Source organism: Amycolatopsis dendrobii, from assembly GCF_014145675.1.
In the GTDB taxonomy this organism is placed as follows: Bacteria; Actinomycetota; Actinomycetes; order Mycobacteriales; family Pseudonocardiaceae; genus Amycolatopsis; species Amycolatopsis dendrobii.
The window spans coordinates 55,817-112,452 of sequence record NZ_JACGZW010000007.1 but is presented as its reverse complement, the minus strand read 5'-3'; the positions used below and the strand labels follow the sequence as shown (position 1 = coordinate 112,452).

Below are 56,636 nucleotides of genomic sequence, written 5' to 3'. Positions count from 1 at the left end.
GCTCGCCACGTACGCGCGCACAGTCGGTGAGTTCCGGGCCTTCGGGCTGGTGACGCTGCGGCTGGACGGCGGCCGTGTCGCGGAGGTGACCACGTTCGGTCCGGAAGTGTTCCCGGCCTTCGACCTCCCGCCCGAGCTCGCCTGACGCGTTACGAAAGCCCCCACGAGGACAGGATTCCGAAGAGCTGGTCCCGCTCTGCGGTGGTCAGCAGCCTGCTCGGCGGCCGCACGTCGGGGCGGCACAGGCCGAGTTGCGAGAGGGCGTCCTTGACCACGCTGACGTTGTTGGCGTTCCCGTGCGCGGCGCGCATCTCTTCGAACGGGCGGATGCGGTCCCAGATCTCCATCACTCCGTCGAAGTCGCGGTTGCGGAGACGGCGGAACAGGTCGAGCGAGATCTGCGGCGCGACGTTCACCAGGCCGGAGGTGAAGCCCGTCGCGCCGACTGCGAAGTACCCAGGGGCGGACAGCTCGGCGAGGCCGGCGATCCACACGAAGCGCTCGTACCCCGCGTCGCGTGCGACGGTGCGGAAGCGCACCGGGTCCGGCACCGCGTACTTCACGCCAAGCACGTTCGGCGCGACGTCGGCGAGCTGCGCCAAATCTTCACCCTCGATGGCGGGGTTGCGCACGTACAGGACAACCCCGAGTTCGGGCACTTCGTTCGCGATAGCGCGGTGGTAGTCGATCCAGCCCGCGCGCGATACGTACGGGTGCACGGGCTGATGGATCATCACCATGTCCGCTCCGGAAGCGCGCGCGTGCTTCGCGGCCTTCACGGCTGTGCGCACGTCGTGGCCGACGCCTGCGAGGACGCTCGCCTCCCGCGCAGCCTTCGCGGTGACTTCGAGACACTGTCGCGTTTCTTGCTCTTCGAGCGCGTAGAACTCGCCGGTGTTGCCGTTCGGCGTGACGACCTCGACGCCGCTCAGCACGAGCCGTTCGACTAGCCGCTCGTACGTCTCGGCGTCCACGTCCCCGGCCGCGGTGAAGGGGGTCACCGGGATCGCCACCACGCCGGCGAGCCGCTGTCGCTGTTTCTCGAACGCCACGAGCAGATCCGATCTGATATATGATGTCTCGACCGTCGGAGGGTAACACGAGCGGGCAGGACAATCGTCCTGATCTTTGGGATATGCGTCCCAGGTCAATGCCGAAGGGCGGCCCGACCGGCTGTGGGGCCGGCTGCCTGGCCGTCTTGCGGCCCGGCGGATACCTGGTGTCCGAGACCCGCCGGCCGGATTACCGCGCGTGGGAGACCTGGGACGTGCCGCCGCACACCCGCGAAGTGCCGGGGATCGGGGCGGTGGAGCAGCGGGTCGAGGTCACCGAAGTCCGGCTGCCGCTCGCCTCGTTCCGCACCAAGTGCGCATTCCTGGCCGACGGCAGCGTCCTCACCTCGGACTCGACCCTCCGATTCCGCAGTCAGGGCGAGGTCGAGGCGCGTCGAGGGCTATCGGGTCCTGGACGTCCGGCAAGGCTCCGACCGCCCGGACCGCGAGTTCGTCTTCCTCGCCAAGGCCGAGTGAGTCGGCACGCCCCCGGCGAAGGGGACGTGCCGAATCCTCAGCGCAGGGCGTCCAACGCGAACGCCGTGTACATGGCCACCCCGGCGGCCATCGCCGGTTCGTGGAACTTCACCCGGTTCGAGTGGTTGTCCTCGGTGGTCGCCGGATCGGCTCCCGGCTCGCGGGCTCCGATGAACGCGAACGCGCCCGGAACTCGTTGCAGGACATACGAGAAATCTTCGGCGCCCATGATCGGCGTGCTCAGCTCCTCGACGTTGTCCGCCCCCAGCACCTCGGTGCCCAGCGACAACACCTCGGCCGCCACCGCCGGATCGTTGACCGTCGTCGGGTAGCCCGGGTCGACGCCCGCCGACACGCGGCAGCCGTGTGCCGCTCCGACTGCCTCGCACACTTTCGGCAGTTCCTCGCGGACGAAGGACCGCGTCGACTCCGACAGGGTGCGAATGGTCCCCTCGAGCACCGCGGTCTCGGGGATGATGTTCGTCGTCGTTCCGGCCTGGATGCGGGTCACCGAGACCACCGCCGGGTCGAAGACGCTGATCCGGCGCGTGACCATCGTCTGGATCGCGCTGACCATCGCCGCCGCGGCGGGAACGGGGTCGATGGCGTCCTGCGGGGCGGAACCGTGGCCGCCGCGGCCGGTGACCTCGACGCTGAACGTGTCGGCCGACGCCATCATCGGCCCGCCGCGCACTTGCAGGACGCCGCTCGGGCTGTTGGCGATCGTGTGCAGGCCGAAGGCTCGCGTGACGCGCGTGCCCGCCGCGTCCAGCACTCCCTCGTGGATCATGTGCCGCGCGCCGTGCATGCCCTCCTCGCCCGGCTGGAACATGAACACGACCGCGCCCGCCAGGTCGTCGACCCGCTCGGACAGCAGCCGCGCCGCGGAGGCGAGCATCGCGACGTGCGTGTCGTGCCCGCAGGCGTGCATCGAACCGTCGATCTCGGACGAGAACTCCAGGCCGGTGTCCTCGGTCAGCGGCAGCGCGTCCATGTCCGCCCGCAGCAGCACGGCCGGGCCGGGACGGGCACCGCGCAGGACGCCGGTGAGCGACGTCGTGGAACGGCCGTCGGTGAGTTCGATCGGCAGGTCGGCCAGCGCGGCGCGGATCGCCGCCTGGGTGCGCGGCAGCTGCAAGCCCTGTTCAGGATGCCGGTGCACAGCGCGGCGAAGCTCGACAGTGCGGTCCTGCAGCTGCCGCGCGGCGTCGAGCAGCCCGGCGTGCCGGTTGCCGGGCAGGGTGGGGAGGTCGGTGGGTCCGGTCATGGCTCGATAGTGGCACCTCGCACGCTTCCGGCGCACCGTGCGTGCGTTCGCCAGCGAGGCGGAATACGGTGTGCGCATGGCGGTGCAAGAGCCGGTCACGGGCTTCGCGATAGCTGTGGTCCGTGAAGACGGTCGGTGGCGGTGCAGTGCGCTCGATTCCTCGGCGCTCACAGAGCTGGATGCGGCGATCACCGAGCTGGGCAAGCTCCGGTCGACCGGAGCGGCGTTCGGCCTGCTGGCCGTCGACGACGAGTTCTTCGTGATCGTCCGGCCGAGCCCGAGGGGACCGTCGCTGCTGCTGTCGGACGCCGCCGCGGCGCTCGACTACGACATCGCGGCCGACGTCCTCGACGTCCTGCGCGTAGACCCTCCGGACGAGGACGACGACGCCGTTTGGCCCGAGGGCGACCTCGAAATCCTGGCCGACCTCGGCCTGCCCGGCGGCGAACTGGAGGTGATCGTCGGGGAGGTCGACCTCTACCCGGACGAACAGCTGCAGATGATCGCCCAGCGGTGCGGGTTCGAGGCCGAGTTCTCGAAACTGCTGGACCAGCTCTGAGACGGCCGGACGACACCGAGGCCGTGCGGGCCGCGCTGGACGCGGCCCGCGCCCCTGGTGCCGACGTGCCCATCGGCGCGGTCGTCTTCGACCCCGACGGGCGCCACTTGGCAGCGGCTCGCAACGCGCGCGTCGAACTGGCCGACCCCACCGCGCACGCGGAGATCCTCGCGCTGCGCGCGGCGGCCCGCGAGTTCGGCGACGGCTGGCGGCTGGAGGGCTGCACGCTCGCGGTCACCCTGGAGCCCTGCACGATGTGCGCCGGCGCGCTCGTGCTCGCCCGCGTCGCGCGGCTGGTGTTCGGGGCATGGGAGCCCAAGACCGGCGCAGTGGCGTCACTGTGGGACGTCGTGCGCGACCGCCGCCTCAACCACCGGCCGGAAGTCCACGGCGGAGTGCTCGAAAGCGACTGCGCCGCCCTGCTCGAGGCGTACTTCGCGGACCGGCGGCTAGGGGCCGAGTAGCCCCCGCCGCAAGCCGCGGAGGGGGTCCGGTATTGTTCTCGGCGGTGGCGTGTCCGAGCGGCCGAAGGAGCACGACTCGAAATCGTGTGACGGTTAATCCCGTCCGTGGGTTCAAATCCCACCGCCACCGCTCGCGGGTGGGCGGGCTATGCCGACAGGAAGCGTCGGCATGGCCCGCTCGCCTCGTTTCTGGGGGTGCAACCCCCAGGCCCCGCCCGGAGGGGCTTCGCCCCCCGGACCCCCGGAGGTGGTGGGTCGCCTTGGTCTTGGGACGCACGCTGGGCTTAGCGGGCGTAGCTGGCGGGCACTTTGGGTGGGGGGCGTTCGTTTAGTGCTTCGGTAGCTGGTCCCTGGTACCGGAGGTGGCGCTTTGTACATCTATGCCCGGCGTCGTTCGCTCACGTTCAGCGGCAAGCAGGTCACGATCAAGGCCGCGGTCAAGGACGGCCTGTTCGGAGCGGACAAGAGACACACCTTCACGGTCAGCCGGATCAGCGACGTCAGCAACACCGAACCCCGCGCGTTCAGCCCGGGGTGTCTCAAGTTCAAGGTGACCGGGGCGTCGACGGCGGTCATCGAGAACCCGGCCTCGGGCGGAGACAAAGCCGATATGTGCACGTTTTACTACAGCTCGTCCGACCGGAAGAAGGTGCGGCAGCTGGTCGAGGCCATCAAGGCGGCGATGCCGAAGTAGCTTCTTCCGTAGGCTGGCCGCATGAGCGAAGAGCTTCCGCCGGTCGGCAAGACCGCGGTTGGGGTGGCTGGGCTTCGGGCGTTGGAGAGCGGGCGGCCGGATCGGCTGTTCGAGGATCCCTACGCGGGCGCGTTCTTCCAGGCCGGGCGCGCGCTCTTCGCGGGCCAGGAACGCCATCACCAGCTCGGGATGGTGTTCGCGCACCAGGTCGCGATCCGCACCCGGTTCTTCGACGACTTCGTCTCCGGCGGGACCCAGACGGTGCTTCTCGCGGCCGGTCTCGACGCTCGTGCGTTCCGGCTCGACTGGCCCGACGGTGCGCGCGTGTTCGAGGTCGACCTGCCGGATGTGCTCGCCTTCAAGGAATCCGTGCTGTCCGAAAAAGGCGCGCGGCCTCGCTGCGAGCGCACGACGGTTCCGGTGGATCTGCGCGACGACTGGGTCGCTGCGTTGAAAAACGAGGGATTCGACCCGGACCAGCCGACCGTCTGGCTCGCCGAGGGGCTGCTCGTCTACCTCAGCCGCGACGAGGCGGAACGGATGCTCACGGCCGTCACCGAGTTGTCCGCGCCGGGCAGCCGGGTTTCGTTCGAACACCGGCCGGACGGCGATCAGGACGGATTGCTGGAGCGGGCGCGCAAATACGGCGGCGAGGTCACGGCGCTCTGGCGCGGTGGTCTCGCGGGAGACGCTCCGGAGTGGCTTACCGAGCGCGGCTGGCGGCCGGAAACTGTTACGGTGGCTGAACTTTCCGTCCGTTACGGACGCGAGCCACTGGACCACACGCGCGGCGGATTCGTGATCGCGACCCGCTAATTCTCTTCCTGCAACACCGGTGTGCCGAAAGCGTCGAGGAAAGTCGTTGCCTCTCCTATGGTTGCGACGCCGCGAGTGACTGCTTCCGCGATGGTCTCGCACGCCTCCCGCACCGCTGGCTCGGCGGATCGGTCGCCCGCCAGCAGCGCGACGGCCGCCGGGGACACTCCTTCGGCGATCAGCATGACGCGCGCCGCGGTCTGATCTGCCAGCCGGTCAAGCAAATCCGCCAGATCGAGGCCGACCGACGCGGTCCGCGCGGCGGCTTCGGCGGCCTGGCGGTAGTGCGCGTCGAGTTCGTCCGCGCTGCCCCGGAATTGCGCGGCCGGTTCGCCGCCCCATTTGCGTTCCGCGCTGTGCGCCCCGCGTTCGAACTCCAGCCGTGCCATCACCAACACGTCGCGGCCGCCCGACAACGTGCGCGCGGATTCGCGGATCGTCTGCGGGGAACAGTCGATCTGGCGCAACGCGGCGATCGGGTCCGGGGCACCGATCGCGGCGGCCGCGGCACCCAATGCAGCAAGCCCGGCGGCCGCGTTGTCCAGCGCCGGGTGGAGGAACGGCATCAACTCAGCAGCGCCGTCGCGATCGTCGGACGGTGGTGGTGGCCTTGGGCGGCCATCCGCAGCTGGCCGGCGAGGTCGGACGTCGCGTCGCCGAGGATGCGCGCGTCGACGTCCCGTGCGGCGAGCGCGGCCTCCCATCGGGCGGCGATTTCCCGCGCGGGCGCGGAAATGCCCCACGGCGTCGATTCGAGACGGGCTTCGGCGAACCGGCCCGCCGCACGGTCCGCGTCGGCAGCTGCTCGATCGAGCGCGTCCGCGGCGGCGTTGAGCCGCTCGCTCGTCGAACCTGCCATGGGGACCTCCGCTGCCGGGAGAGCGCGAACCGCGGCCCGCCACCCTCTGGAGAGATCTAACCCCATCGAGGCCGCCCGGGTCACTCGGCCGGGCGTGCGACGATTCCACATCGTGGGGATCCTTGACCGGCGGATCCGTACCCGGCCAGAATTGGAGTCATGCCAGAGAACCGGGTAGTGCCGCAAGCCGGCCGTGCCCCGGCGCGGTCGGACGGCGAGGGCGTAGCCGCTCTCCTGAGGCGTCGCGGTCGTCTCGGCTCTCCTCCCGCGTAGGCGTTTTTCCGCTGCTGCAGCCGAATTCACCTATTCTTCCGGGAGTACCGCCATGTCTGTAGACCTGCCTGCCCGCCTGCGCTCGTCCGTCACCCCGGACGACGGGATCCTCGAAGGACCGCGCGTGCTGCGCCGCCTTCCGGACGGCGTTGAAGAACGTCCCTACGAGCTTTTCACCCTGCGTCCGCTCGGCCGGGTGATCGGCGCGGAAATCTCCGGAGTGGACCTCGGCGCGCCGGTGTCGCCGCGGCTGCGCGCCGAGTTGAACCGCGCGTTGCTGGAGTGGAAGGTGCTGTTCTTCCGCGACCAGCACATCACCTCTGAGCAGCAGCGCGCGTTCGCCGCGAACTGGGGCGAGCTGGAAACCAACCCGTTCATCCCGCGCGGAGATTCCGATCAGGTCGTGCGGTTCACCCGCACCGCCGGGATGCCCGGGTACGAGAACATCTGGCACACCGACGTCACCTGGCGGCCGAATCCGGCGCTCGGTTCGGTGCTGCGGCTGGTCGAGGTCCCGCCGATCGGCGGCGACACGATGTGGGCCGACATGGCCGCCGCCTACGACAACCTGCCCGCCGACGTCCGCGAGCGGATCGACGGACTCACCGCGGTGCACGATTTCGTCCCCGGTTTCGACCGGTTCACCGACCCGGACCTGCTGGCCCAGTGGCAGGACGCGTACCCGCCGGTCGAGCACCCGGTGGTGCGGACCCATCCGGAGACCGGGCGGCGGACGTTGTTCGTGAACCAGGCGTTCACCACGCACATCGTCGGCCTCGACCGCGCCGAAAGCGACCGGCTGCTGCGGTATTTGTTCCTCCAGGCGCACACGCCGGAGTTCCAGGTGCGGTTCCGCTGGGAGCCGGATTCGGTGGCGTTCTGGGACAACCGCGCGACCCAGCACTACGCGGTCAACGACTACCACCCGCACGTCCGGATCGCCGAGCGCGTCGCGATCGTCGGGGACCGGCCGTACTGACCTCACGAGACTCCGGTGAGGACGGTGTCGACAAGTCGTTCGAGATAGGCGTCGTCGGCGGATTTCGCCCGGATCAGGGTGTGGAACCAGAGGTTTCCGCCCAGCAGATCCATGATCATCTCTGAATCCGCGGCGTCGGCGAGTTCGCCTCGGTCGTGGGCACGGTCGAAGACGGCCTGCTCGCGGCCGAGGCGGTCGGCGAAGAACCGTCCGGCGGCCTCGGCGGTGGCGGGCCGGTCCGGCAGTGCGGAGACGACGGCGGTGATGACGCGCCGGGTCGCCGGATCGGACAGCAGACGGTGGATCTGCTTCGCCAGTTCGAGCAGATCGCCGCGCAGGGAACCGGTGTCGGGGATCGCGAAGGCGAGTTCCGGGGCCTGCACGAGGGCATCGGCGAGGACCTCGTCCTTGGTCGCCCAGGTGCGGTAGATCGTCGTTTTGTGCACTCCGGCCTGCGCTGCGACCGCTTCGACCGTCAGTGCGTCGTAACCGCGTTCGGCCAGCAGCGCGAGGGTCGCGGAGAAGATGGCGTCCGCCTTGCGCGGGCGGGAGGCGGTCCGGTCCATGGCCTGATCCTAGCCCGGTTTGCAACGGTGCGTTGCATTCGGTAGACCGGTGGCATGCAACGCTCCGTTGCAAACTGGGCGAAGGTGGAGACATGAGCGAAGTACTGCCGGTGGTTTTCGTGCACGGCATCCGGCTGTCGGGAGCGTGCTGGCAGCAGCAGAAACGCCTGGCACGCGGTCGGGTCGCGACGCCGGACCTGCCGGGACACGGGGCCCGGCGCGGGGAACGGTTCACGCTCGACGGTGCGGTTGACGCGGTCGCCGAGGCCATCGACGAGGTGGGCGGACGGGCGGTTCTGGTGGGGCATTCGCTCGGCGGCTATGTCTCGATCGCGACTGCGGCCCGTCATCCGGAGCGGGTCATTTCCCTGGTGGGAGCTGGATGTTCGCTGGTGCCCAGTTCGGTGCTGCGCGGCGGATTCCGGTTCGCGCGCCGGGGCCTGGCGACGACCGCTGACGACGGCGCTTCGTTCAGCGCGTGGCTGCTCCGCCGGGTTCTCCCCGCGGAAGTCGCCGAGCCGGTCATCGCGGCGGGAATCGCTTCCGAAGTCATCCCCGACGTGATGGCGGCCGGGATGGATCCGCTCGCCGACCTCGCGCGGTACCCAGGGCGGGTACTGCTGCTCAACGGCCGCCGCGATCACTTCCGCCTCGGCGAACGCCGATTTTTGGCTGCCTGCCAGGACGGCGCGCTGCAGATCGTGCCGGGCGCCGGTCACTACCTGCCGCTCACCCACGGCGAGATCTGCGCGCGAGCGGTTGCCGGGGCGACGGCTTTGCTCAGCGATTAATGCTCACGAGTGGCGAGGCGGGCCGCCTTCCTCCCCCTCCCGCGCTCCCCCGCGCGGTCAAGGCGGCGCCTCGCCACTCGCGAGGCTTCCCCGGGGCAAATCCGTGGAGCCGCGGTCGCGGGCGAAGCGGAAAGTCCCGCGCCCGCGGCTGTTTTCCTCCGGTGGTGGCACCTGCGCACTCGACGACGGTCAACCCCCACGTGACCGTGTCGCCTCCCCCGCGAGGTGCTACCCGTGAGCGCCGGTGCGGCCCAAAAGTGGTCTGGGCCACAGTTTCCGTGCTCATCGGTAAGGTACTCCCGCCCGGTACCAGTCGACCCCGGGCTTGAGCTGCATTTAAGGCAGATGCGCCGTCCGGGTGAAGGCGGGACCGGCGGTCTAGCCGCGAAGTCCTTCAACGGTCGCGAAGCCGTCACTGACCGTCACGCTCGTGCCGCGGCGCGCGGACAGCTCCACGAACCGCTGCAGTGCTTCATCGGCGTCGTCCCCCGTCAACGGTACGCATTCGTTGTCTTCGTCGCGGCGGATCGGCACTAATTCGACCCGCATCTGCTCGCCGACGACGCAGCCGGCGAGCAGGCCGTCGCGGTGCCGGTCGCGCATGGCGGGCCAGTCGAAGACGAGATTGCCCAGGCTGTAGAGGATCGGGCGGCCGCGATACACCTCGACCGGCTGCACGGTGTGCGGTCCGTGCCCGACGACCAGGTCTGCGCCGGCGTCGATGATCGCGTGCGCGTAGGTCACCTGGTACTCGGTCAGTTCTTCGCCGGGGATGCCCCAATGCATCGACACCACGACGTGGTCGGCCTCGGTGCGGGCGCGACGGATGTCGGCCAGCAGCAGCTCCAGGTCGCGGCGGACCGGCGTGGTGTGCACGATCGGCGGGCGGCCGGGGACGTCCAGGACGCGCGGATCCGGTTGGTACGACGTGTAAGCGCCCGCCGCGGCGACACCCGGCGAGTCTTCCGTCGCTTCCTGTCCGACGGGCCAGCACAGCGAGGTGTAGGCGAGGAACGCGATCCGGCCGCCGGGCCGTTCGAGGATCGCCGGCGCGTGCGCCTCGGCGAGGTTCGCGCCCGCGCCGCAATGCGCGATTCCGGCGCGATCCAGCACGGCGAGGCTCGCCATCGCCGCGGCCGGCGGGTAGGTGACGTTGTTGGCGACGGATACGACGTCGATCTCGGCGGCAGTCAGCGCGGTGACCATCTCCGGCGGCGAGTGCCGCCAGTTCGGCTTGTGCGGGATGTCCGACCCGGTCGAGCCGGACAGCGGTCCTTCGAGATTCACGAACCGCACGTCGGCGCCGGTGAGCAGCGAGGTCAACGGGTGGAACGCCGTTTCCGGGTTCGCGCGGCCCTGCAGGTTGACGTCTCCGCCGAGTACGAGCGTGATCATTGCGTCAACCCGTCCAAAGGAGGAAATCCCTCCAGCTCGTTACGAATCGTTGCCCTTTCGTCTTCCTCTGCTTCGCTTGTTCGGGGGACGATGCCTCGACCGTTGACATGCAGAGGGGACTCAGGGTGACCATATCCCGTCGTCCCGCCGGGGGCCGCAGCGCCGGTGGGGCAAGACTGACCAGAGGCGCGGTTGCCGCCTCCGCCGCTGCTCTCGCGCTCGGCGGACTGACCGTGCCCGCTTCGGCGGCGCCGAGCGCGGACGCCCTGATCGCCGAGGTCTACGGCGGGGGCGGCAATTCCGGCGCCACGCTGACCAACGACTTCATCGAGCTGGCCAACCACGGCGGCGCGCCGGTCGCGCTCGACGGTTACAGCGTCCAGTACCTGCCCGCTTCGGCGAGCGCGTCGAGCAAGTGGCAGGTCACGCCGCTCGCCGGGTCCGTCGCGCCGAAGGGCCGCTACCTCGTCGCGGAGGGGAAGGGGAACGGCGGCACGGTCGCGCTGCCGACGCCGGACGCGACCGGGGGCATCGCGATGTCCGCTACCGCGGGCACCGTCGCGCTCGTGTCCGACAGCGCGCCGCTGACCTGCAAGAGCGCCGCCGACTGCGCGGCCGACAGCCGCGTAAAGGACCTCGTCGGTTTCGGTGATGCCGTTGTCCGCGAGGGGAATCCGGCCGCCGCGCCGTCGAACACGACTTCGGTCGCGCGGGCGGCGACGCTCGCCGACACCGACGACAACAGTGCGGATTTCGCGGTCGGCGACCCGACGCCCACCAACACCAAGGGCGAAACCACCGGCACCCAGCCCGGCGAACCCGGCGTTCCGGCGAAGATCCACGACATCCAGGGCACGACGCGGATTTCGCCGTTCAAGGACAAGCAGGTCGAGGACGTCACCGGCATCGTCACCGCGGTGCGGAGCTTCGGTTCGGCACGCGGGTTCTGGATCACCGACCCGCATCCCGACAGCGACCCGCGCACCAGCGAGGGCCTGTTCGTGTTCACCGGATCGACGACCCCGGCGGTGGCGGTCGGCGACGCGGTCACCGCGCAGGGCAAGGTCAAGGAGTACTACCCGGACGCACCCGCGACCTCGAACTATCAGTCGCTCACCGAGCTGACGAGTGCACAGTGGACGGTCGATTCTTCGGGCAACCCGCTGCCCGCCCCGACCGTGCTGACACCGGACCAGGTGCCGGATGTGCTGGCTCCCAAGGCGGACGGCAACATCGAGCCGTTGCCGCTCGAGCCGTCGAAGTACGCACTGGACTTCTGGGAAGCGCACGAAAGCGAGATCGTCCAGGTTTCCGACGCGCGCGTGGTCGGTCCGAGCAACAAGTACGGCGAGCTTTACGTGACCACAAAGCCGCAGCAGAACCCGACTCCGCGCGGTGGCACGGTTTACCTCGGCTACGACAAGATCAACACCGGCGTGCTGAAGGTTCAGTCGATCATTCCTTCCGCGCAGCAGGCGGCTCCGAAGGTCAACACCGGCGACGTGCTCACCGGCGTCACCTCCGGTCCGGTGGAGTACAGCAACTTCGGCGGGTACACGCTGTTCGCGTCTAAGCTGGGTGCGGCCAAGGACAACAAGCTGCAGAAGGAAACCACGCGCAAGCAGCGTCCTGGCGAGCTTTCGGTGGCGACGTACAACGTCGAGAACCTCGCACCGTCCGATTCGGACACCAAGTACGCGCAGCTCGCGCACGGCATCGTCGACAACCTCGCGACGCCGGACATCGTTACCCTGGAAGAAATCCAGGACAACAGCGGCGCGACCGACGACGGAACGGTCGACGCCGACGCGACGCTGAAGAAGTTCACCGACGCGATCGTCGCCGCCGGCGGCCCGCGGTACCAGTGGCGGCAGATCAACCCGGTGAACGACGAGGACGGCGGACAGCCGGGCGGCAACATCCGCGTCGGCTTCCTGTTCAATCCCGCCCGAGTGTCCTTTGTGGATCGACCGGGCGGCAGCCCGACGGCCTCGGTGGGCGTGGTCTCCGACCACGGCAAGGCGCACCTGACGCAGTCGCCGGGCCGGGTCGACCCGGGCAACGAAGCGTGGGAGGACAGCCGCAAACCGCTGGCCGGGGAGTTCGTGTTCCGCGGCCGCACCGTTTTCGTGCTGGCCAACCACTTCAACTCGAAGGGCGGCGACCAGCCGACACACGGCCGCTACCAGCCGCCGACGCGCAGCTCCGAGGTGCAGCGGCAGAAGCAGGCGACTGTGCTGCAGGGTTTCGTGGCACAGCTGCTGGGCGCGGACCCGCGGGCGAACGTCGTGGTGGCCGGTGACTTGAACGACTACCAGTTCTCGCCCGCGCTGGCGAAGCTGACGTCGGGTGGGTTGTTGAAGGACCTGATCTCGACGTTGCCTCCGGCTGAGCGGTACAGCTATGTGTTCGAGGGGCAGTCGCAGGTGCTGGACCACATTTTGGCCTCGGCTGCTCCGCGTGGCGTGGATTACGACGTGGTGCATGTCAATGCCGAGTTCGCTGACCAGGCCAGCGATCATGACCCGCAGGTGGTGCGGTTCCGTCCTTCGGCGGGGAATGCGTTCGCGGACTTCGCCAACGACCTGCTTGATCAGCTGGACCGGTTCTTTCACCGGACGGCGTAGCTAGTTGTCCGTGAGGGGAACCCTGCGGGAATCAGATTCCCTCAGGATTCCCCTCGCGGCTTTAGCGCTTTGCCCGCCAGCCAAGCCCCAGCACCGCCTGTACCAGCTCCTGATAACTCGGCTTGACCTCTTCCAAATACCGGTCCAAATACTGTGGCCGAGCAGTAGTCACCGGCTGCGGATCGTCCAGCGCCTCCACGAAACTCAGCCGCGAAACGTTATGCAGCGCCATCTTCCACCACCGATTGGCGCGCTCCCGGGTCTTTTCCTCCCGATCCTGCGCGGCAGCAACCGCGGCGTGCGCGTCCGCCAGTTGGCGTTCGATTTCGTCCGCTCGGGCCAGTTCCCACGCGCGCAGGCTGTCCGCCGAACCGCGGGCCAAGCCCACGATTTCCTTGTACCGCATGGCGGGGCTGGTGGTTCCTTCGGTCACGGCGTGCCTCCCGCGGTCGGCTCGGTTTCTGGGCGCTGGAACGGGATGATGACTTCCGGCGCCCCGTGCGTGGTGCGGTCGAAGAACAAAGCCCGGCCCGGTCGCGGCGACCAGTGCACGACCTGACCCGCGGCGAACGGCGACAGATCATTGCCCTGAACGTCCAGCGCGGCCCAAGTGCCGATGTCGTCTGTGCCGCCGAAGCCGAGGGTGTCCTTGAGCCGTGCGGTGCTGCGCCACCAGCCGATGGTGTGGACGCCGTGCGAGGGCCCGTTCTTCAGCAGCGTGCGAAGGTGGTCCAGACCGCTCTTCAGCTGGCCGACAGCCTTGGCTTCCAAAGCGGGCAGCGCGGCGTCCACTCCGTACAGCAGCAGGATGCGCGGCGTCGTCGTGGAGAGCGATTCGACGATCGTCTCCAGTTCGGCCGACAGGTTGTCGGTCAGCGTCGCGAGATGTCCTTCGGCGACTAGCCGGTCCTTGAGGTCCAAGACCGCCGAAGAGCTCGCTTCGATCGGACAGTGAAGCAGGAACTCGACCTCGCCTTCCTTGAGCTGTTTGGAAAGCGAGCGAGCCGCGGAGTCCATAATGGACAATGCCTCCGCCGTCGCGCCGCCAAGCACGGCGACGTTCCGGCCGGGGACCCGAGGAAGTTCGACGCCGCAAGCAGCCTCGGTGACGTCGATCGACTGGCCGAGAATCGCCCGCGGCTGGGGGCTCGGCTTGAGCTCCAGATAGGCCGGGAACTGTTCCAGCACGGGCGAATGCGCACCGTCGAACAGTCGCGGCCGGGTGAAGCGGCCAGCGTAGAGTTCCCACAGTTTTTGCTGCAGGTTCACGAAAACGTTGCGAGTGCTCGCATCCGGGACGTGCGCGAGCTGATTACCGTGCGCGACGCCGGAATCGTGGTTGATCACCGCGTGCCACTTGGGTGCGGACACGGCCGCGTTGTTCGTTTCCGCGAGCACCCGGCGCGCCTTCGGCATCGCGATGCGCAGCGTGCACTGTTCGAAGACCGCGGGTTTGCCCCAGAACGCCTCGATCCCGGCGACGTCCTGGCTGGCCAGCACCAGGTGGATGCCTTGCGAACGCCCGCGCCGCGCGATGTCTTCGAGCAATTGCGTGGCCTGCGCGGTGACCTGGTCGCGTCCGGCGAAGAGGTACTGGAATTCGTCGATCACCGCGACGATCCGCGGCCAGTGTCCGCCCGGATCCTGTTCCCGCAGGTCAGCGAGATTCGTGACCTCGTGTTCCTTGGCCGCGGCAGACCGGCGGCGCAATTCGTCGGCGAGGAAACGCAGCAGCGCCAACCCGAATTCGCGGTCGGTGTTGACGTTGACCCCGACCAGCTTCGCGTGCGGCAGCCAGCTGGAGTCCTTGCGGCCGGGTGCGAGACCGGCGAACGACACGCCTTCCTTGAAGTCCAGCAGGTACAACGCCAGCTCGTCCGGCGTGTAGCGCGCGGCGAGGCTGCCCAGCAAGGCGTACAGGAAGTTCGTTTTCCCGGAACCGCTCGGGCCGCCGATGAGCGCGTGCGGGCTCGCGTCGCCGATCACCACTTCGACGGCTTCGCCCTCGTGGAACCCGATCGGCGCGCGCAGCTCCCGCGCGGAGCTTTCCTGGCCGATCTCGGCGGGCATCAGGTCGGCGAACGACCGCGGGCCGCCCTGGCGAGCGATCAGCGCTTCGGCGATGCGATTGGCCGCGCGGATGACCTGCCCGGACGGCATCGGCGGATCAAGGTCCACGACCAGGTCGCTGCCGGTCATGCTGCTGACCGCGCGCCGTTCGTCCAGCAGGCTGAGCGTTTCGATCGACGCGCTCACCGCGGTGGGCACATCGACGAGGATCAGGCAGATCCCGGCCGCGAGCGCGCCGCTGGCCACGCGTTTGAGGTCGCGTGCGCGTTCCGCGTCGAGGGTTTCGCCGTTGCCGTACAGTACCGCGATCCGGTACGGCTCCAGGCGCTGGTTGGTGGCTTTTCGCAGCTCCCGCAACGAGGTGTGGCCCGCCTGCATGCCGGTGGCGTGGATCCGGCGGATGTGCCCGGCGAGTTCGTCGAGCAGATCCTCCAGCCGTGTCGGGTCGTACAGCGACAGCGCGCTCGTGCGGCTGAGCGGGTACAGGTCCGGCAGGATCGCGGTGAGCTGCCCGACGTCCCACAGGTGGATTTTCACCGCACCGGGCTCGAACGCCGACAGCACGCGCATCAGCAGGCCCTGCACGATCCCGTCCACCACCGGCCGCGTTTTCGGCGCGGACGTGATGGCCAGGTGCGATTCGTCCAGCAACGGCACGGCGACGTCGAACGTGCGCGAGATGTCGCGTCCGGCCGCGGTGGCCGAACCGACCCGCCACAGCGCGGGCGCGGCGACGCCGGGATTCGTGCCGACGCGGCCGAGCCATTCGCTCGGCGGCCGTCCGGCCGGGCCCGGCGCGTGCGCGGCGACGAGGTCGCGCAGTTCGCCGGGACCGGCGCTCCAGTCGGTGTAGAAGGCAGTGCGGGCGCCGCCGAGCGCGGCGAACACCTCGTGCGCCGCCGGATGCCGGGCCCACTCCGTCTGCTGCGCCGGATCGGCGTGGTCCATGCCGACCCGGACGATCTCCTGTTCCAGCGTCAGCCGCGCCACCTCGGCCTCGGCCATTTCGCGCGCGCCCGCCGCGGCCCCGAGCACGAGCCCGATCTGGTGCCGGACCCGGTCGAGGGCGGTTTGCACACGATTGCGTTGCTCGGCTGCCTTGCTGGCCATCTCATCCCTACAGGCGTGACTGGTAGCCGCCCACTAAATCGTCGGCGGCGGCTAAACGGGTGAGGAGGTGCTCGAGCGCCTCGTCGGCCTGCGCCAATTGCCCCGGCAGCCACGGATCTGCCTTGGCTTGCGCGTCGACGAGTGCGCGCCGGGCGTCGCCGAGCAGGGTCCTCGCCCGCTCGGCGTGCGCCCGTCCGTCGCCGACCCCCGCTCGCGCGGCGGTGAGCAACTGGTGGATTTCGGCGAGCCCCGACATCGGCGTTAAAGCCGCGCCGAGTAGGAATCGGCCGACGAGATGCCGGCCTGGATGGTGCTCTGCATGCCGGTGATCCCTTGCAGCGCTTCGGCGAGCAGGCCGTGCGCCTGGTTCACCTCGTGCTGGCTGCTGCCCTGGGTGGCTTGGGACAGCGACAGCTGTGCTTCTTCGAGTGCCTGCGCTGCCTGCTGCAGCGCGGCGATGCTCGCGGACGCCTTCTCGTTCGCGAGCGCGATACCAGCGCGGATCTCTTCCACTCCGGCCATGGGGGCGGGCTCCTCGGTACGTCAGGGGCTGGAACGACCACGTACAAACTTAGCGTGATCAAGTGTTTTCGGTAAGTAAGTGAGGGCGGGAGAATCGACAAAGCCCCGGACGCGGTCGGCAGTCCGGGGCCAGTCGGGCGTTGGATCCATGGGTGCGCACGCGGGGCCCGAAACCCGCGTGTCAGCCTTCTGACCTGCGGGTTCGTGGTGCGTGCGCGACGGCCAACGCCCAGGTCAAAACGGTATTCGTGACACCGGCGAACCTCTCCGGACAGCTGCGATCAAGTCTGCGGCGAAGCCTAGCGGGTAGGACCGTTCGGCCGATCCCAGCCCCTGCCGCGGTTGCGGACAGCGACGGGCTTCAGCGAGCGCCCGCCGGATTCGGGTCGTCGCCGAGGTAAGTCCCGTAGCCCTCGACGACGAGTGGGCCGTCGAAGACCAGGACCTCGTTGACCAATCCGCCCTTCTGGTTGCGGTAGTTGATGACCAGCGCGCCGAGCCCGACGTAGACGCCGACGACCTCGAAGCGGAGATCGGGGATCCGGCGCAGCCCCTCGGCCCAGTACGCGCGCAGCGCGGCTTTGCCCCGGATGACGCCGTCGCCGCCGACTACCTGGACCGCGACCGGTGACCGGAAGGTCACGTCGTCGGCGAAGTGGGTCATCAGGGCGTCGAGATCGTGGGCGTTCCAAGCCTGTGCCCAATGCGCGGCGAACTCTTGAGCTGCACTGTGGTCCATGAATGGATTCTGCCAGCGGAATATCGTTGCCAGGCAAGGGATTTACGCAAAAACACCTTCGGCGTTGCGGCGGAGGATGCCGGATTCGAACCTGCGAGGGCGTGAACCCACCACGCTTTCCAAGTCTGCTCACGGGTGTTCACCGGGGGACTCGGGTTGCGGATGCCCAGGTCAGCGCCCTATGGAGTGGTCGGGGAACCGGGGCGACCCGGGGGGAATGCGACCAGGCCAGACCCGGGTTCGGCTCCGACGTCTGGGGAGCGAAAGAGTTCTTCTTAGTCGCGCGCTGGTAGTCGAGTGTGGGAACCTGGACGTCAACGCCGAAGGCGCAGCACACTCAGACGTCGTGATTCCTCCGCTCTAGCGCCCGCGAAACTCAGCATCTTCGAAGGTCGGCGATCGAGCGAAACTGGCACCGTCGATCTCGCGGTCCTCGGCGAAGATCGCTCCGTCAAAAGCGGCGTTTTTGGCGAACATGCTTCGGGTGAACATCGTGCCTCCGAGGAACTCCGTCCCGTTGAACCCAGCGTTAGCGGCGAAGGTGGTGTCGAGGAACCACGCGGCGCTGCCGAACACCGCGTGGTTAAACCTGGCGTCAGAGGTGAACGTTGCGCCTTCGAACGTGGCGACGTCGGTGAAGGTCGTGAAGTCGAACCAGGCGTCGTCGAGGAAAGTGGCACCGGCGAAGATTGCTTCGCGGACGCGACAGCCGAGAAGGCTGAACTCGACGAGGGTGGCACCGGTTAAGTCTAGGTCGATGCCAGGCCAGAACGTGATGTCCGGATGCCTTGGGTCCGTGCCTGGGTTGAGGTGTTGGGTAAGGATCCGCTGGACGGTGAGCCGGACCCCCCGTTCCTGTCGCACTTCGCCGGCCAGCCTGTCCACCCCTGGAGGAGGCAATCGCAGGCCAAGCCGGCGGTTGGCCACGAGCGGCCGCCGTACCCCTGTCTTCGTGGGTGCCGGTTCTGTGTAGGGCGTACGCAGGTACGCACAAAGCACGTTGACGACGGTCTGCCGCTGACCGGGGTTGTCTTGTGCGACGCGTTCGAGCGCGAAACAGCCGCCGTGCCGTATGGCGGCCTTGTCGGACCCCAGTTGCTCGACCGCCTTGAGGTAGAGGTCGGTGAGCCTGCGTTCGCTGGCATCGTGCTCGGTAGTCGTCTGCCGCCGCCCGTTGAGGACCAGCGCGACCATCCCGCCGGTGCCCGCGCCGACTGTGAGACCGGTCTTGATCAGCTCGATCCGGTCCGAAGGGGTGGAGCCGCCGACGAACAACAGCAGCACTGTCACTGCGGTCGCGGCGATGACCGCGACCGGCACGACGATCACGAGGATGTTCCACCACCACGTCCCGCCACGCCGACGCCACCCGCGGCTGACACTCCTGATCAAGTTCACGCTGTCCAGTCTCGCCTACTGAAGCCGGGCTCCGCGGAAGCGCGCGCGATGACCCGACTGGCGTGGCATCGACTTCCGCGAAGAGCTGAAGGTGGCCTAGCCAGGGTCAACTGAGACTGGAAATGAGGCTAAGACGGGAAACGCCGGTCGGCCCGAAGCTGGGTCGACCGGCGTTTCCGCTGGTTACTGCGGCGGAGGATACAGGATTCGAACCTGCGAGGGCGTGAACCCAACACGCTTTCCAAGCGTGCGCCTTAGGCCGCTCGGCCAATCCTCCGTGGGGAAGAATACCGGATGGTCCTCCGGCCTTTCGCAGGTGGTCCGACCTGCGGGGTTGGGCTCAGGCCGGTACGACGTCGGCGACCACGATGGTGATGTTGTCCGGGCCGCCGCCCTCGTTGGCCAGTGCGATGAGCCGCGGGACGATTTCCTCGGGGGCGCCATCGGAGAGGACGTCCAGGATGGCCGGTTCGCTGGCGCCCGCGGTGAGGCCGTCGGAGCAGAGCAGATAGCGGTCGCCTGCTTGCGGCGTGAACTCCCAGACGTCCGGTTCGGCCGAGCCGGTGCTCAGGAGCGCCTTCATCAGCATGGAGCCGCGCGGGTGGTGGTCGGCGTCGGCGGCGCTGATGGTGCCGTCTTCGACCAGGGCCTGGGCCAGGGTGTGGTCGCGTGTGATGCGCTGCAGTTCGCCGTCGCGCAGGAGGTAGCCGCGGGAGTCGCCGACGTGCGCCGCGGCGAAGTGGGTGCCGTCGAACAGCAGCGTGGTGAGGGTGGTGCCCATGCCTTGCGTGGCTGGGGTTTCCTCGGCCACCTGGGCGAGCTCTTCGGCGATCCGGCGGACGCCGTCGGAGAGCAGGTTCGACAGGTTGTGCGCGGTGAGGTCGAGCGTGCGCAGTTCCGCGTCCAGCGAGGCCAGCACGCTGACCGCGGTCGAGCTGGCGACTTCGCCGTGCGGCTGGCCGCCGATCCCGTCGGCCACCACGAGCATCCGCCCGCTGGCGTAGACGGAGTCCTCGTTGTTGGTGCGTCGTCGCCCTTGGTCTGAGCCCGCGGAGTAGCGCAGGGTGAACCGGGTCTGCTCGGTGGCCATGCCCCCATAAAACCATTGGTTGACTGAGTTAACAAGCAAAACGATGGAAACCGCTGTCGTCGGCTATCGTGCTCGACATGGCAGACGACGCGGCGGTGAGTGCGGCCGACATCGCGCGCCTGGCGGGCGTGCGCCGGGCGGCGGTGAGCAACTGGCGGCGCCGCCATGACGATTTTCCCAAACCGGTGGGCGGCACGGCGTCCAGCCCGTTGTTTTCGCTTCCGGAGGTGCAGGCGTGGCTGCGTGGGCGCGGTCGGCCGTTCGAGCTGTCGCCGATCGACGAAGCGTGGCAACGGCTGCGCGCGCTCGGCGACGATCTTGACCTCGGTGCGCGGCTGGCGGCGGTCGGCGAGTACCTCGCGGACGACGCTGAGGGGCCCGGCGATCCGGAGCTGCTGGCGCTGATCTCCCAGCTGGCCTCGAACGAAGGCGCGGCGGAGACGTTCGAGCAGCTCTGCGACCGGTTCTTCGAGGCGCACGCTCGTCGGCTCTCCACGACGCCGACCGCGTACGCCGACCTGATGGTGCGGCTGACCGGCGCGAAGGGGGCTACGGTGCTCGACCCGGCGTGCGGGTTCGGGTCGCTGTTGCTGGCCGCCGCGGCGACCCGGGCGCGAGGGCAGGACGTCGACCCGGACACCGCGCGGATCGCGGGCATCCGGCTGCGGTTGCACGGCGCGGACACCGAGGTGCACGCCGCGGACGCGTTGCGCGCGGACGCTTTCGCCGACCGGCTGGCCGACGTCGTGCTGTGCGATCCGCCGTTCAACGAGCGCGGCTGGGGGCACGAGGAACTCGTCGGCGACGCACGGTGGGAGTACGGGCTGCCGCCGCGCGGCGAGTCGGAGCTGGCGTGGGTGCAGCATTGCCTCGCGCACGTGAAACCCGGTGGCGCGGTGGCGGTGTTGATGCCGGGAGCCGCGGCCGGACGGCGGAGCGGGAAACGCATCCGGGCGAACTTGCTTCGGGCGGGCGCGCTGCGCGCGGTGTGCACGCTCGCGCCGGGCACCGATCTCTGGCTGCTCACGCGACCGGAACCGGAACAGCGCGCGCCGGCGACGGTGCTGATCGCCGACACCACCGCGGACGAGGTCGAACAGGTGTGGCAGGACTTCCTGGCCGATCCGGACACCGGAGAACGCATCATCGACGTGCTCGACGACGACGTCGACCTGACCCCGTCCGGCCGTCCTGGCGAGACGGATTCCGGCGAGGCTTTCCTTGCCGCTCAACGGCTCTTCGGGCAAATCGGGATCGAGCTGCCCGCGCTGGAACCGGCGTCCGGCGAGACGGCGTACACGACTGTCGGCGAGCTGGTGAAGGCGGGCGCGCTGCGGATCACGCACGCGCCGCCGCGCACCGCCGACGGTGACGAACCCGTGCTGACCACCGACGACGTCCTGATCGGCGGCCCGCCGACCGGGCACGCCGCGCCGGATCCGGCGGCGGTGTTCGCCCAGGAAGGCGACGTGGTCGCGTCGGTCACCGGCGCGGTGATCGTCCACAGTGGAGCTCCGGTGCGGCTCGGGCCCGCGCTTTCCCGTTATCGCGTGGATCCGCAGCTGCTCGATGCGCAATTCCTCGCCGGATGTCTGCGCGCCGCGGACTTCCCGGTGCACAGTGCGTCGACCCGGATCGACGCGCGCCGGCTCAAGGTGCCGCGGCATCCGCTCGAAACGCAGCGTGCGTACGGCGTCGCTTTCCGCGCGCTCGCGGACTTCGACCGGGCATTGCGGCAAACCGCGGAAATCGGCCGCGACCTGGTGCGGCTAGGCTTTGCCGCACTCGCCGAAGGACGGCTGAAGCCCGGTGGCGGGTGAGCGCTGTGAGGGGGCCCATGCTGATCGCGGACCGCTACGAGGTCGACGATCTGCCGCTCGGCCGGGGCGGCATGGGTTCAGTGCACCGCGGGCTCGACCGGCGGCTCGGCAGGCAAGTCGCGATCAAGCTGCTTCGGCTTCCCGGCGGCGACGAAGAGCTGGAGGAACGCTTCGCCCGCGAAGCGCGGATCCTTGCCACGCTCGACCATCCCGGCGCGCCCACGCTGTACGACTTCGGTGCCCATGACGACCGGTTGTTCCAGGTCATGCAGTTCGTCGAAGGCGTGACGCTGGACGATCTGCTTGCCGAACACGGTCCGCTGCCGGTGTCCTGGGCGGCAGCGATCGCGGCGCAAGCGGCTGCGGTGCTGTCAGCGGCGCACGCTCGCGCGGTCTGCCACCGTGACCTCAAACCGGCCAACCTCATGCTCTGTCCGGACGGCAGTGTGAAGGTGATGGACTTCGGGCTCGCCGTGTTGCGCGAAGCCGACACTGCTCGCTTCACGCGTGCGGGACAGTTGCTGGGCACGCCGTCGTACATGGCTCCGGAGCAGATCCAGCGTGGGCACGCGGAGCCGCGAAGCGACCTGTACGCGCTCGGTTGCGTACTGCACGAGATGCTCACTGGCCGTCCGGTCTTCACCGGGCCGACGGCGTACGCGGTCTTCGACAAGCAGGTGAAGGAGCCAGCTCCAGTCGTTCCCGGCGTACCTCGCGAGCTGAACACGCTTCTCGCCGCGACGCTCGCGAAGGATCCTTCAGCGCGACCGTCTGGGGCGGAAGTGCTGTACGCGCATCTCGTGCCCTTCGCGCGGGACTTGCCGCCGTTGCCGGGATTCCTGCACCCGGCAACGGTGCTGAGTCCTTCGCGGATGTACGCGCGCATGGTGGGGCTTAGCGGCTGATGCTCACGGGCGTCTGCTCCGACAGCGGCAGACCGCGCTTCTGAATGCGGTAGTAGGTGAAGGCGTTCTGTACGCCGATGCTGACGCCGATCGTGAGCATGATCGTCGAGGACGTCACGGTGTTGCTGACACCGAGCGCTGCTCCGAGGAAGGAGAATCCGACCCGCACGCCGATGGTGGCGAACCACAGCACCAGCGTGAGCGGAGTGCCCTTCACGAACGTCGTGCCTTCGCGAGCACTGAGGACCGAAGTGGAGCTGCGCAGGACGCCCAGCAGTCCGAGGATCACGACGTCGCCAGCCAGCAGCGCGTACTCCGTCGCGGTCGCGCTTTGCAACGCGGTGGCGGCGGAGAACACGCCGATCGCGGTCAGGATGAACGGGAGCGTCAGCAACCGCTTGCGGCTGAGCAGCGTGCCGCGCCACTGCCGGTAGACGACCCGGTAGAGGACGAGTGCGGCGATCGCGGCGTAGAGAACGATGGTGAGCGGGCCGAGGTTCACGGTGCTCCTTCGCGGAGTTGGTCGGCTTCGCCCGGCCGGCGGCGGGTGCCGGGAGGCTGCCCGGCGTGCTTCCAGCCTCGCCGGGACCGGTGCGGTTTTCGTCGGCGTACGGGCTGGCATCGGGTGGATCCGCGGCTCAACCCGGAGGTGGAGACGCCGGATCGTGACCATTGCCGAGCAACCACGAAGGGGTGATGGTCGTCTATTCGGGTGATACGGGTCCTGCCGAATGCGACCCGACCGAACGCGGGGGTACCGGATCGTGAAAAGGGTTTTGGTGGGGATGGCGGCGCTGGCCGCGGCTTTCGGGCTCGTGGCGTGCTCCGGTGGCACGGCCGGGTCGGCTTCCGGCGGCGGCGCGGTGCCCGCGGCGGCGAGCGTGCCCACCTCGTCGTCGTCCAGCGCGCCGACCAGCAGTTCTGCCCCGGCGACCAGCAGCAGCCCGGAGAGCACCAGCGCGAAGCCGACCCCGAAACCGACGCCGAAGCCCGCGCCCAAGCCGAAGGCCGACCCGGAGCCGAGCACCGCCGACGTCCCGTGCGCGGCGGCCGCCGCCGCTTCGGGCACCAGCGCCTGCGTGGACATCTCCGCGCACCGCGCCTGGCTGCTGCAGGACGGCAAGGTGATCTACGGGCCTGTCTCGATGCTGCCCGGACGCAAGGGGCACGCGACCCCGACCGGCACGTTCCACGTGCTGTCGAAGGAAAAGCTGCACCTGAGCAAGCAGTTCGACAACGCGCCGATGCCGAACTCGGTCTTCTTCTACCCGGGCGACGCGTTCCACACCGGCAGCCTGAAGGTGTACTCGCACGGCTGCATCCACCTGTCGGCGACGTCGTCGCTGCGGTTCTTCAACACCCTGCACATCGGCGACGTGGTCCAGGTCGTGCCCTGACCGAGAGCGTCACGGTCGAATAAATATCACCCGATAGAGGCAACTTCCTCCCCCTTCTGAGCGATTACCGGTCGCTGAGAAAGGGGGCCTGAATGGCCTGGCGCAAGCTCCGTTCCCTGCTGGTGGCCGCACTCACGGCCCTCGCCGTCCCCACCCTGGTCACCGCCGTCGCCCCGGCGGCAGCAGCCGACACTCCGGCGCTGCCGCCGGGGTTCGTCTTGCGGGACCTGCCCACCGGACTCGGGCAGTACGAGTTCACCGACTTCGCCTGGCTGCCCGACGACAGCGTGCTGGCGCTGGGCAAGTCCGGCGTCGTCAACTGGGTCCCGGCCGCGGGCGGCGGCGCGCCGGAGCGGATCGCGACCTTCCCGGTCGAGACGCAGGGCGACATGGGGCTCACGAGCATCGCGCTCGCGCCGGACTACGCCACCTCGCACCAGATCTACCTGAACCGTTCGGTGTCGCTCGGCAACGGCCAGTACACGCTGCGCGCCGCCAAGTTCACCGTTCAGCTCGACGGCGCGGGGCATCCGTCCGGGCTGACCGGCGAGAAGGTGATTTTCGACCTGCCCGGCAGTCCGTACTACATCCACGGCCTCGACACGGTTTACCCCGCGCCGGACGGCACCCTCTGGTACTCCGTCGGCGACAACGGCGACGCGGGCAAGACCAATCCGGTCGCCTTCGTCGCACAGGACCTCGATTCGCCGTTCGGCAAGATCCTGCACCTCACCGCGGACGGCAAGGGGGTGCCGAGCAATCCGTACTACAACGCCGCCGCGCCGGATTCCGCTCGCAGCAAGGTGTTCGCGAGCGGATTCCGCAACCCGTTCCGGTTCAGCCTCGACCCGAAGAGCGGGCTGCCGGTGGTCGGCGACGTCGGCTGGTACACGTGGGAAGAGCTGGATGTCGTGCAGCCGGGCGCGAATCTCGCTTGGCCCTGCTACGAGGGGAATCATCTCACGCCGGGCTATTCGGCTGACGCGCGTTGTGCGTTGGCGGTGAACACTCCGCCGTTGTGGGACTACCAGCACGGCACCGGTCCTGCGCAGGGCAACAGCGTCACTGGCGGGATTGTGTATGGCGGCACGACCTATCCGGCCGCTTACCAGGGTGCGTACTTCTTCGGGGACTACGCGGGGCAGAAGATCTGGACGCTGCGGTATGACGCGCAGGGCAAGCTCACGCAAGCGCCCACGAGCCCCGCGCCATTCCAGAACGTCGGCGGAGTTACCCGGATTTCCGCCGCGCCCAACGGGGACATCGTCTTCACTGATCTCAACTCTGGGGTGCTGCGCCGGTTGAGCTACTCGACCAACAACGCTCCACCGGTGGCAAAGGCCACTTCCTCGACGGATCCGGATACTCGCACGGTTTCCTTTGACGCCAGTGGTTCTACTGACGCTGACGGCGATCGTCTTGCCTATTCCTGGGACTTCGGCGACGGCAGCACCGGCACCGGGGTTCAGGCCAGCCATCAGTACGGGGACGGTGCTTCGTTCACCGCGACGTTGACCGTTTCGGATCCGCTTGGCGGTGTCGGGACGGCGAAGATCGCTGTCGCGCCGGGCAATCACTCGCCGGTGCTGACTCTGACCGCGCCGGACAAGACTTTCGCGGTGGGTGAGCAGGTTTCGTTGTCCGCCAAGGCGACTGATGCCGAGGATGGCGGGCTTCCCGTTACGTGGACGTCGTTGATTCGGCACTGTCCGGATCTCGGTGCCTGCCACGTGCATCCCGGCGATGGTGCGACGGGGCCGACGTTGACGGTTCCGTTTACCGATCACACGGATTCCCGGATGGAATTCACCGCGACGGTCACCGATAGCGCCGGGGTGCAGGCGAGCAAGACATATGTCGCTTATCCGCGCCAGCATCGGTTGACGTTGGTGGGCACGCAGCCCGCCGCGTTGAGCATCCCTAGCGAGGGCGGCGTCAGCAGTGCCATGGTCACTGAGGGTGCGACGTTTGACGTGACTGCCGCGTTGGTTGGCACCGATGGGGTTTCCAAGTTCACCGGTTGGCAGGGCGGTCCGGCTACGCCTTCGTGGTCGATCACCGTCGGCGCTGGTGACCTGACGCTGACTGCCGACTATCTGACGGCGATCGACCAGCGGTATGCGGCTGAGCCGGAGTTGCGGAGTTCGCTTGGCGCGCCGACGGGTCCTGAGGTTGTCGACGGGCCGGTGCGGTATCGGCCGTATGCGAACGGGCGGTTGTACTGGTCCGCGGCTACCGGGGTGCGCGAGATCGGCGGGGCGATCCTGGCCCGGTATCTCGCGATCGGCGGGCATCAGGTGTACGGGCCGCCGACGACCGATGAGACCCGCACGGCGGACGGGGTGGGCCGGTACAACCATTTGATCGGCACGCCGGGCAGCCAGGCCACGTCTATTTTCTGGTCGCCTTCTACGGGAGCGCATTCGGTCCAGGGGCAGATCCGGGTTAAGTGGGCCGCGCTCGGCTGGGAACGCGGGGTGGGGTATCCGACCACCGACGAGTCCGGGACTCCCGACGGGATCGGGCGGTACAACCACTTCACCGGCGGGTCGATTTATTGGACGCCTACCGGCGGAGCGCATCAGATTGGCGGCGCTATCCGGGATAAGTGGGCTTCGCTGGGTTGGGAGCGGGGTCTTGGTTACCCGACCACGGATGAGTCCGTGACGCCGGACAGGGTCGGGCGGTACAACCACTTCACGATCGGCGGGTCGATCTATTGGACGCCGTCTACCGGTGCGCACCAAATCGGCGGGGCTATCCGGGATAAGTGGGCTGCGCTCGGCTGGGAGCGCGGTCTCGGCTATCCCACTACCGACGAAACCGGTACTCCGAACGGGATCGCGCGCTACAACCACTTCAACGGAGGCGGGTCGATCTACTGGAGCCCGCGTACCGGGGCGCACATGGTGCAGGGAGAGATTCGGAAGCGGTGGGCCGCGCTGGGATGGGAACGGGGGTATTTGGGATTGCCGACCTCGGATGAGTATCCGATCAGCGGAGGTGCCCGAAGCGATTTCCAGGGCGGATACGTGATTTTCCGGTATGGGGTAACCACGAATTACCGGTGGTAAGCCATTCTCGGGGCGGCCGTCGGCGCACCATCGCCGACGGCTGCCGCTGGCTCCGCAGCGGGATTTCTTGTTACTGTGTCGTTAGGCCGTGACTGGCGTGTGAAGATGGATCACCATCGGGGAGCGGCCTCGTCCTCGTGACGTCGTGCCGTACGCCTGGGCTCTTGTGGGATCGAGATCCGGGAGACACGGCGATGGTTGAACCTCTGGCCTTTTCGGAAGAGTCTTGGCACCGGCCGCGGCTGGTGGGAATCGTGAACGTCAGCGCGGACTCGTTCTCCGACGGCGGCAGATTCCTTGCCCCGGCGAACGCGCTCGCCCATGCGCGCCGATTGCTGGCGGCCGGCGCGGACGTCGTCGAACTCGGCCCCGCGGCCAGTCATCCGGGCTCGGAGCCGGTGACCGCCGACGAGGAAGTGCGGCGGCTGGATCTGGTCCTGGACCGCCTGGTCGCCGAAGGCATCCCCGTGTCGGTCGACTCGTTCCAGCCGCGGACCCACCGGTTCGCCGCCGCTCGTGGTGCCGCGTTTCTCAACGACATCCAGGGATTTCCGGACCCTGCCCGGTATGCGGAGCTGGCCGATACCGGATGCCGCCTCGTCGTCATGCACTCGGTGCAGCGGCGGGGCCCCGCGACCAAAGTGCGCACCGATCCGCAGACGGTGCTGACGGCTCTGGAGCGTTTCTTCGATCAGCGGCTGGCCGCGCTCCAAGCGGCGGGCATCGACCGCGAACGGCTGATCATCGATCCCGGGCTCGGATACTTTCTCGGTGCCACGCCGGAACCGTCGCTGGCAGTGCTGGCGGCGCTTCGCGCGATCAGGACCCGGTTCGGCGTCCCGATCATGGTCTCGCCGTCCCGGAAGTCGTTTCTCCGCGCGATCACCGGGCGCGAGCTCGCGGAGATCGGACCGGCCAGCCTGGCCGCTGAGCTGTACGCCGCCAGTCACAGCGTCGATTTCATCCGGACTCACGACGTCGCGGCGCTTCGGGACGCGCTCACCGTCCTCACTGCTTTGAACCAGTACGCAGGAGCCAGCCGATGACGCGCCTCGACACCGCTCGGATCCGAGTTGCTCGCCAGCGGATCGACCCTGCTTTCCTCGACACTCCGCTGTACCGCTGTGAGGCGCTGGAGCGCGACCTCGGTTGCGCGGTGAGCATCAAACTCGAAACGGCGAACCCCGTCCGCAGCTTCAAGGCGCGCGGTACCGAAGTCGTCGCGAGCGCGCTCGCCGACAGCCGTGCCTCCGCTGTCGTGTGCGCGAGCGCGGGAAACCTTGGCCAGGCCCTCGCCTGGTCCGGGCGCGGCCGGGGACTCGACGTCACCGTGGTGGCCTCCCGCTTCGCACCCGCCGCCAAGCTCGATCGCATCCGCGCACTGGACGCCCGGCTGGAACTGGTGGACGGCGACATCGAGACGGCGCGCGACCGAGCCGCCGCCATCGCGCGGCACGACGGCATCCGGCTGGTCGAAGACAGCCTGGACCTCGAGACCTGCGAGGGCGCGGCAACCATCGGCCTCGAACTGGTGGATGCGGTCCCCGCGTTCGATGCCGTACTGATCGCTCTGGGCGGAGGCGCGCTGGCCACCGGGGTGGGGCACGTGCTCAAGGAGTGCGCGCCAGGGGTCGAGGTGATCTGCGTCCAGCCACTGGGCGCACCGGCGATGACGCGCTCCTGGCACCAACGACGCGTCATCTCAACCGACTCGACCGACACCATCGCCGACGGCGTCGCCGGCCGGTTCCCCATCCCGGCTGTCTTGAACGACCTCCTTCTCGTTGCCGACGACGCTGTCCTGGTCCAAGAGGCGTCGATCATCGCTGGTATGCGGATGCTGTTCGAGCGCGCCGGACTCATCGTCGAGCCGTCGGCCGCGCTCGGCGTCGCGGCGATTCTCGAAGACCCTGACCGGTTTGCTGGACGGCATGTGGTCACTGTCGTTTGCGGGAGCAATGTCGACGCAGCTTCCTACCGCCGCTGGATCGGGGCGGAATCCTGACCCGGTTTCGCTGGGGCGGCGGAAGGGCTGGGACGGTTTTCGCGGCGGCTGAAGGAATTCTGCTAAGGAATCTTGGGTTGTGAAGGGTCCCTTCGCTGTGACTTCGTTGCGCCGCAACCTAGTCCAGCGACCTACACTGAGGCAGCGGCGACACAGAGTTCGTTCCGCTCGGGAAGCGCCATCACGGCACGGTGTCCGCAGCGACCCAACGACCCGCACCGAGGCAGCCGGGCCCCAGGACTCGCCCCAAACCAGACCTGCCGCCACCTGGTTTATGCAGCAGTCCGGCACCTGTGCCGAGGCAGCCGGGCCCAGGGCTCGCCCCAAACCAGACCTGCCGCCGCCTGGTCTATGCAGCAGTCCGGCGACCTGTGCCGAGGCGGCGGCGATGCGGAACTGGTCTTGCTCCGGAGCCCGTCGCCGCATGGCGTCCGCATCAGGCCGGACCTAAGCCGATGCGGCCGCGACGCAGAACTCGTTCCCCTCCGGATCCCCCAGCACCACATGATGTCCCTCTGCCTCCACCAGGATCGCCCCTCCCGCCCCCGCCAAACGTTCAGCCCGTGCCCACTGCGCAGCCGGATCCCCATCCCGAGGCACCCGGATGTCGATATGCAGCCGGTTCTTCACCGTCTTCGGTTCCGGCACCTTCAGGATCGCCAGCCGAGGCCCAGCCCGCTGGGGATGGCACAGCCAGGCGCCATCCCCAGCGGACTCGGGCAGGTCGAATTGCGCGAGCCATTCCCCGCGGGTTCTGAACGGCGGCGGCGGAGGTTCGTCGACATAACCCAGTGCCGTCTTCCAAAAGGCCGCGAGAAGTTGTGCGTCGGTGCAGTCCAGGGTCAGGTCGAAGGTGACAGTCATGCCAGAAAAGCTACTGCCCACCACCGACAAAAACTCAGGCCAGATCAGCCGGACGGGTGCCCGTGGAGGCGAGCGGCAGGCCCAGCGCCACCCGTTCGGTCAGCCAGTTGCTCGGGCGGTAGCGCGGGTCCCCAGTAGCGCGGAGGAGACCGTTCAGGATCCGCAGGACCTTTTCCGGGCCGACCAGGTCGCCCCATTCCAGGGGGCCGCGGGGATAGCCGAGTCCCAGGCGCACCGCGGTGTCGATGTCGGCGGGGGCCGCGAGACCTTGGTCGGCGATGTAACAAGCCGTGTTGATGATCGAGGCAAGCAGGCGTTGGGCGATGGGGGCGGCACCGTCGCGGACGACGGTTACGGGGGTTCCGGTTGCGGCCAAAGCGCCCCAGGCGGCGCGGCCGTAGTGCGGGTCCAGTCCAGGGTGGACAGACATGGTGAAGCGAGATTCGTAGCCAAGGGCGTCGATTCCGACGACGCGCGCGGCGGGCAGTTCCAACTGCCGCGCAGCCTCCACAGTGGACTCCCCGCGCAGGGTCACCAGGAGAACGGTGTCGGGGTAGGCGTCCGGGACGACGTCGACGCCTGCTGCCGACAGAAGGCGGCCTAGGCGTTCGTCGGCGGCGTAGACCGGCATGGCGGGAGCGGGCGGGGCCGTGGGCTCCGGAGGGATTTCTTGTTTCCCGTCGACATAGCGGTAGAAACCTTCGCCGGTTTTGCGGCCGAAGAGCCCGGCGGCGACGCGCGGGCGGGTGAGCCACGACGGGCGCAGGCGCGGTTCGGCGTGGAATCCGCTCCAGATGCTTTCCAGCACCGCGTGCGAGACGTCCAAACCGGTGAGGTCCAGCAGTTCGAACGGGCCGAGCTTGAGGCCGAGGACGTTGCGCGCGATCCGGTCGATCTCGGCGGGAGCGGCGAGGGATTCGGAAAGAATCTGCAGCGCCTCGGTGTTCAGGCCGCGGCCCGCGTGGTTGACGAGGAAGCCGGGAGCGTCCTTCGCCAGCACCGGTTCGTGGCCCCAGCCGCGGACGAGTTCGAGGGCTTCGCCGGGCAGCCAGTCGGCGGTGCGCGCGCCGGGGATGACCTCGACCAGGCGCATCAGCGGGACGGGGTTGAAGAAGTGCAGACCGATCATTCGCGTCGGGTCAGAGATTCCGGCGGCGATTTCGGTGACCGACAGCGAGCTGGTGTTGGTCGCGAAGATCGTGTCAGGGCCGCAGATTTTCTCGAGACCCGCGAAGAGTGTCTGCTTCGTTTCGAGGTCTTCGCGGACGGCTTCCAGCACCAGGTCGACGCCGTCGGCGGGAGCGAGCGGGCCGTCGACCGGAACAAGGCGTTCCTTCGCCGCGCGGCCGTTCTCCTCGGTCAGCTTCTCCTTGGCGACCAGCCGGTCGACCATCGCGCCGACGTGGTCGATCGCCGCCGCGACCGCTTCCGGCTGTACATCCGCGAGTTCCACGGTGACCCCGCCGGTCGCGGCGAGCTGGACGATGCCGCGTCCCATCACCCCGGTGCCGATCACCCGGATCCTGCCGACCCGTCCGGCCCATCCCGTCACGTCGAACCTGCCTTTCGCTTTGGCGCCACGGCGAACTTACCCCGGACTACAGGCCGACGAAGTCCGCCATCTGCCCGACGAGGTGCTCGAAGTACGCGTCCGCCGGGGCGACGCTGCCGACGTACTGGCCGAACAGCTCGAAGTTGAGCGCGCCGAACAGCTGGGTCCAGGCGGCGATGGCGCGCATGACGACCTCCGCGGGCGCGTCGAGGTCCAGGATCCGGGTGAGCTGGTCGGCCTGCGCGCGCAGCTCTTCCGACATCGGCGCGGTGACCGCCGGCTCGTGCGGATGTGCGTCGCGCAGCACCGCGACCAGCGCGAACGCCACTCGCCCGGCGGGGCCGACGGTGTCCTGCGGAGCTTGGTAGCCAGGGATCGGCGAGCCGTAGATGAGCGCGTATTCGTGCGGGTTCGCGCGGGCCCAGTCGCGGGTCGCGCGCCAGATGGCTCGCCAGCGTTCGCGCGGGTCGCCGGTGTGCGGATCGGCCTGTTCGGCGGCCTCGCCGACCGCGTTGTACGCGTCGACGATCAGTGCGGTGAGCAGGTGATCCCGGCTCGGGAAGTACCGGTACAGCGCCGACGAGACCATCCCCAGCGCACGGGAGACCGCGCGCAGGGAAAGTCCGTGCGCGCCGACCTCGGCCAGCTGACGGCGGGCCTCGTCCTTGATCTCGCGGGTCAGCTCGGCGCGGACCCGTTCGCGGGCGGTCCGGGGTGCGGCAGTCATGCGATCAGTGTGCCTCGAATGAGAGCGCTGCGCAAAACCGAGAGCACTGCTCTTGACAGCGGCAAGCGCGCAGGTGTTCACTGTTCACAACAGAGAGCACCGCTCTCAAAACCGAGGAGGACCCCATGACCAGCAGCACTCGTTACCTCGAACCGGGCAAGGCGTCGGCGGCGTTCAACGGCTGCGTCCGCTGGCTCACCAAACGGGGCTTCAGCGTGTGGGGCAGCCGGGTGCTGGGCGTCCGCGGCCGCAAGTCCGGCGAACTGCGCGAGGTGCCGGTCAACTTGCTGCCATTCGAGGGGAAGCAGTACCTGGTGGCCGCGCGCGGCGAAACCCAGTGGGTGCGGAACCTGCGCGCCGCGGGCGAGGGCCAGCTGACCGTCGGACGCCGCACTGAGACGTTCGGTTACCGCGAGTTGTCCGACGAGGAGAAGCCCGCCATCCTGCGCTCGTACCTCAAGCGCTGGGCGTTCGAGGTCGGCACGTTCTTCGAAGGCGTGGACGCGAAGGCACCGGAGGAGAAGCTGCTCGAGATCGCGCCGGGCTACCCGGTGTTCGAGGTCTTCACCCGATGAGTCAGCGAGCGCGTTTGCGGAACGCGGTGGCCGCGACGAGGACCACGCCGACCAGGAACGCGACCAGTCCGATGAGGAACCAGAGCTTCTGGCCGGTCATGAAACTGCCGGTCAGCACGCCAACGCCCTGCAGCACCCACACCGCGCCGACGAGCACCAGCACCACACCGCACGCCAGCGTGATCCACCGCTTCACGACCATCTCCTCGCTCGGGAAGGGAACCTCGGGGAAGTGTCTCAAGGTTCCCTTCCGAACGGGTTACCCGCGGCGGCGCGGCTGTCCGTTGCCGAACTGCTGTGCCTCGCCGAGCGAGGTCGCGGTGGCGGTGGTGCCCTGGACCTTCGCGACCACGGTGACGCTGTCGCCGGACTTCGGCGAACCGGTCTTCTGCGTGGCCGAATCCAGCGTGTAGGTCTGCTTGTAGCCGTCCTTGCTGGTCAGGGTCACCGAGGTGGCGCTGAGTTCGGTGATCGTCCCGGTCTGCAGTCGTTCGGTCACGTACCCGCCTGCCGGATCCGTCACCACGAAATCGCCGTGCAGCGCGTCTCGCAGCGCGGCCATCCCGCCCATGCCGCCGCGGCCGGCGAAGCCGCCTTGCCCACCGGGCCCGCCTGGACCGCCGAATCCGCCGGGACCTTGCTGCGCGGTCGCGTTGTTGCCGCTGGTGCCCGCCCAGATCGCCAGCCCGCCGCCGACCGCGATCACGACCGCGACGCCCGCCGCGATCGCGGTTTTCCGGCCCGACCACGCCCTCCCCTGGCCGCTGCCGCCGGAAGCGGGAGCGGGCTGCTCTCCCCAGGTCGCGCCCTCTGCTGGATCGGTCGTCATGGTCTCCTCCGGAACGTTCGAGCTGGTTCTTCCCGAGCGTCGGGGCAGCCGCTGTGCGGAAGCTGTGCCGGACGTGGGGGACACCTGTGCACCTCAGCGGGGGAACGTCGCACAGGAAACACACAGCCGGGGCACAGCTCGACCTGAAGACAGGGCCCGAAGATGGCACCATGAGCAGTGTGAACGCCGCGTCTGCCGGCCGGGGCAAGGCCGAACTGCGCCGCGCGGACGGCAGCCCGGTCCGCGTGCTGGTCGTCGACGACGAGTCGACGCTGGCCGAACTCGTGTCCATGGCCCTGCGGATGGAGGGCTGGGAGGTGCGCAGCGCGGGCACCGGTGCCGAGGCGGTGCGCATCGGCCGCGATTTCCGGCCGGACGCCGTGGTGCTCGACGTGATGCTGCCCGATTTCGACGGGCTCGAGGTGTTGCGCCGGATGCGCGCCGAAACGCCGTATCTGCCGGTTCTTTTCCTGACCGCGAAAGACGCGGTGGAAGACCGGATCGCCGGGCTCACCGCGGGCGGCGACGATTACGTGACCAAACCGTTCAGCCTGGAAGAAGTGGCGCTGCGGCTGCGCGCGCTGCTGCGCAGGGCGGGCGGTGTTTCCGGCGCGACCGGGTCGCAGCTGGTGGTCGGCGATCTGACCTTGGACGAGGACAGCCGCGAGGTGCACCGCGGCGGCGATCTGGTGCCGCTGACCGCGACCGAGTTCGAATTGCTCCGCTACCTGATGCGCAATCCGCGCCGGGTGCTGTCGAAGGCGCAGATCCTCGACCGCGTGTGGAGCTACGATTTCGGCGGCCAGGCGAATATCGTCGAGCTGTACATTTCCTACCTCCGCAAGAAAATCGACGCCGATCGGGAACCGATGATCCACACCATGCGCGGCGCCGGGTATGTCCTCAAACCCGCCGCGGGCTGAGCGCCGCCGTCCGTGGTCGTTGCGCCGCAGGCTGATCGTTCAGCTGGCGGCGCTGCTCGCGCTGGTCTGCGTGGTGGTCGGCGTGGTCACCGAATTCGCGTTGAACGGCTTTCTCGTCGGGCAGCTCGACCAGCAGCTGTCGGCGGCGAGCGACCGCGGGTTCCGGCATGGCGTGCCGCGTCCGCCCATCAACGGCTCCGGCAAACTGCCGCCCGATCCGCTGCGCGTGCTCGGCCAGCCCGAGGGGACGCTCAGCCTGGTCGTGCGCGACGGACAGGTCAACGGGCAGGTGATCGGTCCGTTCGGCCTCGTCCCGCTGACGCCGGAGCAGGACCGGGTTCTGCTCGTGCTCGCGCCGAACGGTCAGAGCCGCACGGTCGAGCTTCCCGGGAGTCTCAAGAAATATCGCGTGATCGCGACGTATTCGCCGCGCGGCGAGTTCACCGTGATCGGGCTGCCGATGAGCCGGGTTTCGGAAACGTTGTGGCGGCTGGGTTTCATCTTCGGCGGTGTCGCGCTCGGCGGGATTCTCGTCGCCGGGTTCGCCGGCGCGGTGACGATCCGGCGCACGATGGCCCCGCTGGATCGGCTCGCCGCCACCGCTTCCCGGGTGTCCGAGCTGCCGCTGGATCGCGGCGAGGTCGCGTTGTCCGAGCGAGTGCCCGAGGTGGACACCGACCCGCGCACCGAGGTCGGCAAGGTCGGTTCGGCGATCAACCGGATGCTGGGGCACATCGCCGAAGCGTTCGCCGCCCGGCACGCCAGCGAAAGCCGCGTCCGGCAGTTCGTCGCGGACGCGAGCCATGAATTGCGTACGCCGCTCGCCGCGATTCGCGGATATGCCGAGCTGACCCGGCGCGGCAGCGAACAGGTGCCGCCGGACATCGCGTTCGCGATGAGCCGGGTGGAATCCGAATCGGCCCGGATGACGACGCTCGTGGAAGACCTGCTGCTGCTCGCCCGGCTCGACTCCGGACGTGCGGTCGTGCACGAGCCGGTCGATTTGTCCCGGCTGGTCGCGGACGCGGTCGCCGATTCGCACGTCGCCGGTCCGGAACACAAGTGGCTGCTGGAACTTCCCGGCGAGCCGATCGCGGTGCTCGGCGATTCCGGGCAACTGCACCAGGTGGTGCTGAACCTGCTCGGCAACGCCCGCACGCACACGCCCGCGGGCACCACGGTGACCACCGCACTGTCCACACGAGACGGCTGGGTTACTTTGTCCGTTGTGGACGATGGGCCGGGAATTCCGCCGGAAATCCTGCCCGAGGTATTCGAGCGGTTCGCCCGCGGCGACAATTCGCGTTCGCGCGCTGCCGGGAGCACGGGGCTGGGGCTGGCGATTGTCGCCGCGGTCGTGGCCGCGCATTCCGGACGTGTGATGGTCAACAGCGGTCCAGGGCGCACCGAATTCGTGGCTTCGTTCCCGCAATTGCGTGACGGTGGCAACACTTCTTCGTGAGCGATTCACAGCCCGCGCACAGCACGGACCGTGAGAATGACGGGCATGACGACTGTCGTCGCGCCACGCTGGGTGCGCCCCGCCGTCGCGGTGCTGCTGCTGGGCACCGCCGCGTTGTATCTCACGAATGTCGCGATTTCCGGCTGGGGAAACGATTTCTACGCGATGGCCGTGCAAGCGGGCGCCTGGGACTGGAAAGCATGGTTCTTCGGTTCGCTCGACCCGGGCAATGTGGTCACCGTCGACAAACCGCCGCTTTCCCTGTGGATGATGGGATTGTCCGGGCGGGTCTTCGGATTCTCCAGCTGGAGCATGCTGGCGCCGGACGCGTTGGCGGGCGTGGGTTCGGTCGGCCTGCTGTACCTGGCGGTGCGGCGGCTTTCCGGCCCGGTCGCCGGATTGCTCGCCGGAGCGTTGCTCGCGTTCACCCCGGTGGCCGCGTTGATGTTCCGGTTCAACAACCCCGATGCGTTCCTGGTCCTGCTGCTCGTCGCGGGTGCGTATTTCCTGGTGCGGGCGCTGGAAAACGCGAGTACGAAATGGCTGCTGCTGGCGGGCGTCGCGATCGGCTTCGGGTTCCTCGACAAGATGTTGCAGGCATTCCTGGTGTTGCCTGCCTTCGTGCTCGCCTACGCGGTTGCCGCGCCGACTTCGTGGGGACGGCGGGTGCGGCAATTGCTCGCCGCCGCCGGTGCGGTGGTGGTTTCCGCGGGCTGGTGGGTGCTCGCGGTGGCGTTGTGGCCCGTTGCGGATCGGCCGTACATCAGCGGATCGACGAACAACAGCGTGCTGGAATTGGCATTCGGGTACAACGGGCTCGGCCGGATTTTCGGACAGTCGCACGGCGGCGACGCACGACCGAAAATGCCGGATTTTTCCGGTGCCGGACATGGCTTCGGCGGCCAGGCGGGCTTGACGCGCCTGTTCACTCAGCAGTTCGGCGGCGAGGCGTCGTGGCTGCTGCCCGCCGCGTTGATCGGGCTGGCGGCCGGGTTGTGGTTTACCCGGCGTGCGCCGCGCACTGACCGGACTCGCGCGGCGTTGCTGCTGTGGGGTGCGTGGACGGTGATCAGCGCCCTCGTGTTCAGCTACATGAGCGGGATCATCCACCCGTACTACACAGTCGCACTCGCCCCGGGAATCGCCGCCACTGTAGCGATTTCCACGACGGAACTATGGCGCGGACGTGCCTATTTCGCCCCACGCGCGGTGCTCGCGACGATGTTGGCGGCGACCGTCGCGTGGAGTTTCGTGCTGCTGGATCGGACGCCGAACTGGCAGCCGTGGGTGCGGTACACCGTGCTGGTGCTCGGTGTCTTGGGCGTGGTCGCGCTGGCGCTCGGGGCCGCCCGCCGTGCTGTCGCGCTGCTGGCGCTGGTGGCCGCTCTGCTGGGGATGGCGTCCTTCACCGTGGCGACCGCGGCGACGGCGCATACCGGAGGAAGTCCGGCGTCCGGGCCGCCGCACAAGGGACGCACCAGCTTCGGCGGGCCACAGCAGTCCAATGTGGAGTTGAACCGGCTGCTCGAGACCACGACGACGAAGTGGGCTGCCGCGGAAACCGGTGCGATGCAGGCTGCTGGGCTCGCGCTGGGCAGCGGCAAACCGGTGCTCGCGGTCGGCGGGTTCAGCGGCGGCGATCCAGCTCCGACACTCGCGCAATTCCAGCAGTACGTGGCGAGCGGGGACATCCACTACTTCGTCGTCGGCGCGCGAAACGGCCGCGGCGGCCCGAACGGCAGCCGCGGCACCTCCGGGAAGATCGCTGCCTGGGTCGAGCAGCATTTCCATCCCGCCGCAGTCGGCGGCGCGAAGGTCTACGACCTCATGCAAAAGTGACCGAGGTATTGGCTCCGCACAAGACGAAACACGGCAATTCGGCCGGTACGCGTCCGGCCAGCCAGGCGGCCAGCGGAGCTGCGGCGGCCGGTTCGACGACGAGCCGGAAGTCGCGCCACAGCAGGTCGCGCGCGGCGAGGATCTCGGCGTCGGACACCAGCACGGACGTGACGCCTGGCGAGCTGAGGACGCCGAACGCCAGCTCGCCGACGCGGGTCGCGCCAAGTGCGGAGGCGGCGACCGAGTCGATGGTGACGTCCACTGGCTCGCCCGCGGCGAGGGCGGCGTGCAAGGCCTGGCAGTGCTCCGGCTCCACCGCGAACACCTGACGGCCGTCTGCGGCCAGTGTCGCGCCGGACGCCAGCCCGCCGCCGCCCACTGCGACGGCAATGGCGTCGACGTCCGGTGCGTCGGCCACGATCTCCGCGGTCGCGGTTCCTTGTCCGGCGATCACGTCGGCGTCGTCGTACGCGTGCAGGTAGCGGGTGCCGGGTTCTTCTGCGACGGTCAGCGCGGCTGCCGCGGCCTCGCCGTACGTCGCGCCGTGCCGGATGAGCTTCGCGCCGGCCGCTTCGATGCCGGCGGCCTTCGCCTCGGGCACGGACTCCGGCACGTAGACGACTGCGGGGACGCCCAGCGCCTGCGCGGCGGTGGCGACGCCGAGGCCGTGATTGCCACCGGACGCCGTGACCACGCGCTTCGGTTTCGGCCCGGTGAGCAGGGCGTTTGCCGCGCCGCGGAGCTTGAACGAACCAGACCGCTGGAGCTGCTCCAGCTTGAGCACGAGGGGACGACCGTCGATTTCGGTGCGTAACAGCGGCGTCCACCGGACGTGTGGTCGGAGGCGGAGATGGGCAGCGGCGACGTCGGCGGCGACAGGTGCGGTGCGCATATCGGCCATTCTCCTCCCGGCATCCTCGCTCGGGTGCCGCTCGCCGGGAAAACCCCAGCGTGTCAGGGCGCGACACGGGACAAGAGGGCATTGTCTAGATCTTGCGGATCTCGCTAAGCTCTGCGCAGACGTGGGGTGTCCGACCATGTGCGTACCGCGACGAGTACTACCGAGAGTAGTAGCGTCCTGCGGGTGTCCCCGTTCGGTGCACTTCACGCCTCGGTCTCGTCGGGACTCCTCGGGAACGGAAGGTGACGTGGATGCGCGACGGCTCGGCCCGGTCGCGGGAATCCGCTGCGCGGCTGCTTGACCGCCTCGGGATCCGCACCGTGCAGGCGCGAGTGACCGTGCTGGTCGTGGCTCCGCTGGTCCTGGTCGTGGCGGCGGCGGTTCCGCTCGTCGTCACCCAGGTCGCCGCCGCGTCGGCGGCCGCGACCACTTCGGACACCGCGGCCCGGGGGCAGCGGGTGGGCGGCCTGGTTGGCCAGTTGCAGCGGGAAAGCCTGCTCGCGGCCGCTTTTGTCGCTGACCCGTCGGCCACCAATTCGGCGCTCGTCCGGCAGCAGCAGGCAGTGGACAGGGCTGCGCACGGCGTCGCGGACAGCCTGGTCAGCCCCGGTGGCGCACTGTCGAAACTGCGGCAGAACACGCTCAATCGTCAGATTTCCGCAGTTGATATCGCCTCTGGCTACGATTCCATGTCCGCAAGCCTGATCGACACGCTGGGGCTGGCCACTTCGGACAGCTCCGATGCCAGGACGCTCGACGCCCTGCTGCGCGCCGACGAACAGCGAGCGGCCCGGGCGACCGCGCTGATCGCGTCCACTGGAGCTGATCGAGCAGGTCAGCGCGCTGCCGTCTACGGAGAACAGTTCGCCCGGCTGGCCGGGAAGCAGGACGCCGCGCAGCTCGTCGCGGTCGAGACCGGAGCGACGGCCCAGCAACTCGACCGGCTCGCCGCGGCGCCGCGGCAAGACCGGCAGTTTGTGTCCGATGTGGTCACTGCGGGTACTCAGCTCGCCGATCAGCGCGACGCGGCGGAGACCCGGATCGCCGGGGCGATCGCCGATGCTGCTTCCGCGAAAGCGTCCAGCGCCACCCGGACGGCCTTCATCGTCGGCGGTGCCGCGATTGTCCTTTTCGGACTGGTTGCCGCATTGTCGGTGCTGGCCGCGCGATCCGTCGCCCGGCCGTTGCGGCGGTTGGCGAGCCAAGCCCGCTCGACCGCCGATCTGGCCGCCCCTGAATTGGTTCAGGTCGCCGAGCCGGAATCGGGTCCGCCGCAACCGTTGCTGCCCGCGATCGAGGCGGACACCGGCGGCGAACTGGCCGAGCTGGCGGATGCGTTCAACCGGCTCCGCGGCGCCGGGGCGGAAGCGGTGACCGAACAGGCGAACTCGCGGCGAGCGGGGGTGCAGCTGCTGGTCGGAGCGGCCAAGCGCACGCAGAACCTGGTCGCGGGCCAGCGCACGGTGCTCGAGGAATTGACGCGCAGCGCCGACGATCCGGTGTTGCTCGCCGGACTGCACCGCGTGGGGCACGCCGCGCTCCGGCTGCGGCGCACCGCGGACGATCTGCTTGTGGTGACCGGAAACCGCGACGAGACCCGGGTCGGCGGTCCGATCGAACTGGCCACCGCGCTGCGTTCGGCGGCCGCGGAAATCGACGACGAATCCCGGATCCGGCTCGGCGAACCGGCGGAGGCACTGCTCGCGCCGTCGCTGGGGATCGACCTGGTGCTGCTGTTCGCCGAACTGCTGGAAAACGCCGCCGCGTTCTCGCCGCCGGAGTCGGCGGTGGAGATTTCGACGGAGTTCCAGCCGTCCGGCGATCTGCTGGTGAGCATTGCCGACCACGGCGTCGGGCTGTCCGCGGACCGGCTGGCGCAGGAGAACCGCAGGCTCGCCGAACCGGTCGACGCGGCGTCCGGGCAGCAACTCGGCCTGGCTGTGGTCGGACGGCTCGCGCAGCGGCATTCGCTGCGCGTCGAACTGGAGTCCACTCCGGACGGTGGGGTGACGGCAACGGTCTCGGTGCCGCAGGCGCTGTTCACCCGCGACGTCGATTTCCGCCGCGGGCCTGGGCTTTTCGAGCCGGGTCAGGTGCCCGACCCGCGACCGGTGCTGCTCCCCGCGCCTGCGATCGCCGCGCTGTCCACGCCGACCCCGGCCGGGTTCCGCTGGTTCACCGACCCGCCGGAGCCAGAAGCCGGCGAAGCGAACCCGGAAGAAGCTCCGAAGTGGCCGGAAGCCGAGCCGGAATTCGCCTCCCTCGCCGGAACACTGGAACTCCCCGAGGAAACCGAAGAGTCCACAGAGGACGTTCCGGACGCACAGGACACCGCGGACCCGTCGCCGACGCACCAGTTCACCGTGGTGCAACCGGAATCCCGCGACGGCGTGTTCCGCCGCGTCCCCGGCGCGCAGCTGGCCCCGGGGCTCAAACTGCCGCAGATCGTCCGCACCCCGTTGCCGCGTCGCGAATTGCGCGATCCGGCCGCCGAACGGGCCACCTTCGACTCGTTTTCCGACGGCGTCGCCAAAGCACAGCAAGTCACCGCTCAGCAGGCCGATCAAGGAGGATCATGACCGTTCCCGCCGCCGCGCAGAACTTCAACTGGCTGGTCAACCGCTTCGCGCTGCACACCGCCGGCGCGATCGCCGCGCTCGCCGTGTCCGCGGACGGGCTGCTGATCGCCGCGTCGCAGGACCTCGACCGCGCGGACGCCGACCGGCTCGCGGCGACCTGCTCGGCGATGCTCGCGCTGGCGCAGAGCGTGTCCGAAAGCCATCCGCTCGGCGATCCGGACAAGGTCGTGGTCGAGCTGGAACGCGGCTACCTCGTGGTCTGCACCATCAGCATCGGCTGCTCGCTCGGCGTGCTGGCCAACAAGCAGGCCAGCCTCGGCACGATCGCCTACGAGATGGCGATGTTCGCCAACCGCGCCTCCGAAGTCCTTACCCCCGCGCTGGTCGAGGAGTTGAAGAACACCGCGTTCGCCTGACCCGTGAAGATTCTCGTGCTTGGCCCGGCCGGAGCCGGGAAAACGACGGCGGTGCACGCCGTTTCGGAGATCGCGCCGGTGCGCACCGACGCCGGCGACACCACCGCGGCGCTCGACTTCGGCAGACTCGGCGAGGGCGAGCGGCGGCGGTACCTGTTCGGCGCGCCGGGACAGGCCCGGTTCTGGTTCCGCTGGCCCGACCTCGTGCGAGGCGCGGACGCCGCACTCGTCGTGGTCGACCCGCGGCGGATCGCGGACGCCTATCCGGTGCTCGACGCGGTTGAAGGGCTGCGGCTGCCGTTCGTGGTCGGGGTGAACTGCTTCGACGGGCTGCTCACTCGACCGCTGCACGACGTGCGCTGGGCGTTGACCGTGCGCGACGGCATTCCGGTGCACCCGTTCGACGCCCGCGACCCGGCGTCCGTGCGGGAGGTGCTCGACCTGGTCGCGGCGGGGGTGACCGAGGGGGCGCGGGCGCGGCAACCGAGTCCGCTATAGTCGTCTGCGGGGACCCCCCGTGGCGTCCACCCTGTGAACTTCCCCAGGGCCGGAAGGCAGCAAGGATAAGCGGGCTCTGGCGGGTACGGGGGGAACCCGCTTTTTTATGCGGTTAGAACAGCCCCAGCACGTCGTCCGGCGGCGTCGGCGAGGGCAGCGATTCCGCGTCGAAGACCGGTGCGGCCTTCCCTCGCAGCTGCCGCAGCTCAGCCCCGTGCACCACTCGCGCCGGATACGGCGAGGACGCCGCGCGCCGGGTCAGCTCCGCGGTCGGCAGGTCGAGCCGGGAGGCGGCCAGCACGAGATTCCCGAATCGGCGGCCGCGCAGCACGCTGGGCTCGGCCAGCAGGACGACGTGCGGAAACACCTCCGCCAGCGTCGCGACGAACCGGCGGGCGAACGGCAGCCCAGGGCCGTCGGAGATGTTCGCCAGCATCGTCGCGCCCGGCCGCAGCACGCGGGCCACATCCGTCACGAACTCCACGGTCGCCAAACCGCCGGCCAGCGTCGCGCGTTCGAAGGCGTCGATCACGATCAAGTCCGCTGTCGCGTCGTGCCTGCTGCGCACGCCCGCGCGGCCGTCCTCGATCCGTACCCGCAGCTTCGGGACGCTGCGCAGGTCGAGCTGTTCGCGGACCAGGTCGATCAGCGGCTCGTCGGCGTCGAAGACCAGCTGGCGCGAACCCGGTCGCGTCGCGGCGACATAACGCGGCAGGGAGCAGCCCGCGCCGCCGACGTGCAGTGCTTCGAGCGGGCCGGGCGGAAGGAAGTCGACCAGATCGCCGAGCCGGCGCACGTAGTCGAACTCCAGGTTCGTCGGGTCGTCCAGATCGACGTAGGACTGCGCCACCCCGTCCACCGAAAGCATCCACGCGTTGGGCCGATCGGCGTCGCGCAGCAGCTCGGCGGTCCCGAACCGCACCGGGTACGTGCCCGGTCGCGGGCCGCTCGGCGCACGGCCGCGACCGGAACGGGAGGGGCTCACCGTGCTCACTGTAGTCTCGGGCTCGTGGCTCTCGCGCTGTACCGGAAGTACCGTCCGGCGACCTTCGCCGAGGTCGTCGGCCAGGAGCATGTGACCGAACCGCTGCGCACGGCACTGGCCGCCGGGCGCATCAACCACGCGTACCTGTTCTCCGGGCCGCGCGGCTGCGGCAAGACGTCGAGTGCGCGGATCATGGCGCGCTCGCTCAACTGCGCCAAAGGCCCGACCCCGGATCCGTGCGGCGAGTGCAACTCGTGCCGCGCGCTCGCGCCGGAAGGCCCTGGCAGCGTCGACGTCACCGAACTCGACGCGGCCAGCCACGGCGGTGTGGACGACGCCCGCGAACTGCGGGACAAGGCGTTCTACGCGCCCGCCGAATCGCGCTATCGCGTGTTCATCATCGACGAGGCGCACATGGTCACCACGCAGGGCTTCAACGCCCTGCTGAAGATCGTCGAAGAACCGCCTGAGCACCTGATCTTCATCTTCGCGACCACCGAGCCGGACAAGGTGCTCACCACCATCCGCTCGCGCACGCACCACTACCCGTTCCGGCTGATCCCGCCGAGTTCGATGCGAGAGTTGCTGGAGCGCAACGTCGCCGCCGAGGGCGCGACGGTCGAACCGGCGGTGTACCCGCTGGTGATCCGGGCAGGCGGCGGTTCGGCTCGCGATACGCAGTCGGTGCTGGACCAGCTGCTCGCCGGGGCCGGTCCGGAAGGCGTCACGTACCCGCGGGCGGTGTCGCTGCTCGGCGTCACGGACACCGCGCTGATCGACGCGGTGATCGACGGGCTCGCGAACGACAACCCGGCGGAAGTGTTCGGCACCGTCGAGAAACTGGCCGACGCCGGACACGACCCGCGCCGGTTCGCCACCGACCTGCTCGACCGGCTGCGCGACCTGCTGCTGATGCGCGCGGTCCCGGAAGCGGGCGAACGCGGCCTGGTCGCCGCGCCGGACGACGAGCTGAAGCGGATGACCGAGCAGGCCGAGAAGCTCGGCCCGGCCACGCTGTCCCGCTACGCCGACATCGTCCACAGTGGACTTCTCGAGATGCGCGGCGCGACGTCGCCGCGGCTCGTGCTCGAACTGCTCTGCGCGCGCATGCTGCTGCCGTCGGTTACCGAGGCGGAGAAAGCCTTGCTGGCGCGGATCGAGCGGCTCGAGCGGCGGCCCGCCGGCGCGCCCGCTGCGGCTGGTCCCGCCGTCGCGCCCGGTCCTCCTCCCGCTCCGGCCGCCGGGCCTGCTCCGGTTGCCGCCGCTGCTCCCGCGGAGGCTCCGGCGCGGTCGTTCCAGCGGCCTTCGCAGCGTCCGGCGCAGGAAGCTCCCGCCGCACCGGCCCGTCCGGCCGCGGAGGAACCGGCGCGTCCGGCCCGGCCGGAGGTCAGCCGTCCGGCACCCGCGGAACCGCCTGCCCCCGCGCAACAGCCTGCCCCTGTTTCGGAAGCGCCCGCTGCTGCGCCGGTAGCGGAGGAAGCCCCGGTCGCGGGCGGAATCGACGCGGCCAAGGTGCGCGAGAAATGGCCGCAACTGCTGGCGTCGCTGCGGAAGTTCACCGGCGGCCGCGCGCTCGAAGCCATGCTCACGCAGGCGACGGTCGCCGAGGTCGACGGTTCGGCGGTCACGCTGACGCACAAGTCCGAACCGCTCGCCCGGCGGCTGAGCGACCAGGGCAACGCGAGCAAGATCGCGGCCGGGCTGAGCGAGGTGCTCGGCGGCGAATGGCAGGTCCGCTGCGTGCACGGCGCGGCCGCGGCCGCCGCCCCGGCGAGGCAGGCTCCCCGGCAGCAACCGGCGGCACCGGCTCCGGAACGGTCGTTCACGCGTCCGTCCGCGGCGGCCCAGGCCCCGGCGGCCGCCGCTCCGGCGGCCCCGCCGAAGCCCGCGGCGGAAGCGCCGAGCCGACCGCGCGTCACCACGAGCGAACCGGACATCCCGCTCCCGCCCGAGCCTGCGGACGAGGACGACGACATCTACTCCGAGGACTCCAGCCCGGTCCCGCCGCCTCCGCCGCCGCCCGCGGAGGAGGACCCGGAGCAGATCGCGCGGAAACTGCTCTCGGACCACCTCGGCGCGCGTCCACTGGACTAGCCGCCTCGTGAGTGGCGGTGCCGCGGCAGCAGGCCCGCCGCAGCTCCGGCCCGCCGTCCGCTGGTGTCACGACACCAGGCGGACCATGTGCGGATGCTGCGCTGGCGGCGCTTGCACGGTCACCGTCCGGGTAGCGGCGTCCCAGCTCCAGGCTCCGCTGCGCCGACCGTCCACATACACCGCCGACGGTGCCGCAGCGTTGGTGAACCGGACGGTCCAAGCGCGTTGCGAGGCACCGATGGTCAGCGTTGCCGAGTGCGCATTTTCGGTGTAGCGCAACGCAGTCGCCGACCGTTCTTCCTGGAGAGTGAACGCGCCGTTGTGGCCGCCAGCCACCGTGACGGTCGCGGCGGTAAGCGGATCGTGCGCGTCGCCAGCGACGTTTCCGCTACGGGCGACCATGATTCCGCCCGAGCGCACGAACACCGGCATCGTGTCCCAGCCCGTGGTGATCTGCGCGGTGGTGCCGCCGCGGTAGGTCTTGCCGGTGAAGTAGTCCGTCCAGTCGTTGCCCGGCGGGAACCAGACGCTCGTGGTCGCCGTGGCACCCGGGCTGGTCGCCGGAGCCACGAGGACGTCCGGGCCGTACAGGTATTCGCCGCCAGCCTGGGCGTACGCCTCCTGCTGGTCCGGATATTGCAGGTACAGCGGCCGGACGATCGGCATTCCCGTCGCGGTCGCCTGCTGCGCGAGCGTGTACGTGTACGGCACGAGATTTTCGCGCAGGTTAAGGAATTTCGTCGCTGACGCGTCCGCGGCGGCTCCGTACTGCCAGGGCAGCCGGTCGCTGTGGTTGGAGTGCAGCCGGTCGATCGGCTGGAACGTCCCGAGTTGCACCCAGCGCGCGTACAGATCGTCCGGCAGTTTCGTGCTGCCTGGTTCCGTGCCCGGCTGCTGCAATCCGCCGGTGTGGCCGCCGATGTCGTGGCTCACTGAAGCCAGGCCGGTCGCGGCGGATTCGCCGGGAGTGTAGCCGACCTCGAAGGCCAGCGTCGCCCAGTCGGAAATGGTGTCGCCGGTGAAGTGCAGAGTGGTGCGTTTGTCCGCCCACGGGCCGGTCGGCACGGCGGTCGGCGAGCTGTATCCGCCGGCTTGCAGCGAGCCGTACGCGCGGGAGAAAGCGAAGCCGCCGTGCTCTGCGTACTGCTGGTTGATCCACGCATCCGGGGTGACGCCGGCGAGGCTGGATTTCGAGGCGTCGCAACACCAGTCGAGCCACCAGACGTCGTTGCCCTGCTGTTCCATCGGCCGGTGCAGGTCGAAGTAGGCCCGCAGCTGGTCGGGGTCGCCGAAATCGAAGACGTAGCAGTCTTTTCCGCAGCTGGACTGGAGTTTGCCCTTCGCGGTCGCCTGTGCGGCCGGGAACTGCGGGTCGTCGCCGCGGATGCTCGGGTGGATGTTCAGCGACGTGTGCAGGCCCTGGTCGTGGGCCCACTGGAAGAACGCCTTCGGGTCGGGGAAGCGGGTCGGGTCGATTTCCCAGCCGTTCCACCGGTCCGGCGACTTGAAGTCGGTGTCGACGACGAGCATGTCGAGCGGCACGTGCTGTGCGCGGAACTTCGGCACGATCGTCTGCTCGAAGTCGGCAGCTGTGCGGTCGTAGTACTCGGAGTACCAGACGCCGTAAGCCCAGCGGGGCAGCAAGAGCGACGGTCCGGTCAGCTGCGACAGCTCCCGCAGCGCTTGGTCGTAGTTCTGGCCGTAAGCGAAGACGTAGCCGTCCTGGTAGTTCTCGCTGCTGGACCGCTGGGTGACGCTCTTGGTGCGAGGGTCGTACAGCGCCGATGCGGTGTCGTCGAGGAGCGACCAGCCGTCCTGGTAAAGGATTCCGGGTGCGGAGACTGCACTTCCGTCGACACCGTCGAGTCCGCGTCGGTAACCGCCGAGCGGTGCGTGCGGGGCGAGCAACACCGAATGCGCGGCCGTGACGGCGACGGTGTCGAGGTTGACGTGGCAGTTCGAGTCCGGACAGGACAGTGTGACGGTGTTGGTGCCGGCCTTGAGGTTGACCGGGATTGCCTTGGTGCGCCACGAATTCCAGCTGCTGGTCGACGCAAGAGTCAGGTTGGTGGAGGTGCCGCCGGCTTGGAGGGTCAACGAAGTTGGCTGGGTTTGGCCGGAAGCGGCGGTCGCGTCCGCGTAGCGGAGCTGGAGGTCGTAGGCACCGTCGGCGGGGACGCCGGTGATCGTCAGCGCGTCCGACGCGCCGGGTCGCTCCATACCTGCCAGGAAAGCTTTGCCGGAGTGACCGTCGTGGTCGCTGGCCGGGCGCGCGCCGCCGGACAGCGCGCCTTGCTCGGCCTCGCAAAGGACACCGAACGCGCACGGCGTCGGCGCGGGCGGCACGGGTTGCGGGTACTCGGCACCGGTGTTGACCAGGGCAAGGCTGTCGATGTTGACGTTGCCCGAGTCGGTGGGGCCGCGCTTGACGGTCACCTGGTGCTCTCCCGCGGGGAGCGTGATCGGCACGGTCGCGAGCGCCCAGGTGTCCCAGTCAGCGGTGGCTGGCAGCGTGATGGTGCGTGCGTTGGCGCCGTCCACGAGGACGCTGAGCGTGCGGGTCGTGTGCTGCCCGTCGCCGCCGGTTCCGTTGGCGTAGCGCAGATCCAGCTGGTGCTCACCGGAAGCGGTGCTGCGGAAGGCGAGGTTGTCGCCGGAGTTGGCGAAGCCCGCCGCGAAACCGTCACCGGTGTAGCCGCGGTGGTCACTGGCCGCGCCTGGCCCATTGAGCTGCAGTTGTTCGGCCTCGCAGAGGGTGTTGAACGCGCAGACCGGAGTCAGCTTGCCCGCCCATGGCCGTGCGGTGACGTCCTGGCCGCCGGTTCGCAGCTGGACGGTGAGGTTGTCGTCGGAAAACGCGCCCGAGCCGAGCTTGTAGCGCAACTGGACGGCACTGGTCCGGATGGTCAGCCATCCGTCGCGTTTGGTTGCGGTGTAGGGGGTTCTTGGGAAACTGTCGCGGCCGACCGCGTTGAACGTGCCCGCGTCGACGAACTTGGCGTCACCCGCGTATTCGGTGCGGATGAGCGTCGGCGACAGGACTTCGAACCGCGCTGGCCCGGCGGTCACCGATTGCGGAGCGGCCTCGGCGACTCCCGTCGACACGAGCGTGCCCGCCATGGCTGTCACGGCGAAAAGCCGTGCCAGTCGTCCTCGGAGTGAAGTTGCCACCGGCGCCTCCTCGACAGGTTCCCAGCGACGGTAGGTCGGGACCGATCAAGAGAGAAGACGGTGTCCGGTGTTCTGTCCGTTCAGTAGCCCTTTCGGCTCCCTGCGTCAGGCACCGGCCAGGTACGCCTCGATCGCCTTCGCGATGGCCTGCGCGTAGTGCGCCCGGCCCGAGGCGGACGACATCTGCCCAGCCTCGTCGGCGTTGCGCATGTTGCCGCACTCGACGAGCACCGCGGGCCGGGTCGACAAGTTGAGGCCGCCCAGATCATTCCGCGGCGAAAGACCCGCCGAGCCGATGTAAGTAGAGGTGGCGAAGCCGTCGTCGCGGATTCCGTCGCGCATCGTGCGTGCCAGCTTCAGAGACGGTTCGCCCTGCGCCGCGTTCAACGGCGGTGCGGAGTACGCGACGTGGAAGCCGTGCGCGGTCGGCGAAGTAGAGCCGTCGGCGTGGATCGAGACCACTGCGTCAGCGTTCGCGTCGTTGCCGATCTTCGCGCGCTCGTCGACGCACGGGCCGACGCCGGAGTCGTTCTGCCGGGTGTAGACGACCTTGATTCCCTTGGCCGCCAACGCATTCCCGACCTCCTGCGCGACCGCGAAGGTGAAGGCGTGCTCCGGGTACCCGGCGTTGGTCGACGTGCCGGTGGTGTTGCACGGCTTCGTCTGCCCGCGTCCGGCGGGCACCTTCCGGTTGATCTCGCCGGGGTGCGAGGCGTTGCCGCCGTTGTGGCCGGGATCGAGCACCACGACCTTGCCCGAGCCGACCGGCGGCACCGCGGACGTCGAGGGCGGACTCGAAGACGAGGACGGCGCCGGCGGCGGGCTCGAAGACGACGGGCTCGGGGCCGCTGAGCTCGGCGGCGACGTCGGCGCAGCGGCCGGTGAGGGAGGCGTCTCGCCGCCGCCGGAACACGCTGTGAGCAGCAGCAAGCCGGTCAGCAGCGGGAGTGTCTTCGCTCGCACGCGACAACGGTGCCACAGCACACGCGTGCCGCAGGGACGGACGCGCCGGGCGCGCGGCTAGGCTGGGGAGGAACACCCAAACGCGGAAGGACCGAGTGCGATCATGGTGCAACCCGGCGGCGGCGGCTTCGACCTGTCGCAGATCATGCAGCAGGCCCAGCAGATGCAGCAGAAGCTGGTGGAGGCCCAGGAGGAACTCGCCAACACCGAGGTCACCGGCACCGCGGGCGGCGGACTGGTCACCGCGACGGTGTCCGGCGACAGCCAGCTGAAGAGCCTCGTCATCGACCCGAAGGTGGTCGACCCCGACGACGTCGAAACCCTGGCCGACCTGGTAGTCGCCGCGGTGCGCGACGCGTCGGCGAGCGCGCAGAAGCTCACCGAGCAGAAACTGGGCCCGCTGGCCGGCGGCCTCGGCGGCGGCATGCCGGACCTCGGCAGCCTCGGCTTCGGCGGCTGACACTTGTACGAAGGTGTCGTCCAAGACCTGATCGACGAACTGGGCCGCTTGCCCGGCGTCGGTCCGAAGAGTGCCCAGCGCATCGCGTTCCACCTGCTGGCCGCCGACCCCGCGGACATCGCGCGGCTGCAGGACGTGCTGGGCAAGGTCAAGGAAGGCGTGCAGTTCTGCGAGATCTGCGGCAACGTCTCGGAACAGCAAACGTGCCGGATCTGCCGCGACGAACGCCGCGACCTCACGGTGATCTGCGTGGTCGAGGAGCCGAAGGACGTGCTGGCGGTCGAGCGGACCCGCGAGTTCAAGGGCCGCTACCACGTCCTCGGCGGCGCACTGGACCCGCTGTCCGGCATCGGCCCGGAACAGTTGCGGATGCGGGAACTGCTGAAGCGCATCGGCGAGGCGGACGTCCGGGAGATCATCATCGCGACAGACCCGAACACCGAGGGCGAGGCGACGGCCACGTACCTGGTGCGCATGCTGCGCGACTTCCCGGGGCTGTCGGTGACACGGCTGGCGTCGGGGTTGCCGATGGGCGGGGACCTGGAGTTCGCGGACGAGCTGACCTTGGGACGTGCGTTGTCCGGGCGGCGCGCGCTCTGAGGGCGGTTGCGGCATCCGGCTGCGTCGCATCGGGTGACAGGTCATTGACCTGTTGATCACCATCCCTTTACTGTCTGGTTTGTCTACGCGCGCCACTCAGGGGGGAAGCCCGCGATGAAGCTCAGAGCTGTGTTCAGACGCACGACAACACATTTGAGGAACGCGACGATCGTCGCGTTCCTTTTTTGTGTTCTGGCTGGATTGCTGACCACTCCTGCGGTTGCCGAGCCGGCGACGGCCGACGAAGGAGACCCGACTCCGGTTCTCACTGACCGGAACAAGGTCGTCGAAGCCTGGCGTAACGGCGGTCCTGGGGTGCGAGAGGCGGCCGAGGCCGCGCTCACCGGCACCGATGCCGCGGTCCGGCAGTTCCTCGACCAAGGTTTCGCCGACTACCGCGTGCAGGATGACCGGGTACAGGTGGCCCAGTTGCTGGCCACCGCGGGCCCGGCGGTGAAGACAGCGGCGCAGGCGGCCTTGTCCGGACCGCCGGAGAAGATGCGGGAATTCCTTTCCACCGGGGTGCAAGCACCGTGGGAGCAGGACACTCGCGTGCGCGTCGCGGAGGCGCTCGCTGTCGGTGGCCCCGGGGTGAAGGAAGCCGCGCAGGCCGCGTTGAGCGGTACTGTCGCGGACCTCGCCCGGTTTGTGTTGACCGGCCGGGACATCGCGCAGGAGCAGGACGAGCGAGTCGAGGTCGCGCACCTGCTTGCGACGGGCGGGCCGGCGGTCAAGCACGCGGCTCAAATCGCGCTGTCCGGTACGCGGGAAGAGAAGAAAGACTTCCTGGAGACGGGCCAGTTCGCCGCTCGCGAACGGGACAACGAGGTCGCGACCGTAGCCAGCCTCGCCGCGGCGGCGAAGGAAGCGGGCGATCGCGCCGCGATGGAAACGAAGCTGGCGAAGGAAGCCTCGGATCGCGCTGTCCAGGCTGCCGAACTAGCACGTAAGGCCGCCGAGACCGCGGCCGCGGAAACCGAGGCGGCGAAAGACGACTCCGCGAAAGCCGCTTCCGCGGCCGGCCGAGCGGCCGATGCAGCGACGCGAGCCGCGGCGGCGGCCCGGGAAGCGATCGGAGCGGCCAATGAAGCGACGAGGGCTGCCCGGGTAGCCGCCGCGGCAGCGCAACGAGCAGCTGTCGCAGCGGTTCTCGCCGGACAAGCGGCTGGTACCGCGCAGCGTGCGGCGGCCGATGCGCGGATCGACGCGGGCCACGCGGACGACGCCCGCAAAGCGGCTATCGGGGCCCGGCAGGCAGCGGTCAGCGCTCGGCTAGCCGCCGACGCCGCGCGGGCAGTCGGCGACGCGGCGCGAGCCGCCGGTGCCGCAGTGTCGGCAGCGAGTTCCGCCGCGTCGAACGCGCAAAAGGCAGGCGACGCGGCAGCGGCTGCCGCCGGCCAGTCCGCCGCGGCCGGTGTGCAGGCTGAGCGCGCGAAACGAGCTGCCGCCGACGCGAAGCGCGCGGCGGGCCGTGCGACTCGTGCGGCCAATGCGGCTGGTGCCTTGGCCGCCGAGGCCGCCTCTGCCGCGCAGGAAGCACAGGCCTCCGCGAACAGCGCTGCCCAGCATGCCGACGCCGCGGCGTCGGCAGCTGACGAAGCGGCCTTGCACGCGGGCGAAGCCGACAAGGCGGCAACCGAATCCGAAGCCCACGCCAAGGCCGCGAAGCTGGCCGCGGACGCGGCGTCCGCGGCAGCCGCACAGGCGAGCCGGACGCAGGAAAAGGCACGGCAGGCGGAAGCCGAGCGGCTGGCGACGGAAACCGAGGAAGCGGTCGAACTCGCGCAGGCGCTGCGTGCCGCGGCCGAAGCAGTTCCGGCGGAAACCCCTTGGGACATCCCGGAAATCGACCGGATGGATGCCGAGGCCAAACGACTGCTGGCCGAAGCGTCCGCACCCGGTGCGCCGCATGAGACCGTAGTCGCGGACGGCCGGAAGATCGCCGTCAAGCAGCTCACCGCCGCGGGGCCGATCACCCGGTCGCGCGCTGAATCAGTGCTCGGCGGCACTGACGACGACGTCGTCGCCTATGTGGCCGGTGGCCTCACCGCCGCGGCCGAGCAGGACGACCGAGCCCGTGTCGGGTACCTGACCAAGAACGAGAACACCGCACTGGCACAGGCCGCGACAGCTGCGTTGAACGGAACCGGTGCCCAGGTAACGGAATTTCTGCGCTACCAGCCTTACGAAGGCCGGGAACACGACGAGCGCGTCGCTATCGCGCAACTGCTCACGACCGGTGGTTCGGCCACGCGCGAAGCCGCGCAGGCCGCGCTCAACGGGACCGCGGCTGACCGACGCGATTTCCTTCGTACTGGCCAGTTCGCCGCTGCGGTAAAGGACGATCGCATCGCCGTCGCGCAGGCGCTGGCGAACGGCAGCCCTGAGGTCAAGGCGGCGGCGCAGATCGCGCTGTCCGGCCCGGACGAGGCATTGCGCGAGTTCATGCAGGTCGGCCAGGCGCAGGCACAGCGCCGTGATCAGGACACCGCGACGCACGTTTCGGTGGTCCAGCGGTATGTGTCCGAGGCTGCGGCTTCTGCCGCATCGGCACAGGAAGCCGCCGCGAAGGCCGGAGAGGCCGCAGCCAACGCACGGAAGGCATCCGACGCGGCAGCCGGATACGCCGCAGCCGCGCGCAAGTCAGCTGATGATGCGAAGACGTACGCGGCGCAGGCCAAGAAGTCGGCGGAGGACGCGCAGGCTTCAGCGGAGCGGGCCGCGCAGTCGGCTAAACAGGCACGCGACGCGGCTGCGACAGCGCAGCAAGCCGCAGCCAGCGCGGCGGCGTCCGCGGCCAAAGCCGCGCATTCCGCTGCTGTGGCGCGGGCCATGGCAGCACGTGCCGCTGACGCGGCGGCAAAGGCTCGGCAAGCAGCCGCGGACGCCGGAAAGAGCGCCCGGGAAGCAGCGGACGCGGCCGCCGAGGCTGCTGAGGCGTTTCTGCGTACGCACAACAACGAGCAGACGAACGGCGAACCCCAGAGGTACCGTGCCGCGCAGTTCGAGAACGGCGTGATGGTCCTGTTCACCGACGGGACCTGCCTGGTCAACGGGTACGTCCTGCCGTTCAAGGACTACGGCCTCTCCGCGTGCGAAGCAGTCGGCCGCAACTTCGACCGGTGGCTCACCGAACACGCCGACGAGTACGGAAACGCTTCGGCCGCGGGTGGCGACCTGGCCGACCTGCTGCTTCGCGAGTACTGCGACAAGGGCGGGGAGTGCAGCGCCGCACTGCGCGAGCAGTTGAAGTCCCTCGAGGGCTACCTGATGATCCCGCAGGAAATGGGCATCGGGAAGCCATTCTCGAAGATGCTGCAGCGGATGCTCAAGCTCAAGGCGGCCGGGGAGGTCGCGAACAAGCTCAAGCTTCTTCCCGGAAGATCCGCGGGCATCCTGACCAACTGGACGAGCAAGACGATCAATATCGGCGGGGACAGCGCGCTGCTGACGAGGGAACGGATGGCGCACATCCTCGAACGGCACCACCCAAAGTACTGGGACGGCAGTTTCGCGAAGGACCAATCGTTCTTCGACGCACGGACGACGATCCAGGACATCGAGGACGCCCTTCGCCAGGTGATCAACCAGAACCAGGCCAAGATCATCCAGAACGGCGGCACCATGGCGAATACGGAAATCGAGGGGATCGTCAACGGCGTGACCTACAAGGGTGCGGTCCGCGGCGGCCGGGTCGTCCAGTTCTTCCCGAAGTAGGATCGTCGGAATGAACGGGGTAGAGCGGGTCCGGACGGTTCTCTGGGTGGAACCGGTGTTCGTGGACATCCGGGAGTGCACGGAACTTCCGCGCGTGCGGTATGCGGACGACCTCAGCGGCGTGATCATGCTGACGGTGTCGCAGGTGCCCGTGATCGACGAGGATTTGGTCACGGACATCGAATCGCTGTGGGGTTCCGTCGGCAATCTGGTCGACGGCTATCGGAAGAACGGGCGCGCGGAGTCTTCCTTTCCGGATCAACCGGTGGACATCGCGCTCGAGCCGGTGCCGCGAGGTCTGCTGCGAATCACGGTGAGCGGCAAAGATTGGAAGCGCACTTCGGTGGCAGGAGAGAAAGAACTGCTGTCGGCGCTCGTCGCGGGCGGGGTGGAGTTCTACGAAAAGATGACCGAGCTGACGGCGCGGGGTTTTGGCGCGGAGATGCGAAAACTGACTGGGGAGTGAACGCTGCGTTCCGGCGGCGCATCGACATCGGTGCGCCGCCGGAACCCGGAATCAGGCCGGTCCGGAATTCAGCTCCACCAGTGAGGACGGGTTCTTGTCCGGATCGGTCGGCTCGCCGACCGAATTCCATTGATTCTTCTCGATCTTGACCTGCTTGGTCTGGCCGTTGGTCGTCATCGTCGCGGTCATCGCGTGGTTGTCGCCCCAGATCAGGTAAACCTTGGCCAGGTCGAGGCTCAGGTATCCCTTGTCCGCGGTGATCCGGAAACAGAATGACTTTGTGCTGGTGCGGCTCCAGATCTCGACTCGGCTTCCGGGCGCCGCGCAGTCGGTGAACAAAATGTGTCCGTCGCCCTTGAGCAGGCGAATTCCATGCTCCGCAAAAATCTGGTCTGCGCCCGGGTAGTCGTAGTATTCGACGATGGGCGGCGGTCCGTCGTCGGCGAACGCGGCGGTACCGGTTCCGGTCAAGGCAAGTGCGGCGACTGCGGTGACGGCGAAGGATCTTCTCAGTGTCTGCATCGAGGTACTCCCCATGGTTTATCCCAAAAGTGCGGAATATGCCTACCATGGTGCGGGAAACCCCGTCCACGAAAAGTGGGCAAGGCGTAGGAAAACGCGTGCTGGTTAGCGCGTTCAGCCCAGTGCGGGAGCCTTGGCAGCCCGGTCAGCAATAACCCAGCTGCGCCAGCGAGTTCACCACGATGTCCGACGGATGGTACTTGTCCGTCCAGGACACCCCGCGGCGATTCTGGTACGTGGCAAGGAACTCCCGCAGCCGGTCGCCGCGCATCTCGGTCAGGACGACGTTCTCGCCGATTCCCACGTGCCGTTCGGTGCGGGCCCGGTGGACCGCGCACGGCACGCCCAGGTAGCCGCATTCCTCCTGCAGCCCACCGGAATCCGTGACAACGTACTCGGCTCGCGCGACCAGCGGCAGGAACTTCAGGTACCGCATCTTCGGCTGTGCGATGAACTTGCCGTCGAACAGGCTGTCCAAGCCCAGCGCGCGGATCTTCTCCCGCTCCGGCGCGCCGGCCAGGTAGAGCACCGGCATCGTGCGGCTTTGCGCACGCAGGATTTCCAGTGCCTCGCGGTACTTGTCCGCCCGCGACACCAGTTCGAACCGGTGCAGCGTCGCCAGGCCGAACTTCTCCGGCAGGTTCGGCACGTCGAGCGGCTGATCGACGACCTGGCGCATCGAGTCGATCGCCGTGTTCGCTTCGGTGTTCACCACGACACCGCGGGCGCCCCGCAGGTTGTGCACTTCGCGCTCGCTCGGCGAGAAGTGGATGTCCACGAACTTCCCGGCGATCTTGCGGTTCAGCTCCTCCGGCAGCGGCGACAGGATGCTGCCCGACCGCGTGCCCGCCTCGATGTGCCCGACGCGGGCCTTCAGGATCTTCTTGCCGATCAACGCCCCGTACGGCGTGGTGAACGTGTCGCCGTGCACGAGCACGAGCGGCGGGCGGCCGTCCGCGGTCAGTTGGGCGCGGAGTTCGGCGCGGCGGCTCCACGCCGTGCGCATGACCTGCGCGGCCCAGCCGGGCACTTGCGCCGGGGATTCGAGGTCGCGCGCCTGTGCGCGAGGCACGAACCACAAGTCGGGTTCCGGCAGTCGCAGATCGGACAGGACGTCGGCGACCTCGTCCACGTGCTGTGCGGTGAACCAGAGCTTCGGTGTCGCTCCGCGCTCGGCGATGCGGTGGAAGACCGGCGCGATCTTGATCAGTTCCGCGGTGGTGCCGGCGACGAAGGAGATCACCGAGGACGCCCAATCAACAGAGGGTTAGCGACGGCGGCAAGGATACTGGGCATTCGCGCCGGTCAGGCGCAGGGTAGCCTCGCCGCGTGAGTGCTCACCCGCTCGTTCCGTCGCTCAGCGTCGTGATCCCGGTCTGCAACGAACAGGACTGGATCGAACGCAGCGTGGGCGCGCTGATCGCCTCCGCGGCGGCGGCCCGGTGGCCGGTCGAGGTGCTCGTCGTGGACGACGGGAGCACCGACGGCACGCCCGAACGGCTCGCCCGGCTGCAGGAGAAGCACGGCATCACGGTGCTGACCCA

At 69.0% G+C, this 56,636-nt stretch carries 52 protein-coding genes, 2 tRNA genes, 1 other RNA gene and 1 riboswitch (2 of these 56 running past the window's edge); of the genes, 29 read left to right on the top strand and 26 right to left on the bottom strand.

All coding sequences use genetic code 11. The features are described 5' to 3' along the window. Positions 1–145: the final stretch of an RNA polymerase subunit sigma-70 gene (locus H4281_RS21255; RefSeq protein ID WP_182892697.1), read on the top strand. Its footprint begins 833 nt before the window's first position; 145 of the gene's 978 nt are visible here — the last part of the coding sequence; its start codon lies beyond the left edge, outside the window; it ends in the stop codon at positions 143–145. A 4-nt stretch (positions 146–149) separates the two neighbouring features. Here the strand turns inward: H4281_RS21255 and H4281_RS21250 are convergent, their stop codons facing one another. Both H4281_RS21250 and H4281_RS21245 read right to left on the bottom strand, forming a co-directional pair. Continuing rightward, the gene (locus tag H4281_RS21250) at positions 150–1,052 is read right to left on the bottom strand and encodes a dihydrodipicolinate synthase family protein (protein WP_182892696.1); all 903 of its coding nucleotides are present in this window, start codon (positions 1,050–1,052) and stop codon (positions 150–152) included. Between the two features lie 514 nt (positions 1,053–1,566). After that, entirely contained in the window at positions 1,567–2,796 is a 1,230-nt protein-coding gene (locus H4281_RS21245) for a M20 metallopeptidase family protein (RefSeq protein ID WP_182892695.1), read from the bottom strand. 76 nt (positions 2,797–2,872) lie between these two features. Here H4281_RS21245 and H4281_RS21240 point away from each other — a divergent pair, with 76 nt between their 5' ends. From H4281_RS21240 to H4281_RS21220, 5 genes are all read left to right on the top strand, one after another. Continuing rightward, positions 2,873–3,355 (top strand): tRNA adenosine deaminase-associated protein, encoded by a 483-nt coding sequence (locus H4281_RS21240; RefSeq protein ID WP_037354362.1) that lies wholly within the window; start codon positions 2,873–2,875, stop codon positions 3,353–3,355. A 23-nt stretch (positions 3,356–3,378) separates the two neighbouring features. After that, on the top strand, positions 3,379–3,819 hold the full coding sequence (locus H4281_RS21235; RefSeq protein WP_182892694.1) for a nucleoside deaminase: 441 nt from the start codon (positions 3,379–3,381) through the stop codon (positions 3,817–3,819). A 43-nt stretch (positions 3,820–3,862) separates the two neighbouring features. Continuing rightward, positions 3,863–3,949: transfer RNA gene (locus tag H4281_RS21230), tRNA-Ser, on the top strand. A gap of 240 nt (positions 3,950–4,189) precedes the next feature. Continuing rightward, positions 4,190–4,513 carry a hypothetical protein gene (locus tag H4281_RS21225; protein ID WP_182892693.1) on the top strand — a complete coding sequence of 108 codons (324 nt, stop codon included), beginning with the start codon at positions 4,190–4,192 and terminating at the stop codon, positions 4,511–4,513. Positions 4,514–4,534: 21 nt separating this feature from the next. After that, positions 4,535–5,329: an SAM-dependent methyltransferase gene (locus tag H4281_RS21220; RefSeq protein WP_182892692.1), complete on the top strand. Its 795-nt coding sequence runs from the start codon at positions 4,535–4,537 to the stop codon at positions 5,327–5,329. Here H4281_RS21220 and H4281_RS21215 read toward each other — a convergent pair. Both H4281_RS21215 and H4281_RS21210 read right to left on the bottom strand, forming a co-directional pair. Next, positions 5,326–5,895, bottom strand: a complete 570-nt coding sequence (locus H4281_RS21215; RefSeq protein ID WP_182892691.1) for a hypothetical protein — start codon at positions 5,893–5,895, stop codon at positions 5,326–5,328. The genes H4281_RS21220 and H4281_RS21215 overlap by 4 nt on opposite strands. Continuing rightward, positions 5,895–6,188 (bottom strand): hypothetical protein, encoded by a 294-nt coding sequence (locus tag H4281_RS21210; protein WP_220507595.1) that lies wholly within the window; start codon positions 6,186–6,188, stop codon positions 5,895–5,897. The genes H4281_RS21215 and H4281_RS21210 overlap by 1 nt, the downstream gene beginning before the upstream one ends. Positions 6,189–6,513: 325 nt before the next feature. Here H4281_RS21210 and H4281_RS21205 point away from each other — a divergent pair, with 325 nt between their 5' ends. After that, a complete protein-coding gene (locus H4281_RS21205) occupies positions 6,514–7,440 on the top strand; it encodes a TauD/TfdA dioxygenase family protein (protein WP_182892689.1) in 927 nt (308 codons plus the stop codon). 2 nt (positions 7,441–7,442) lie between these two features. Here the strand turns inward: H4281_RS21205 and H4281_RS21200 are convergent, their stop codons facing one another. Next, entirely contained in the window at positions 7,443–8,006 is a 564-nt protein-coding gene (locus H4281_RS21200) for a TetR/AcrR family transcriptional regulator (protein WP_182892688.1), read from the bottom strand. Positions 8,007–8,098: 92 nt separating this feature from the next. Between H4281_RS21200 and H4281_RS21195 the strand changes: the two genes are divergently transcribed. Then, complete coding sequence (locus H4281_RS21195; protein ID WP_182892687.1) at positions 8,099–8,797, top strand: alpha/beta fold hydrolase; 699 nt, start codon at positions 8,099–8,101, stop codon at positions 8,795–8,797. Positions 8,798–9,175: 378 nt separating this feature from the next. Here the strand turns inward: H4281_RS21195 and H4281_RS21190 are convergent, their stop codons facing one another. Then, positions 9,176–10,192 carry a CapA family protein gene (locus H4281_RS21190; protein ID WP_182892686.1) on the bottom strand — a complete coding sequence of 339 codons (1,017 nt, stop codon included), beginning with the start codon at positions 10,190–10,192 and terminating at the stop codon, positions 9,176–9,178. 233 nt (positions 10,193–10,425) lie between these two features. Between H4281_RS21190 and H4281_RS21185 the strand changes: the two genes are divergently transcribed. Further along, on the top strand, positions 10,426–12,819 hold the full coding sequence (locus tag H4281_RS21185) for a DUF8508 domain-containing protein (RefSeq protein WP_304504529.1): 2,394 nt from the start codon (positions 10,426–10,428) through the stop codon (positions 12,817–12,819). Between the two features lie 61 nt (positions 12,820–12,880). Here H4281_RS21185 and H4281_RS21180 read toward each other — a convergent pair whose 3' ends face one another. The 8 genes from H4281_RS21180 to H4281_RS21145 form a co-directional block, all read right to left on the bottom strand. Next, the gene (locus H4281_RS21180) at positions 12,881–13,252 is read right to left on the bottom strand and encodes a hypothetical protein (protein ID WP_037808549.1); all 372 of its coding nucleotides are present in this window, start codon (positions 13,250–13,252) and stop codon (positions 12,881–12,883) included. Then, the gene (locus tag H4281_RS21175; protein ID WP_182892685.1) at positions 13,249–15,999 is read right to left on the bottom strand and encodes an FtsK/SpoIIIE domain-containing protein; all 2,751 of its coding nucleotides are present in this window, start codon (positions 15,997–15,999) and stop codon (positions 13,249–13,251) included. Before H4281_RS21175 ends, H4281_RS21180 begins: the two co-directional genes overlap by 4 nt. 7 nt (positions 16,000–16,006) lie before the next feature. After that, positions 16,007–16,255, bottom strand: coding sequence for a hypothetical protein (locus H4281_RS21170; protein WP_009084637.1), 249 nt, complete (start codon positions 16,253–16,255; stop codon positions 16,007–16,009). A gap of 5 nt (positions 16,256–16,260) precedes the next feature. Further along, positions 16,261–16,521, bottom strand: coding sequence for a hypothetical protein (locus H4281_RS21165; protein WP_009084635.1), 261 nt, complete (start codon positions 16,519–16,521; stop codon positions 16,261–16,263). Between the two features lie 361 nt (positions 16,522–16,882). Continuing rightward, positions 16,883–17,260 carry a YybH family protein gene (locus H4281_RS21160; protein ID WP_182892684.1) on the bottom strand — a complete coding sequence of 126 codons (378 nt, stop codon included), beginning with the start codon at positions 17,258–17,260 and terminating at the stop codon, positions 16,883–16,885. A 360-nt stretch (positions 17,261–17,620) separates the two neighbouring features. Then, positions 17,621–18,589, bottom strand: a complete 969-nt coding sequence (locus H4281_RS21155; protein ID WP_182892683.1) for a pentapeptide repeat-containing protein — start codon at positions 18,587–18,589, stop codon at positions 17,621–17,623. Positions 18,590–18,850: 261 nt separating this feature from the next. Continuing rightward, positions 18,851–18,935, bottom strand: a tRNA-Ser gene (locus H4281_RS21150). A 63-nt stretch (positions 18,936–18,998) separates the two neighbouring features. Continuing rightward, positions 18,999–19,748 (bottom strand): PP2C family protein-serine/threonine phosphatase, encoded by a 750-nt coding sequence (locus H4281_RS21145; RefSeq protein WP_182892682.1) that lies wholly within the window; start codon positions 19,746–19,748, stop codon positions 18,999–19,001. Between the two features lie 77 nt (positions 19,749–19,825). Between H4281_RS21145 and H4281_RS21140 the strand changes: the two genes are divergently transcribed. Then, positions 19,826–21,568 carry an HsdM family class I SAM-dependent methyltransferase gene (locus tag H4281_RS21140; RefSeq protein ID WP_182892681.1) on the top strand — a complete coding sequence of 581 codons (1,743 nt, stop codon included), beginning with the start codon at positions 19,826–19,828 and terminating at the stop codon, positions 21,566–21,568. Between the two features lie 17 nt (positions 21,569–21,585). Next, a complete protein-coding gene (locus tag H4281_RS21135; protein WP_182892680.1) occupies positions 21,586–22,473 on the top strand; it encodes a serine/threonine-protein kinase in 888 nt (295 codons plus the stop codon). Here the strand turns inward: H4281_RS21135 and H4281_RS21130 are convergent. Beyond that, positions 22,463–22,975, bottom strand: coding sequence for a hypothetical protein (locus H4281_RS21130; RefSeq protein WP_182892679.1), 513 nt, complete (start codon positions 22,973–22,975; stop codon positions 22,463–22,465). The genes H4281_RS21135 and H4281_RS21130 overlap by 11 nt on opposite strands. A 262-nt stretch (positions 22,976–23,237) precedes the next feature. On the opposite strand from H4281_RS21130, the gene H4281_RS21125 reads away from it, so the two are divergent. The 4 genes from H4281_RS21125 (at position 23,238) to H4281_RS21110 (ending at position 28,949) form a co-directional block, all read left to right on the top strand. Beyond that, positions 23,238–23,870, top strand: a complete 633-nt coding sequence (locus H4281_RS21125) for a L,D-transpeptidase (RefSeq protein ID WP_182892678.1) — start codon at positions 23,238–23,240, stop codon at positions 23,868–23,870. A gap of 92 nt (positions 23,871–23,962) precedes the next feature. Continuing rightward, positions 23,963–26,944 (top strand): PQQ-dependent sugar dehydrogenase, encoded by a 2,982-nt coding sequence (locus tag H4281_RS21120; RefSeq protein ID WP_182892677.1) that lies wholly within the window; start codon positions 23,963–23,965, stop codon positions 26,942–26,944. Positions 26,945–27,022: 78 nt separating this feature from the next. Next, positions 27,023–27,113: riboswitch (ZMP/ZTP riboswitch) on the top strand. A 25-nt stretch (positions 27,114–27,138) separates the two neighbouring features. Next, positions 27,139–27,990, top strand: coding sequence for a dihydropteroate synthase (gene folP / locus H4281_RS21115; RefSeq protein WP_182892676.1), 852 nt, complete (start codon positions 27,139–27,141; stop codon positions 27,988–27,990). Then, positions 27,987–28,949, top strand: coding sequence for a threonine ammonia-lyase (locus tag H4281_RS21110; RefSeq protein ID WP_182892675.1), 963 nt, complete (start codon positions 27,987–27,989; stop codon positions 28,947–28,949). Before folP ends, H4281_RS21110 begins: the two co-directional genes overlap by 4 nt. A gap of 447 nt (positions 28,950–29,396) precedes the next feature. Here the strand turns inward: H4281_RS21110 and H4281_RS21105 are convergent, their stop codons facing one another. From H4281_RS21105 to H4281_RS21095, 3 genes are read right to left on the bottom strand one after another with little or no spacing between them, the layout of a single operon-like run. Further along, entirely contained in the window at positions 29,397–29,813 is a 417-nt protein-coding gene (locus H4281_RS21105) for a VOC family protein (protein ID WP_182892674.1), read from the bottom strand. 34 nt (positions 29,814–29,847) lie between these two features. Then, positions 29,848–31,365 carry a 3-hydroxyacyl-CoA dehydrogenase gene (locus H4281_RS21100; RefSeq protein WP_182892673.1) on the bottom strand — a complete coding sequence of 506 codons (1,518 nt, stop codon included), beginning with the start codon at positions 31,363–31,365 and terminating at the stop codon, positions 29,848–29,850. Between the two features lie 46 nt (positions 31,366–31,411). After that, positions 31,412–32,092 carry a TetR/AcrR family transcriptional regulator gene (locus H4281_RS21095; RefSeq protein ID WP_182892672.1) on the bottom strand — a complete coding sequence of 227 codons (681 nt, stop codon included), beginning with the start codon at positions 32,090–32,092 and terminating at the stop codon, positions 31,412–31,414. A 125-nt stretch (positions 32,093–32,217) separates the two neighbouring features. Between H4281_RS21095 and H4281_RS21090 the strand changes: the two genes are divergently transcribed. Then, positions 32,218–32,667, top strand: coding sequence for a nitroreductase family deazaflavin-dependent oxidoreductase (locus H4281_RS21090; RefSeq protein ID WP_182892671.1), 450 nt, complete (start codon positions 32,218–32,220; stop codon positions 32,665–32,667). 1 nt (position 32,668) lies between these two features. Here H4281_RS21090 and H4281_RS21085 read toward each other — a convergent pair whose 3' ends face one another. Together H4281_RS21085 and H4281_RS21080 are read right to left on the bottom strand one after the other, a co-directional pair. Continuing rightward, positions 32,669–32,863: a hypothetical protein gene (locus tag H4281_RS21085; RefSeq protein WP_182892670.1), complete on the bottom strand. Its 195-nt coding sequence runs from the start codon at positions 32,861–32,863 to the stop codon at positions 32,669–32,671. Between the two features lie 63 nt (positions 32,864–32,926). Then, positions 32,927–33,496 carry a hypothetical protein gene (locus tag H4281_RS21080; RefSeq protein WP_182892669.1) on the bottom strand — a complete coding sequence of 190 codons (570 nt, stop codon included), beginning with the start codon at positions 33,494–33,496 and terminating at the stop codon, positions 32,927–32,929. 170 nt (positions 33,497–33,666) lie between these two features. On the opposite strand from H4281_RS21080, the gene H4281_RS21075 reads away from it, so the two are divergent. Genes H4281_RS21075 through H4281_RS21065 form a run of 3 tightly spaced genes read left to right on the top strand, consistent with a single transcriptional unit; the run spans position 33,667 to position 37,720 of the window. Next, positions 33,667–34,419: a response regulator transcription factor gene (locus tag H4281_RS21075; protein WP_009084604.1), complete on the top strand. Its 753-nt coding sequence runs from the start codon at positions 33,667–33,669 to the stop codon at positions 34,417–34,419. Beyond that, on the top strand, positions 34,394–35,881 hold the full coding sequence (locus H4281_RS21070; protein WP_220507592.1) for a sensor histidine kinase: 1,488 nt from the start codon (positions 34,394–34,396) through the stop codon (positions 35,879–35,881). The genes H4281_RS21075 and H4281_RS21070 overlap by 26 nt, the downstream gene beginning before the upstream one ends. Before the next feature lie 45 nt (positions 35,882–35,926). Beyond that, entirely contained in the window at positions 35,927–37,720 is a 1,794-nt protein-coding gene (locus H4281_RS21065) for an ArnT family glycosyltransferase (RefSeq protein ID WP_182892668.1), read from the top strand. Here the strand turns inward: H4281_RS21065 and H4281_RS21060 are convergent. After that, the gene (locus H4281_RS21060; protein WP_182892667.1) at positions 37,707–38,612 is read right to left on the bottom strand and encodes a serine/threonine dehydratase; all 906 of its coding nucleotides are present in this window, start codon (positions 38,610–38,612) and stop codon (positions 37,707–37,709) included. The two genes, H4281_RS21065 and H4281_RS21060, sit on opposite strands and share 14 nt — an antisense overlap. 260 nt (positions 38,613–38,872) lie before the next feature. Between H4281_RS21060 and H4281_RS21055 the strand changes: the two genes are divergently transcribed. The 4 genes from H4281_RS21055 to ffs all read left to right on the top strand — a co-directional run bounded on the left by H4281_RS21055 (position 38,873) and on the right by ffs (position 42,219). Then, entirely contained in the window at positions 38,873–41,200 is a 2,328-nt protein-coding gene (locus H4281_RS21055) for a sensor histidine kinase (protein WP_182892666.1), read from the top strand. Then, the gene (locus H4281_RS21050; protein ID WP_009084595.1) at positions 41,197–41,616 is read left to right on the top strand and encodes a roadblock/LC7 domain-containing protein; all 420 of its coding nucleotides are present in this window, start codon (positions 41,197–41,199) and stop codon (positions 41,614–41,616) included. The genes H4281_RS21055 and H4281_RS21050 overlap by 4 nt, the downstream gene beginning before the upstream one ends. Before the next feature lie 3 nt (positions 41,617–41,619). Beyond that, positions 41,620–42,114, top strand: coding sequence for a GTP-binding protein (locus H4281_RS21045; RefSeq protein ID WP_182892665.1), 495 nt, complete (start codon positions 41,620–41,622; stop codon positions 42,112–42,114). A gap of 5 nt (positions 42,115–42,119) precedes the next feature. Continuing rightward, positions 42,120–42,219, top strand: an RNA gene (gene ffs / locus H4281_RS21040) — signal recognition particle sRNA small type. 7 nt (positions 42,220–42,226) lie between these two features. Here ffs and H4281_RS21035 read toward each other — a convergent pair. Beyond that, positions 42,227–43,099: a spermidine synthase gene (locus H4281_RS21035; protein WP_182892664.1), complete on the bottom strand. Its 873-nt coding sequence runs from the start codon at positions 43,097–43,099 to the stop codon at positions 42,227–42,229. Positions 43,100–43,123: 24 nt separating this feature from the next. Here H4281_RS21035 and H4281_RS21030 point away from each other — a divergent pair, with 24 nt between their 5' ends. Beyond that, positions 43,124–45,193 carry a DNA polymerase III subunit gamma and tau gene (locus H4281_RS21030; RefSeq protein WP_182892663.1) on the top strand — a complete coding sequence of 690 codons (2,070 nt, stop codon included), beginning with the start codon at positions 43,124–43,126 and terminating at the stop codon, positions 45,191–45,193. A 66-nt stretch (positions 45,194–45,259) separates the two neighbouring features. Here H4281_RS21030 and H4281_RS21025 read toward each other — a convergent pair whose 3' ends face one another. Together H4281_RS21025 and H4281_RS21020 are read right to left on the bottom strand one after the other, a co-directional pair. After that, entirely contained in the window at positions 45,260–48,364 is a 3,105-nt protein-coding gene (locus H4281_RS21025; protein WP_182892662.1) for a TIM-barrel domain-containing protein, read from the bottom strand. 105 nt (positions 48,365–48,469) lie between these two features. Further along, a complete protein-coding gene (locus H4281_RS21020) occupies positions 48,470–49,327 on the bottom strand; it encodes an N-acetylmuramoyl-L-alanine amidase (protein WP_237597536.1) in 858 nt (285 codons plus the stop codon). A gap of 103 nt (positions 49,328–49,430) precedes the next feature. On the opposite strand from H4281_RS21020, the gene H4281_RS21015 reads away from it, so the two are divergent. From H4281_RS21015 to H4281_RS21000, 4 genes are all read left to right on the top strand, one after another. Further along, positions 49,431–49,787, top strand: coding sequence for a YbaB/EbfC family nucleoid-associated protein (locus H4281_RS21015; RefSeq protein WP_067577153.1), 357 nt, complete (start codon positions 49,431–49,433; stop codon positions 49,785–49,787). 3 nt (positions 49,788–49,790) lie between these two features. Beyond that, positions 49,791–50,387, top strand: a complete 597-nt coding sequence (recR, locus tag H4281_RS21010) for a recombination mediator RecR (RefSeq protein ID WP_182892661.1) — start codon at positions 49,791–49,793, stop codon at positions 50,385–50,387. A gap of 201 nt (positions 50,388–50,588) precedes the next feature. Continuing rightward, a complete protein-coding gene (locus H4281_RS21005) occupies positions 50,589–54,104 on the top strand; it encodes a hypothetical protein (RefSeq protein ID WP_182892660.1) in 3,516 nt (1,171 codons plus the stop codon). Between the two features lie 10 nt (positions 54,105–54,114). Beyond that, the gene (locus H4281_RS21000) at positions 54,115–54,570 is read left to right on the top strand and encodes a hypothetical protein (RefSeq protein WP_182892659.1); all 456 of its coding nucleotides are present in this window, start codon (positions 54,115–54,117) and stop codon (positions 54,568–54,570) included. A 51-nt stretch (positions 54,571–54,621) separates the two neighbouring features. Here H4281_RS21000 and H4281_RS20995 read toward each other — a convergent pair whose 3' ends face one another. Together H4281_RS20995 and H4281_RS20990 are read right to left on the bottom strand one after the other, a co-directional pair. After that, the gene (locus H4281_RS20995) at positions 54,622–55,107 is read right to left on the bottom strand and encodes a hypothetical protein (protein WP_182892658.1); all 486 of its coding nucleotides are present in this window, start codon (positions 55,105–55,107) and stop codon (positions 54,622–54,624) included. A 130-nt stretch (positions 55,108–55,237) separates the two neighbouring features. Further along, on the bottom strand, positions 55,238–56,335 hold the full coding sequence (locus H4281_RS20990) for a UDP-N-acetylglucosamine 2-epimerase (protein ID WP_182892657.1): 1,098 nt from the start codon (positions 56,333–56,335) through the stop codon (positions 55,238–55,240). Positions 56,336–56,421: 86 nt separating this feature from the next. Here H4281_RS20990 and H4281_RS20985 point away from each other — a divergent pair, with 86 nt between their 5' ends. Further along, a protein-coding gene (locus tag H4281_RS20985) for a glycosyltransferase family 2 protein (protein WP_182892656.1) crosses the window boundary here: on the top strand, positions 56,422–56,636 show its 5' portion. 805 nt of this gene lie beyond the right edge of the window; the window shows 215 of its 1,020 coding nt (coding positions 1–215); the start codon lies at positions 56,422–56,424; its stop codon lies beyond the right edge, outside the window.

Bases quoted from the DNA above. Each gene is read 5' to 3' on its own strand.
- H4281_RS21200 (WP_182892688.1), bottom strand. From the start codon at position 8,006: ATGGACCGGACCGCCTCCCGCCCGCGCAAGGCGGACGCCATCTTCTCC.
- H4281_RS21195 (WP_182892687.1), top strand. From the start codon at position 8,099: ATGAGCGAAGTACTGCCGGTGGTTTTCGTGCACGGCATCCGGCTGTCG.
- H4281_RS21015 (WP_067577153.1), top strand. From the start codon at position 49,431: ATGGTGCAACCCGGCGGCGGCGGCTTCGACCTGTCGCAGATCATGCAG.
- H4281_RS21165 (WP_009084635.1), bottom strand. From the start codon at position 16,521: ATGGCCGGAGTGGAAGAGATCCGCGCTGGTATCGCGCTCGCGAACGAG.
- H4281_RS21080 (WP_182892669.1), bottom strand. From the start codon at position 33,496: ATGACGACCGATCCAGCAGAGGGCGCGACCTGGGGAGAGCAGCCCGCT.
- H4281_RS21215 (WP_182892691.1), bottom strand. From the start codon at position 5,895: ATGCCGTTCCTCCACCCGGCGCTGGACAACGCGGCCGCCGGGCTTGCT.
- H4281_RS21075 (WP_009084604.1), top strand. From the start codon at position 33,667: ATGAGCAGTGTGAACGCCGCGTCTGCCGGCCGGGGCAAGGCCGAACTG.
- H4281_RS21160 (WP_182892684.1), bottom strand. From the start codon at position 17,260: ATGGACCACAGTGCAGCTCAAGAGTTCGCCGCGCATTGGGCACAGGCT.
- H4281_RS21245 (WP_182892695.1), bottom strand. From the start codon at position 2,796: ATGACCGGACCCACCGACCTCCCCACCCTGCCCGGCAACCGGCACGCC.
- folP (WP_182892676.1), top strand. From the start codon at position 27,139: ATGGTTGAACCTCTGGCCTTTTCGGAAGAGTCTTGGCACCGGCCGCGG.
- H4281_RS21090 (WP_182892671.1), top strand. From the start codon at position 32,218: ATGACCAGCAGCACTCGTTACCTCGAACCGGGCAAGGCGTCGGCGGCG.
- H4281_RS21145 (WP_182892682.1), bottom strand. From the start codon at position 19,748: ATGGCCACCGAGCAGACCCGGTTCACCCTGCGCTACTCCGCGGGCTCA.
- H4281_RS21000 (WP_182892659.1), top strand. From the start codon at position 54,115: ATGAACGGGGTAGAGCGGGTCCGGACGGTTCTCTGGGTGGAACCGGTG.
- H4281_RS21210 (WP_220507595.1), bottom strand. From the start codon at position 6,188: ATGGCAGGTTCGACGAGCGAGCGGCTCAACGCCGCCGCGGACGCGCTC.
- H4281_RS21060 (WP_182892667.1), bottom strand. From the start codon at position 38,612: ATGCGCACCGCACCTGTCGCCGCCGACGTCGCCGCTGCCCATCTCCGC.
- H4281_RS20995 (WP_182892658.1), bottom strand. From the start codon at position 55,107: ATGGGGAGTACCTCGATGCAGACACTGAGAAGATCCTTCGCCGTCACC.
- H4281_RS21050 (WP_009084595.1), top strand. From the start codon at position 41,197: ATGACCGTTCCCGCCGCCGCGCAGAACTTCAACTGGCTGGTCAACCGC.
- H4281_RS21095 (WP_182892672.1), bottom strand. From the start codon at position 32,092: ATGACTGCCGCACCCCGGACCGCCCGCGAACGGGTCCGCGCCGAGCTG.
- H4281_RS21220 (WP_182892692.1), top strand. From the start codon at position 4,535: ATGAGCGAAGAGCTTCCGCCGGTCGGCAAGACCGCGGTTGGGGTGGCT.
- H4281_RS21120 (WP_182892677.1), top strand. From the start codon at position 23,963: ATGGCCTGGCGCAAGCTCCGTTCCCTGCTGGTGGCCGCACTCACGGCC.
- H4281_RS21065 (WP_182892668.1), top strand. From the start codon at position 35,927: ATGACGACTGTCGTCGCGCCACGCTGGGTGCGCCCCGCCGTCGCGGTG.
- H4281_RS21105 (WP_182892674.1), bottom strand. From the start codon at position 29,813: ATGACTGTCACCTTCGACCTGACCCTGGACTGCACCGACGCACAACTT.
- H4281_RS21190 (WP_182892686.1), bottom strand. From the start codon at position 10,192: ATGATCACGCTCGTACTCGGCGGAGACGTCAACCTGCAGGGCCGCGCG.
- H4281_RS21140 (WP_182892681.1), top strand. From the start codon at position 19,826: ATGGCAGACGACGCGGCGGTGAGTGCGGCCGACATCGCGCGCCTGGCG.
- H4281_RS21110 (WP_182892675.1), top strand. From the start codon at position 27,987: ATGACGCGCCTCGACACCGCTCGGATCCGAGTTGCTCGCCAGCGGATC.
- H4281_RS21055 (WP_182892666.1), top strand. From the start codon at position 38,873: ATGCGCGACGGCTCGGCCCGGTCGCGGGAATCCGCTGCGCGGCTGCTT.
- H4281_RS21240 (WP_037354362.1), top strand. From the start codon at position 2,873: ATGGCGGTGCAAGAGCCGGTCACGGGCTTCGCGATAGCTGTGGTCCGT.
- H4281_RS21135 (WP_182892680.1), top strand. From the start codon at position 21,586: ATGCTGATCGCGGACCGCTACGAGGTCGACGATCTGCCGCTCGGCCGG.
- H4281_RS21070 (WP_220507592.1), top strand. From the start codon at position 34,394: ATGTCCTCAAACCCGCCGCGGGCTGAGCGCCGCCGTCCGTGGTCGTTG.
- H4281_RS21205 (WP_182892689.1), top strand. From the start codon at position 6,514: ATGTCTGTAGACCTGCCTGCCCGCCTGCGCTCGTCCGTCACCCCGGAC.
- H4281_RS21175 (WP_182892685.1), bottom strand. From the start codon at position 15,999: ATGGCCAGCAAGGCAGCCGAGCAACGCAATCGTGTGCAAACCGCCCTC.
- H4281_RS21170 (WP_009084637.1), bottom strand. From the start codon at position 16,255: ATGTCGGGGCTCGCCGAAATCCACCAGTTGCTCACCGCCGCGCGAGCG.